This window comes from Microcoleus sp. bin38.metabat.b11b12b14.051, from assembly GCF_013299165.1.
Lineage (GTDB): Bacteria > Cyanobacteriota > Cyanobacteriia > Cyanobacteriales > Microcoleaceae > Microcoleus.
The window spans coordinates 1-57671 of the sequence record NZ_JAAFKD010000025.1 but is presented as its reverse complement, the minus strand read 5'-3'; the positions used below and the strand labels follow the sequence as shown (position 1 = coordinate 57671).

Sequence of the window (57671 nt, the reverse complement as noted above, 5' to 3'; positions counted from 1 at the left end):
GGAAGCAGAGTTGCACCTGCCGTCGGATTGGTGACAATTGCTTGCAAATAAGCAAAGCTTACTAAACGCGGCACTGCGACATATTCAGGTTTATAGGGATAATTATCGCTGAAAATAGTGACTTTGTGGGGTGTGCCGTCGCTGGGAATATTGGTATTTCCTCCTACTTGAAATGAGACGGTGCTACCTTCTTTAGATAATGTTGCTGTCGCGGTTTGAGCTGCTATGGGTTCGGGTGCGGAATCGGCAGCACTATGAGGCATAGCCATCATTATATCTGGAACTTCTGCCTCACTGGCTCTCGATCGGCTCATCCTCTCCAATTCTGTGGTTTGAGCATAATTTCGGCTATAAGTATCGATAAACCAGGGTTGGAGTTTTGGTGGCAAAGTTCCCATTCCAGGTTTGGCTGTGGATAAAGTCAGCGCTACTCCCGTCCAATCTTCGCCTGTGTTTTGATTGACTTCGGCTAGGTAATTGAGATTGATTTGGTTGTTGGTAGTATTGACTCGCAAGTCGTAGAGAGGAGTCCAACGAGCTCCCATGACTACATAGGAAACTTCTAGTTCAAAATTGCCACTGCCGCTGGGTTCGATCGCGACAATGATGTTAAAACTTTGCTGGGAATAGGGAGTTTGTACTTGGTGCAACTGCTGGTACAATGCTTCTATTTGGTTGTCTAAGTCGCGCTGCTGTCTTTCGTGTTGCCCGATCGCACTTACGTGTTTTAGGTAATTGGTTCCTAAGAAGTTGAGCAATTCGCTGGTTTCGGTTAAACCTATCTGCTGTTTGGCGATGCTGCTGGAAAAAGAACCGACGCTTTTTTCGCTTAAACCTTGGAGAAATTGGAGTTGAATTTTTCTGGCAGTTATTCTATCGTTAATTGCGCGTTTTTGGGTTTCTAACTCTTGGATTTGTGCGGTTAATTCGGGGATGCGATCGCCCGTAGGTTCGCTGTGAAACACGGTTTCGGTGTGTACTCCCAGCAATCGCACGGCGACTGTACCTGCGCCCGTAGCCCTGACTGACTCGGTTTCGAGGGTTGTGGGGAGGGACGCAACGGTCAATTCGCGCTCGTTTCCTGTCAGGGCTACTGTGCCGCGGCGGGTAATTAGGGCGCGATCGGTGTACACGGTAACTTCGGAAATTTGCGATTCTACTATTTTGATATGATCGCGATCGAGTAAATTTGAATCAGTCATTGCTACTAATCCCTCTACGAAACTCTTTTAATGCTTCCAGAGGCGAAGTAAACAAAATGCAGCGCTTCAACAAAGATAAGTCTAACTCAGGCAGCAATTCGCTACTAGCAATTCGCTCGTAACCCTGCTCTTGTAGGCGGTAAAGTTGTAGCGTTCCGTCTTCCCAAAACCAAACTTCCGGCACACCCATCAACCGATATTTCTGAAGTTTAATCGGACTGCCGCTAGTAATAACTACCTCAATACATAAATCAGGAACATCCTTATCTGTCCCGAAACAATAAGACAAATCTGCCTGATACTCGACTTGATCCTCAACAATCTGGCTGTAAGCACCGCTGGGAAAAAACTCAATTTCCCTAACTTCAAAGTAGATCGCAAGCAATACGCCAATTATGGATTGAAACGCTTCATGAGGTTTACTAATGCCCACAATCTCTAACACTCCTTGACAATAAAATAACCGCACACCAGGCACATTTTCAAAGCTGGATTGAATTGCTTTAAACTGCTGCCAATTCAATCCGCGCCAAGTGAAATGCTGCTCGGCTGTGGGGGAAACTGTGGGATTGTCTATAGTTTGAACCATGACTGTCCTGTTTATTTCAAAATGCTAGCAATAATTCAATTTTAGCTCAGCGGCTCAATTCCCGCCAAATCCAAAATTTGTGGAATCAAATCTTCTCGCTTGACGGCCATCATGTGCACTCCTTGACACAATTGCCGTGCTAGCTTGACTTGTTCGGCGGCAATTCTGATGCCTTCCTGCAAGGGTTCTGGCGATTTTGCTAAACGGTCGATCGTTTCTTGCGGTATGTGAACTCCCGGTACGTATTTTTTTATAAATTCAGCATTTTTAGCTGATTTAAACAAAAAGATTCCTGCTAAAATTGGTTTGTTGCAGCCAGCAGCAATTTGGTGCATAAACTTATCCAAACGGTCAAAATCTGTAATTAATTGGCTCTGAAAAAACTGAGCTCCAGCTTCTACTTTTTTCTCGAATCGGCTTTGCAAACCAGACCAACTGGGGCATTGCGGATCGACAGCAGCGCCGACAAATAAATCGGTAACTCCGTCTGTTAAAGCTTTGTCGTTCCAGTCAAAGCCGCCGTTCATTTTTTGAATGACTTGCAGCAGCCGCACTGATTCTAAGTCGAATACACTTTTGGCTTTGGGATGGTCGCCGGCTTTGACTGGATCGCCGGTGAGTGCCAAGATATTATGGATGCCTAAGGCGTGGGCTCCCATGAGATCGGCTTGCAGGCCTATTTGGTTGCGATCGCGACAAGCAACTTGACAAATCGGCTCAATTCCGCGCTGCAAGAGAATTGCGGAAACTGCTAGGGGACACATTCGCAGCACTGCGCGGCTTCCGTCTGTGATGTTAATGGCGTGCACTCTGTTTTTGAGGCGTTCAGCCATGGCGATCGTATGAGTCATATCGCCACCTTTTGGCGGTGCAACTTCGGCGGTAATTACAAATTCTCCAGGAGTGGTGCAAGCAGTGCGAAAACGGTTCATAGTTAGTTGACAGTTGACAGTTGATAGTTGGCAGTTGATAGTTGACAGTTGACAGTTGACAGTTGACAGTTAACAGTTAACAGTTAACAGTTAACTGTTGTCTTTATTTACCAATGACTAATGACTAATGACTGATGACTAATGACTAATGACTGATGACTAATGACTGATGACTAATGACCACCCTTCGGCTTCGCGAGCGGGCGAGATGACTAATGACCACCCTTCGGCTTCGCGAGCGGGCGAGATGACTAATGACTAATGACCAATGACCACCCTTCGGCTTCGCGAGCGGGCGAGATGACCAATGACCACTGACCACTGACTAATTAGGTATAGAATAACCAAAAGCGGTTTTAACCTTAGTCAGAGTTTGGTTGGCAATAGTTTCTGCTTGTTCTCTGCCGCGACGCAGTACAGATTCTAAATATCCCGGATCGTCCATTATTTCCTTGTATTTATCCTGAATAGGTTTGAGTGCATTAATTGTTGTCTCTGTCAATAATGGTTTGAAATCTCCCCAACCCATGTTTTCACATTCGGCTGCGACTTCTTCCTTCGATTTCCCGGAAAGTAAGAGATAAAGTGTTAGCAAATTTTTCGCTTCGGGGCGCTCCGGGTCGTCGAAAGTCAAGCCGCGCACGGCATCTGTTTTGCAGCGCTTGATTTTTTTCGTGATTGTTTCTGGGGAATCTAACAAATTAATTCGACTCTGTTCGGAAGGGTCGGATTTTGACATTTTGCGCGTGCCGTCTGTCAAACTCATGACTCTCGCACCGTCTGTTCTAATTAAGGGTTTGGGAAGTTTTAAAACAGGTTTTTCTGGTGTGCCGAATTGGTGATTTAATCTGATGACGATATCGCGGGTGAGTTCTAAATGCTGTTTTTGGTCTTCGCCTACTGGCACTTGATCGGCATCGTAAAGCAAGATGTCTGCTGCCATTAATACGGGATAGTTTAGCAAGCCTGCGTTGACATTTTCGCCTTGTTTAACTGCTTTTTCTTTAAACTGAATCATATCTTCGAGCCAGTTAATCGGCGTAATGCAGTTGAGCAACCATGCTAGTTCTGTGTGCGCCGAAACGTGGGATTGCACGAAAATAGTAGAGTATTCTAAATCGATGCCGCAAGCTAAATAAAGAGCGGCGATGGTGTAAGTGTCGGATGCAAGGGTTGCTGGATTGTGCGGTGCGGTAATTGCGTGCAAATCTACTACGCAAAAGTAATTTTCGTACTGACTTTGACCTTCTACCCAGTTGCGAATGGCACCGAGATAGTTACCGAGGTGAAGATTGCCTGTTGGCTGAACTCCTGAAAGAACGCGTTGTTTGCCCATGAGGAAGGAATAGAATTGAAGTCACATTTCTATATTGACACGTTATTTTAATTTAAGATACTTTTGGTTGAAATTTACATCTTGTACGGGGATCTGTGCGGACGCGGCAATGCCGTGTCCTTAGGAGCGCGAATTAAATAATTTACAGAAGTTTGTGGGGTGGGCGGGAGAGCCCGCCCTTTCGGGATGGGCGTCTCGCCCGTCCCACAAGAATAAAAGTGTAAGTTATTAAATTTTCATTCCTTAGAATACCGGGCGGTTGAAACCGCGTCTATACAAACAAAACCCGAGCTCAGAGGGGTTGAAGAATGGGCATTAAAATTACTTTAATTTCTTCAGTCCGCTTGGCATGGACATCGTTTGTGTAAACGCGCTTTCAACCCTACATCCGATCTTGATAAAAGTTACCAATCTGTCAGCAACCGGGCTTTGCGTAAGACAAATTTCAGCACTGTTTCTTGGCCGGTAATAATATCGGCTCTGCCCTCCATTCCTGATTGAATTGCATACTGGCGGGGGACGTTTGCTTGGGGAGTTTCCAAGAATTGACCGCGGGTAGAGTCGAGTTTTGTTAAATAGGCTTGTTGGGGTTTAATTGCTACTTCGTAATAGGCTGTACCTAAATTGTTACCGGGATTTTGAGGGGCGATCGCATCTGGGGCGATTTCGCTGACTGTTCCTTTGAGTGTTCCGTAATCGGGGAAGGGTAGGGCAGAAATTCGGATCTGTACGGGTTGGCCGATTTGGATGCGGGCGATGTCTTGGGATGTTACTTTGGCTTTGAGTACCAGGGGTACGTCGCTGGGGACGATTTGGGCGATCGCGCTGCCGGCTTGTACGGTTTGACCGGCATTCCGGACTTCCAATCTGAGAATTGTACCATCGGCGGGGGCGCGAACCACGCTATTTTCGACTTTTGACTGAATTTGATTCAGTTCTTTTTTAGCTTGAATTAATTGTTGTTGAATGGACGATCGCTTCACCAGCAAAACTCGCCGGCTTCGCCCCAGTCTTTCGGCGACATCCGGCTGCGCTGTGGCGATTTTTACGAGAGCGGACTCGACTAATTCCTGGGCGGCTGCACTTGCAGTTTCGATGCTTTTAAATTGGCCGCTGGCTAAAATTTGATTTTCTAAGTCGCGCAGTTGCTGGTTGATTTGCTGTGCTGCTGTTTGAGACTGATTAATTATTTCTTGGAACTGCTTTTTTTGGGCGTCCAAACGCGAAGCGTCTACAACTGCGATCGCATCTCCGGCTTTGACTGTCTGATTTTCGCTGACAGCAATGCTTTCGATGGTTCCTTCGGTTGCTGCTTGTACGACGCGCACTTCTCCGGCTGGACGGACGATCGCGTCTGCTTTGACTGTAGCGCTATATTTGGTGACGCTAGCCAGGGCGATCGCCCCGCCAAAGGTCGCCACCATCAAAATACCCCCCAAAGTAGTCCAGCGGCTGACAGGGGGCAAAAACTGGTCGTTATCAAAGGTTTCAGCGGGGGTGGGTTCAGTAGTGCGAGACATGGCGGCTGCTGGGGGTGATGGGAATCGTTTTGAGTTTTGATTTTTGAGTTGAGTTGGGGGAGGAAGATAGTTGTGGGTTTTAATACCACTTCAAAAAAAGAATGCTACTCGCGCAGAAGCTTCAAGCCCATACATAATCAGTCATTCCCTAATCTCAAATCTCACATATCAAATAATATGAGCTGGCAGAGAAAGAGTTCGATCGCTTATTTCTTTTGTCACATGGATTTTCAGCTTTCCTGATACCAAGAATAGGTTTAGAAGTCTAAATTAAAATTCAGAGGGTCAAAGTCAAAATCCGCACAACTTGGCCGTTCCCGCCCGCAATTTGCCCCAAACATCAAAAATGGCGGAGCTAGCAGGCAAAAGTCATGAAAATCAAGCGTTTCAGCCATGATTTTTGGCGCTGTTACCCGGTTTTTCTGGGAGGTGTACGTAAGTAGGTACATATGTATTAATAGGAGTTCCTGATGTCGGACAATCAACAAGAGTCATTATTCACCGAACTAAACGATCGAGAATCTGCTAGTGTTAGCGGCGGCAGCAATACCAGCGATTTTAGCAGCGGTAACAGCAACAGCGCTAAGGAAAACAGCACCAGCGATCGCCTGAATCTGCTGTTTTTCTTGCCACAGCCGAGCCAGCTTAACCTGTACGATCCGAATCGCGATCGCCCTTACAAAACCCTAGTGGTTTAGATAGCTGAGTCAGGTAGTGCGAGCTGAGAAACTTTGAAAAAATCTCAGTAATATTCCGGAAGCATCACAGGACTAGAAGAACTATTAGTTAGTAATTACACGAGGCTATAGAAATTAAATAAAATTTCTATTTGTCGTTCAAGATTATCAATTTAAAGGAGTCAAATCATCATGCAAGAAACACAAGACAATTCACTGTTTGCTGACCTCACCCCGGAAGAATCAGCTAGCGTCAACGGCGGTCACTACTACGATCGCTGTCGCCGACGCAGTTGGGTCGTATACCGCCGCAATTGCGACGGTTCCTTCAGAAGAGTAGTCCGCTACGCCTACTACTAAAGTTTACTGCTCTCAATAGAGCTCTATAACTGTGGAGCAAAAAAGCACCCATAACTTTATGGGTGCTTTTTGCTGATTGGGTAGTTGGTGATGAGTAATCTTCATTATGCTCTACCCATTATTCATTTCGCAAAATGTTAAAGAACATCCCTTTTATCGGCAAAATGCGATTATTCGGACAAGTCAACCGGTTTAAGAAATATCAGGTTGTTCTCCAGCAGAGCGAAGAAGATTGCGGGGCGGCTTGTTTGGCTTCGATCGCGAAATTTTACGGACAGAATTTTACAATTAGCCGCTTGCGAGAATTTGCGGGTACCGGCCAAAAAGGGACGACTTTACTGGGGTTGAAACAGGGAGCTGAGGCGATCGGCTTTAATGCGCGATCCGTGCGAGCAGCGGCTACTATTTTAGACAAAATTGACGCAGCACCTTTACCGGCAATTATTCACTGGAGCGGGTATCACTGGGTGGTTTTGTACGGAAAGCAGGGCGATAAATATGCGATCGGCGATCCGGCTGTCGGTATGCGCTATATTTCCAAAGAAGAATTAGCAGCAGGTTGGACAGATTGGCTGTGCTTGCTAGTCGAACCCGATGCTGAGCGGTTTTTTGCGGAAGCAGACAATCAACCGCCCGCGAATTCTGTACAAAAATGGACGCGCCGGGTTTTGATTTACCGCCAGCTTTTAATCGAAGCACTGTTGCTGAATGTGGTGTTGGGTTTGCTGTCGATTGCTTCGCCTTTTCTGGTACAACTGCTCACCGACGACATTCTGGTGCGGGGCGACACGCAACTTTTGGCAAGTGTGGCGATCGCAGTTATAGTTATGAATCTATTTAGCAGCAGTTTAGGATTGGTACAGTCGAACTTGATTGCTCAATTTTCCCAGCGTTTAGAGTTGGGATTGGTCATGGAATTCGGGCGTAAATTCCTGCGATTGCCTTTAAGCTTTTACGAAACCAGACGCAGCGGCGAAATCGTCAGTAGATTACAAGATATCCAAGAAATCAATAAATTAGTTTCTCAATTTGCGATCAGCTTACCCAGTCAATTTTTTATAGCCGTAGTTTCTTTTGTTGTCATGTTGTTTTACAGCAAGGAACTGACGCTGGCAGCTACAGTCATCGCTTTGTTCATGACTGCCTCTACAATAGTTTTTCTGCCCGTATTGCAGCAAAAAACGCGGAATTTATTTGTACTGGAAGCAGAAACTCAAGGTGTTTTAGTAGAAACCTTTAAAGGCGCACTGACCGTCAAAACCACTAGCAGCGCCCAGCAACTTTGGGAAGAATTTCAAGGTCGCTTCGGTCGCTTAGCGAGTCTTACTTTTCGCACTACACAAATTGGCATTCTCAATAATATCTTTTCTGGCTTTGTTGCTTCAGCGGGCAGCATTACCCTGCTGTGGTTGGGCAGCAGCTTAGTGATTGACAAAGCATTGAGTATCGGTCAGTTGCTAGCATTTATTAGCATGAATCAAAACGTTACTACTTGGGTAACTTCCTTGGTTGAATGTACTGATGAAATGGCTCGCGTGCAGACAGCAACTCAACGGCTTTCGGAAGTCATAGACGCCGAACCAGAAAGTAAAAGTGATATTAATAAACCTGTGGTAACGCTTCAAGACCGCGACGAAATTGTTTGCAAGAGTGTGAATTTTCACTACCCAGGCAGACTTGACTTGTTAGAAAATTTTTCTGTGACATTTCCTGGCGGTCACGCAATTGCTTTAATCGGTTATTCTGGTTGTGGAAAAAGTACCCTAGCTAAGGTAATTGCTGGTCTGTATCCGCTCCAATCTGGTAATGTGAGAATTGGTGGTTACAATTTGCAGGATTTGTCTCTCGATTGTCTCAGACAGCAGGTGGTTCTTGTTCCCCAAGAAGCTCATTTCTGGAGCCGTTCGATTCTCGATAATTTTCAGTTGGGGAGTCCCGATGTCACTTTTGAACAGATTGTGAAAGCTTGCAAAATTGCCGGGGCGGATGAATTTATCAGCCAATTACCGGATAAATATCAAACTGTTTTAGGGGAGTTTGGGGCAAATATTTCTGGGGGACAAAGACAGAGATTGGCGATCGCCCGTGCCATTCTCAATAACCCGCCCGTGTTGATTTTAGACGAGTCTACCGCAGGGCTAGATCCCGCCAGCGAAGCGGAAGTCTTGGAAAATCTGTTGATGTACCGGCAGGGGAAAACCACGATTTTCATCAGTCACAGGCCCCGAGTGATCGATCGCGCAGATTGGATTATTATGTTAGAGCGTGGCAGGTTAAAACTGCAAGGATCTGCTGCAAAATTGCGATCGATTCCCGGAGATCACTTAGACTTTTTGGAACCTTAAACAAAATTGTAGTTACTTGAGAATCAATACGGTTGAATAAGATAAGACGGCGGTTAGAAACCGCGCCTACACAAACGAAGTCCGAGCTCAGAGGGACTGAAGAGAATAAGGTAATTTTAACCGCGCACTCTTCAACCCGCGGCGGCGGGTTTGGTTTGTATAGACGCGGTTTCCAACCGCCCGGTATTTTTATCTTCAACCCGCGGCGGCGGGTTTGGTTTGTATAGACGCGGTTTCTAACCGCCCGGTCTTCTTCAACCCGCGGAGGTGTTCGGCGCGAAATCGAGTCGCGGGTTTGGTTTGTATAGACGCGGTTTCTAACCGCCTGGTCTTTTTCAACCCGCGGCGGCGGGTTTGGTTTGTATAGACGCGGTTTCCAACCGCCCGGTATTTTATCTCCCCGCCCAGTCTTCTTAATTAATGTACGCGACAAACTAGAGGAATCGCCTCTTGATTTTCCAACACCAAACCGTACTCCAAACCCTCAACCACAGCCTGACAAGAAGCATCCAAAATATTAGTAGAAACCCCCACAGTAGTCCACCGCTGCTGATGGTTGCTCGATTCCACCAACACGCGAGTTTTAGCACCAGTACCCGCACCGGAATCCAGAATTCGCACCTTGTAATCTGTCAAGTAAAAATGGGCTATCGCCGGATAAAAATTCACCAAAGCTTTCCGCAAAGCCGCATCCAAAGCCGAAACCGGGCCGTTTCCTTCCGCGCATTCCAGAATATTTGTACCGTTGACTGACAATTTCACAGTGGCTAAAGCCGTACAATCTTCGCCAACTTTATCGCAGTGAACTTGAAATCCATGAATTTCAAACCACCGCTGCCGCTTTTCCAAAGCTTCCCGCATTAACAATTCAAAAGACGCCTCAGCACCCTCAAATTGATATCCCTGACTTTCCAAATCTTTCAACTTTTCCAGAATTTGGCGGCAAGCAGGATTTTTGCGATCGAGTTCAATACCAAAAGTCTTAGCCTTCGCCAAAACATTGCTCAAACCCGATTGATCCGAAATCACAATTCGTCGGATGTTGCCAATTTTTTCCGGTTCCAAGTGTTCGTAAGTTAACGGATTTTTTGCAACCGCCGATACGTGAATTCCGCCCTTGTGAGCAAAAGCGGAAAGACCGACAAAAGGAGCGTGGTCATCGGGAGCAAGATTAACAATTTCGCTGACGGAGCGACTGACTTGAGTTAATTTCGCTAATTGCTCATCTTGAATGCAATCATAACCCAACTTGAGCTGAAAATTAGGAATCAAGGAACACAAATTAGCATTACCGCAGCGTTCGCCATAACCGTTAATAGTTCCCTGTACCATCGTCACCCCTTCCCGCACACCAGCCAGAGCATTAGCAACGGCAACTCCAGAGTCGTTGTGAGTGTGAATTCCTAACTGAATTTTAGACTTTCTCCCCTCCTTAATAAGGGGGGGTTGGGGGGGGTGAATTTCCGATTCCGAAATATCCCAAGTTTCTATTATTCCTGCCACATCACGCACAACTTGACTAACTTCGTCAGGCAAAGTACCGCCGTTAGTATCGCACAACACCAGCCATTCTGCACCAGCATTCGCCGCTGCCATTAAAGTTTTAATCGCATACTCGGGATTGTGTTTGTAGCCATCAAACCAGTGTTCTGCATCATAAATAACGCGCCTTCCCTGACTCCGTAAATATTCAATAGTATCTCGAATCATCGCCAGATTTTCTTCTAGCGTTGTCTTCAAACTTTCAATTACGTGCAAATCCCACGACTTGCCAAACAGCGTTACCCAGCGAGTCCCAGCAGACAAGATAGGCTGCAACATTTCATCATTAGCTGCCGTTTTTCCCGGTCGCCTAGTCGAACAAAAAGCAACAACTTCAGCTTGAATTAATGGCTGTTCTTTGAGCTGCCAAAAAAATTGTACGTCCTTAGGATTTGCTCCCGGCCAGCCACCTTCAATAAACGGAATTCCTAAACTGTCTAACTGTCGAGCAATTCGCACTTTGTCTTCGAGAGATAAGCAGAGTCCCTCGCACTGAGCGCCGTCTCGCAGCGTGGTATCGTAGATCCAGAGCCGATTTTTCATGGGGAATTCTCAATTCTCAATTGGTAATATATCACTTATCATATTAGATGAAATTATTTGAAATAAATGCGATAATATATAGGAAAATTAACATAAATCTAATTGGGGTAATTTGCTGTGGTTAAGGTACAAGCGCAAGGAAAAACATTTGAGTGCGATCGCGGATCGAATCTCCGTGAAGTGTTGCTCAAAAACGGCATCGATCTCTACAATGGCAACGCCAAAGTCATCAACTGTCACGGATTGGGGACTTGCGGCACCTGCGCCGTCACCGTCGAGGGCGCAGTTTCTGATCCCGAGTGGCGCGAAAAAGCCAGACTTTCGATTCCTCCCCATTCTTCCGCATCAAACCGCCGTTTGTCCTGCCAGACTAAGGTTTTGGGCGATATTAAGGTGACAAAATATGACGGTTTCTGGGGCCAGGGTTCGGAAACTGTCTGGAAACCCCAAGGATAGATTTTTTGTGCAGGAAGGCTGATAGGACGATCGCCTTGCAAGATAATATGTAAGACTTGCCCAAAAATTCTAATTGTAAGGTGCGAACACCAGCACCTTACTCTGAAGAATGACCAGAGGTAAAAAAGCCAGAAAGTCCATAGAAAAGTCAATGAATTCATCTCAAGATATTCTGATTATTGGGGGCGGAATTATCGGCCTTTCGCTAGCAGTTGAACTGAAGTTGCGAGGGGCATCTGTCGCTGTTCTCACCGCCGATTCTCCACAACCGACGGCCAGGGCCGCTGCCGGAATGCTCGCGCCACAAGCCGAACGAATTCCCCCCAGTCCGATGCTAGATTTGTGCCTGCAAAGTCGCTCTCTGTATGCGTATTGGGTGGAACGGCTGGAAGAGATGACGGGGTTGAAAACAGGTTATTGGCGATCGGGAATTCTCGCACCAGTCTGTCAAAACGAGCCTCAACAACAGCAACTATTGTCAAACCTTAACTCTCAATGGTTAGACGGGGATGCGATTCGCCAGCACCAGTTTGGATTGGGTGAAGAAATTATCGGTGGTTGGTGGTATCCAGACGACGCTCAAGTGGACAACCGCGCTTTATTCCGGACGCTTCAAGCCGCAACTAAAAAATTGCAGGTTGAGATTATTCAAGATACTGCCAAGGCAATTATTCGGCAGGGAAACCGAGTTTTTGGTGTGGAAACAACGGCAGGAAAATTGCAAGCTGACCGTTATGTTTTGGCGGCAGGGCCTTGGTCTGAGAAGTTATTGGATGTTCCGATTTTTCCGAGAAAGGGGCAAATGCTGTCCGTGTGCGTACCAGAAGATAGTGCTGTTACGCAGCCGCTGCAAACAGTTTTATTCGGGACTGGCATTTATATTGTACCGCGTCAAGATGGTAGAATTATTATCGGTGCCACTAGCGAAAATGTGGATTTTACGCCGGGAAATACCCCTGCGGGAATCCAAAGTTTGCTAGCAGGAGCAATTAAGTTATATCCAGAATTACAAAATTATCCGATTCTAGAGTTTTGGTGGGGATTTCGTCCGGCTACCAAGGATGAGTTGCCGATTTTGGGTGCGAGTGCTTGGGAAAATTTGACGCTGGCGACTGGGCATTATCGCAACGGCATTTTATTAGCCCCGGTAACGGCTAAATTGTTGGCTGATTTGATGTTAGATCGACAGTTAGATCCGTTGTTGTCAGCTTTTAATTATTCCAGGTTTACCTGTTCCTGACATTCAGTTTGTAGTGAGGACTTTAGTCCTCTATCAATCCAGATAAATGAAACAGGACTAAAGTTCTTAGGAATGAGAATTAAATAACTTCCACAAGTTTGTGGGATGGGCGTCCCGCCCGTTCTTTTTGGACGGGCGGGACGCCCATCCCACAATAACAATTAAAATTGTAAGTTATTTAATTCGCGATCCTTACTACGAACTTAATTTGGGCGTAAGTCCAAATTAGTTAAGTTCCGGTTTTTTGGGTAAATTCAATTCCCTGCATTTAGCGGAAGCCAAATCATAAGCATTTTGGTAATCTTTACCGCCTAACATGACATCGCCGTAATATTCGTAGGGTTGATTTCCGTAAACCGGCAGCGGATCGTCTTCTGGATAATCTTCTTTAGATTCTTCTAGAATTGCTTTGAGTTTCTTCACGCTCAATCGCTGGGCCGGGAAGTAATGAATGTCTTGAGCGCTAAAACCGAGATGTGGAAAAGTTGGGTCAACAATACGCTCGTTGAGTTCAATCCAGCTATACTCAATGGGTTTGTAGGGCGCTCCGGGTGCAGCTAAAAATCCTTGGACGTAAATTGCGCCTTCGGTGGTTAAGGCTGCTTTAGAAGCGTTATCAAAGCAATTTTTCCGGTTGCTTTTGATCCGAGTGGCGATTTCAATAGAAAGTGTCTCATCTAACAGTTCGCTCATAATTCCTTCGAGTCGCGTGTGCGATCAGATTGTAGCAAATTAGAGGCGTAAAGGCTTCAATACAGCATTTCTGTCGATCAGACGCCGTTTGTGCCTCCAGGAGTTATAAAGTAACCTAATCCTCGATCCTAGGGACAACTGGATGCCAAATCGGGATGCTGGATATCCATTTGATCGATCGCCAAACGAAAGGTTTGTTGAGACTTTGCGATCGCAGCTTGAACAGATTGATCACCGTCGGCACGATCGCGCAAATATTGTCTACCTGCTCTCGCTGGGACTAACCGGGCTTCTGAACCTGTCGCTGCACATTTTCCTAAGTGTTGATTTTGCTTTGCTTCCAAAGTTACAATATTGAGTTTTTGGGCAGCATCTAATGCTTTTTGATACTGAATTATGGCAGCATCAAAGTCTCCAGTTTGTTCTAATCTAGCTCCCTCAATCCAAGGATCGTTGATTTCATTTTCAAAGGGGCAATCTATCGTTAATTTACAACTTTCTGCTCTAGCTACACTAGACAAAGGTATCAACAATATAGCCAAAGTTCCAATCATAACCATTAAGTGTTTCAACATACTAGACTTGTTTTAGAAGCATTTTGCCGTTTTACAATAGTAAATGCACCAGATGACAGTAGAGAATATACCAAGGAAACATCCAGGAATTAAGTGTTAATCAGAAACCCAAAATACAAAAGAGAATAGTTTTACTCCTATTTGAATCTCTGAATAATGCTCTTGCCTCCTTCTCTGGCACTCTTCTCTAATGCCTTCTTTTGTGCATCTTTAAAATCCATATTCACCCGTCTTTTTTCAATCAGTTCCGCTAACAAACTGCCGTTTTTAAGTCCGAAAATAAAGGTTTGACCGCTATGAAAAAAACGAATAGCGTAAACCTTGCCAGTTTCTGTAAACCAGTATCCCATGCCATCGCCCACTTCTATGTTGGCTTCTGAGGCTGAGACAATTCTGGTTTTACCATTTCCTTGATTCACGGTACAGATGCGATAGCGAACGGATTTTTCTGTTTTCAGCTTTTCGTTGCAGGGCTGTTTTTCGATTTTTTCAAAGTTTCTATGAAAACTCTCGCCTAGTTCCGCAGGAGAAAATATAGCAGGCTCAATTGTGGCTTCTGCGATCGCCTGTTGTTTGGTGTGCGCTGTATTAGGTGAAATAGCGATCGGTTGGGCGATCGCACTAGGTACAGTTGAGGCGATCGCTACCAGCAAAGATCCTAATGTCAGTAGGCGGAGCATTTTTAATCTTGATAAATTTACATTGACATGATATAATATTTTGATTATTTTAGGATAGTTTTCAATATTTTTATAGGTCTGTGAACGAGATTGCTCTGCAAAGCTTTAAAGCAGAATACCAAGACTTACAAGCAGCCCAAAACCACTAGAGAAGAACTATAGCCTGCTTGAGATTTCTGGATTACCGCAGTTTTTTCGTGAAAGTCGATCGCCCATACAGCCGGCAAATAACCAGTTTTCGGGAGTCGCCACAGTTTGCAAAGTGCGATCGAAAGGGTAGTTGAACCCGGAAGATAGTCATTGCGGGCGCTGGTGACAGGTTTCACAGTCTTTTCTGCAAACAAACCAGAAATGTGATAACCTCATACAAGTGCAAAAATCGGTTCCAACAAAAAATAACCGTTGGAAGAGACGGGGAAAGTCCGGCGTAAGTCCGGCGCTGTCCCGCAACTGTGATGAGATTTTACAGTCTCTTAGTCAGAAGGCCCGCCGATATTGCAAATCTGTTCTTTTTCGTCTACGAGGTATAGATGATAGTTGATTTAGCATTTTTACAATTGACGTACTATGGCGAGAAATTGGAATGAAGAACGCCATTAAAAAGTCAGACTTTGTGCTAGCTCCTTACATAAAAAGCAACAATTTTAAAGCTAGTTGCCAAATACTTAATACAGTAATTCCCTATCTATTTTTATGGTTTTTAGCATTTAAAGCTACTGCCCTTTCTGTATGGCTGCTGCCGCCGATTCTGGTCTTGATGACACTGTTTTCAGGACGGTGTTTCTCCTTGATGCACGATTGTGGGCACTATTCTTTGTTTAGTTCCAAAAAAGTCAATCGCACCGTGGGTTTTCTGCTCGGTATCATCAATGCAATTCCTCAGTATCCCTGGTCTAGGGGACACGCTTACCATCACAAAAATAATGGTAATTGGGATATGTATCGAGGCCCTTCGGCATTGACTACTACCGAAAAATTTGCGGCGCTCAGTACATTCAATCAAAAAATATATCAGGTGCTGAGACATCCGTTGATGCTGTTTCCTGGTGGTTTTTTCTACCTAATTATCAAACCAAGACTCGCGCTAATCTTGGGAATTGCTGGTTTTATCCGACATACTTTTGATTGTCTAAGTCAAGATTTGGGCATGGGTTTATCGAGAATCATTGCTTCTTATAAATCTAAACATTGGTATACGACGGCTGAGTTTTGGGATTTACTATTCAACAATATTTGTGTTGTTGGTAGCTGGCTGTATCTGGGTAACTTACTTGGGGTTGGGTTTTTCTGGAGTGTTTACTCAATTGTGATGACTTGCTCAGCGGCGATATTTATCTGTATCTTCTTTGTGCAGCATAACTTTGAGGGTTCCTACGCTCACAAAACAGAGGGCTGGGACTATCTGCTGGGCGCGATCGAAGGTAGTAGTTATCTGAAATTACCCAGAATTCTCAATTGGTTTTCGGCTGATATTGCTTATCACAATATTCATCATCTCTCTGAGCGCATCCCTAATTACAATCTTCGGGCGTGTCACAATGCTAATCTGCACCTGCTTGGTAATTCAAAAATCCTGACTATTTGGGAGATTCCTGATTGTTTCAAGTTCATTCTTTGGGATGCCGATTCTGATAGCTTGCAATCGATCGCATTATTTAGAGAAAAAGCAGAAACTCAATTAGTTAATGTAGAACACATGGCGGTTGAAACCGCTTCTATACAGACAAAACCCGCGACTCGACTTCGCTCGCCGAACACCTCCGCGGGTTGAATAACGAGCACTGAAAATTATGTTTTATGCTTCAGTCCGCGGAGGGGTTCGCTATCGCTTGTCGAAGTGCAGGCATCGTTTGACTTGACTTTCTGGCGGTTGAAACCGCTGTCTTATCTTATAATCGTTCAATTGCCAGATTTTTTTGGAATTTCAGTCTGTATTCAGCTTTGAAGAGAAGGTAAAAAATGAATTTATTTGTTGTTGTATTTGGAGTTTTGTTTGCACTGCTGGCGATCGCCCTTTTGATCTATTTAATCACAGCTCGCCCTTATCAATCATCCGACTCCGTGGCCAATTCCTACGACGAATGGACGGAAGACGGCATTTTAGAGTTTTATTGGGGCGAACACATCCATTTAGGCCATTATGGTTCCCCGCCACAACGGAAAGATTTCCTCGCCGCCAAATCGGATTTTGTGCATGAAATGGTGCGCTGGGGCGGCTTGGATCGATTACCTGCTGGTACTACAGTCTTAGATGTGGGCTGTGGAATTGGCGGTAGCAGCCGGATTCTGGCCCAGGATTATCGGTTTGCTGTCACAGGGATTACCATCAGCCCGCAGCAAGTTAAACGCGCCCAAGAATTAACTCCCCCCGATCTCGATTTACAGTTTCGGGTGGATGATGCGATGGCGCTGTCGTTTCCAGATGCGAGTTTTGATGTGGTTTGGTCGATCGAAGCTGGCCCACATATGCCAGATAAAGCCGTCTTCGCGAAAGAGTTGATGAGAGTCGTAAAGCCCGGTGGTGTGCTAGTTGTGGCCGATTGGAATCAAAGGGACGATCGCCAAATCCCGCTCAATTTCTGGGAGAAACCGGTAATGCAACAACTGCTGGATCAATGGTCGCATCCGGCTTTTTCAAGCATCGAGGGCTTTTCAGAACTTTTAGAAGCAACAGGGTTTGTGGAGGGCGCTGTAACTACCGGAGATTGGACGAATGAAACCCTTCCTTCCTGGATAGATTCTATCTGGCAAGGTATAGTTAGACCGGCCGGATTAGTGCGTTTTGGTGTATCGGGTTTCATCAAGTCTCTGCGAGAAGTACCGACTCTTTTACTAATGCGTTTAGCATTTGGTGCGGGGCTTTGTAGGTTTGGAATGTTCCGCGCCATCCGAGCAAATTCGCCCGCAGATTTAACAGCAGCAAGTTCTACTAAAACAATGACTGGTGTTTAGCGAGTGCCTGAAAAATCAAAAACTGTCCGAAGTCTTGGCAATACTTTGGACAGTTTTTGGCATTGGTCGAGTACCAGAAACCCAGACTTGCTGTATAGTGGACTATTTTTTATTTCATTTAAGTCCAGCGCTAAGTTTCAAAAAATGCGTTAAAAATGGTAGGACAAGCCAAGTAAGGCTTACAGGGCGTTAAAAAACAGTCCGGACTATTGAGAAGGTATAATGTATGCAGTCTTATAGTTAACTTTAAACAAATAGATTGCTATGACAGATAATTTTCAAAATGATGTCACTAAGGCTGTTAACTGCCAAGTAAATCTTGGTGAATCTGTTTTAGAGGCATATATGCTTCTAAGTAGTGAGAAGCGCCTGGGTGTTGAGAATATAGGAGCTACTTTGGGCTACTCAGATAGCTTTTTTTTCGAGCTAACAGAATGGGGGTCTGAAACGCTGAAAACCTTGCGCGAAATGGGTTTCTCTGGAGAAATAGTTTGGGCAAATGTTGTTAATAAAGGTCATGACCAAACAGGTTCTTTTTTGATAAAAACTCTTGGTATTCGAGATTTCGTAAAACTTATTACTTACGAAGCTACAAGTAAACGAAACTTAAAAGCTACTATTTTATTAGCTGCTTTTGCTGAAACAGGTTTAGAGCGAATTTTGGAAGATGCTTTTGCGGGAAGGTCTATAGATTTTATTCTTGAAAAAATTGTTCATTACAGCAAATGGACGTATGAGGAGCGGCAGGAGGTTTTTGCGTATAACCGCGAGGAGGTACGAGCTTTACGCATGGGATCTTCTGCCTTCAGTTGATTGCTGCGGGCCTTTCCCGATATTGTAGTGTGCGTCAGCCTCTTTAAATCTTTCGGATAACTGCAAGAATCTAGGAGGCTGACGCACCCTACGAGAATATAAATCGCGCTATTGTAGGGTGCGTCAGCATTTCTAAATCTTTGGGATAATTATCAAAATTCAGGAGGCTGACGCACCCTACAAGAATTTGAATATGAGCTAGATCATAGAAAGCTTTGGGAGAATTTGGCAAACTGAGAGTAAGGTTAAATAGGAGGTCAAATCAATGACCAATACTACTCTCAATTTGCAGACTGCACCGGGCCATGAAGTCCTAGCAGCGGCTGGTAAGAAAATGCTGAGGCCGGGGGGAAAAGTTGCTACTGAAATGTTGTTTGAATGGGCGGATTTTCAACCGGGCGAAACTGTTTTGGAGTTGGCTGCAAGTTTTGGATATAGCTCGATCGCCCTTGCTGAACGTTTTGGCGTTAAAGTAGTGGGAGTTGAGAACAATCCCGACAGTGTGGTGCGCGCCCGTGCTAACGTTGCAGCAGCGGGTTTGGGCGATCGAGTGGAAATTGTCGAAGGAGATATTTTGCACTTGGATCGGATCTCGCAACAGTTTGATTGGGTGTTGGCTGAAGCTATCCTGACGATGCAATCGCGATCGGGAAAAGCTAAAATTTTATCGGGAATTGGCGATCGGCTAAAACCAGGTGGTAAGTTTCTATCGCACGAACTTTTAGCCCGAAACCGAGAATCAGAAATCCACAAAGCTTTGTCGGAAGTGACTCGCGCTAATTCCACGCCTTTGTCTGAGTCGGGCTGGATTGCGGTTTGTCAAAACGCCGGTTTGCAGGTAGAAAAGTGTCAAACCGGGGCGATGGGACTCCTCAACTTCCGGCGAATGCTTGAGGATGAAGGGTTTGCGGGCACTGCGCGGATTTTGTGGAATGTTTTTAGTTGTGAGCAAATTCGCGATCGGATCTTAGCAATGCGTCGAGTTTTCCAGGATTACCAACAGGATTTAGGCTACATCATCATCTGTGCAACTAAACAATCTTAAACCTATTTCCCAAAATAATGTAACCTTGGGTCAGATTCAACCCTTCCATTCATCAGTCAGCCTCAATCTAAAATCCAAAATCTAAAATCTAAAATCGCATTACGGAGTCAAAATTTATGACTGCTACCATTTTACCATTACAATCTTCAGCAATCCAACTCCGAGACACAATTGAATATCCCGCCGCCGGAGTGCTGAGCAAAATTTTAGTCAAAGACAATAATTGTCAGCATACTTTACTTTGTCTGGCCGCAGGTTCGGACATTTCCGAACACACTTCTGCGCGGAATGCCACAGTTAATGTAATCGAAGGAAAAGGGATTTTGACTCTGGAAGGTAAGGACATTATCTTGGAACCGGGGGTGTTTGTATTTATGCCTGCTCGCGCTCCCCATGCTTTGAAAGCCGAAGAGAATTTGGCGTTTATTTTGACATTTTCGGAGTGAAAATAAGACCGGGTGAATGGAATTCGTGAGAATAAGACCGGGCGAATGGAATTCGTGAGAATAAGACCGGGCGAATGGAATTCGCGGCGACACAAACAAAACCCGCCTCCGCGGGTTGAAGAATGAATCCAATAATACCGGGCGAATGGAATTCGTGAGAATAATACCGGGCGAATGGAATTCGCGGCGACACGAACAAAACCCACCTCCGTGGGTTGAAGAATGACTCCAATAATACCCGGCGAATGGAATTCGTGAGAATAATACCGGGCGAATGGAATTCGCGGCGACACGAACAAAACCCACCTCCGTGGGTTGAAGAATGACTCCAATAATACCCGGCGAATGGAATTCGCCGTCTGATTTCTTTCTCTTGAGTCCGCGGAGGCGGACATTGTTTGTGTAGACGCGGTTTCAACCGCCGTCTTACGCGGACATTGTTTGTGTAGACGCGGTTTCAACCGCCGTCTTATTTTCAAGAAGGCTTTAATCTATCTCATCTCCAGAGGCGATATCCTCCAATTTTATCCAATCCAACACAGTAATTTTACCGCCTCGACTGTAGGATACAAACGGCTTAAGTTTCTTAAACAAACGCACGCATTCTTCATAGGTAATGCCAATACTGCGAGCAATTTGATAGTAGGGCAAACGTTTTTCCAAACATACACTATTATCCACAATCTTCGTGCCTTGCTCCATACCAAAATAATGAATAAATCTGGCCAGCCGGACGATCGCCCTTTCCGACACCAAACCATGCACAGTCTCGTGTAATTGCTGCAACCGCTGGTTAAAAACCGCCAAAATTCGCAAAGCAATCTCAGGATTTTGCCGAATTGCTGCTAGCAAAAATTCCCGTTCTGTGGTAAGAACTTGCACGTCAGTTTCTGCCGTCACCGTTGCCGGCGCAATTCCGTTACCGAGTAAAGCAGGTGCAGCAAAAATATCTCCCGGAAACAAAGTGCGGAGAATTGTTTCTTTGCCCGCCGCCGCTGTTTTTGCCACCCGCAACGAACCGCTCAAAAGCGTGTATAATTTTTCGGGGATGCGATCGCCCTCATACATCACAACTTCTCCCTGTCGGTAAGTCCGAATTGCTGTATGTTCTTGCAATTGCTCTAAATCAGTTCGGTTTAAGCTGGCAAATATCCCAATTTCGCCCAGTTGCTCGACGGTTGCTTTCATAGATTTAAGTTTAGGCGATCGGAGTCCATTGAGAGTATAATAACGGTGAATTCAGAATATATCCAGACCAGCAGAGCCATCTACGAAAACGCAGAACCGGAATATCAGCGATATTATTTTGATGAGATAGCTGGCGGATTTGTACTCATCCACCAACAACATAATCTTAATAATTCGGAAATCTTTGTTGCTGAAGTTTTCGCTAAAATAGGGAAGAGAGTTAGAATGCTGAGCGAACAAGCAGCACAGGGTGTGAGAACGCCAGATGCTGAGATTGACGGTCAGATTTGCGAATTTAAGGAATTAACCAAAGAGTCTAAAAATCTCAAAAATAGAGTACAAGAAGGATTTGGGAAAGCTAAAAATCAAAGTGCAAATGTAGTCATTTTTCACGTAAATATAGAAATTTACGACATTCGAGAAATAGATCAAGGCATTCGACAAGCTATATATTGGGATGTCCAGCAGTTAATACAGACAGTTATTTTGGTTTTCAACAACCAATCTGTTCAAAAAATCACTAGAGAGGAATGGGAAAATGGGGAACGTTTTTCAAGAATTTGAAGAAATTGTAAATGGCGGGATAAAAAATAATATGCCGCGCGATGCAAAATTGATTATTGTTGGAGAGATTATTTACGCAGTAACTCAGGATTTACTAACAAACAAAGAAGGTTGGCTCCTAGAAAATATGCTCGGAGGCAGAGAAGAATGGGAAGAGGGGCTAGAATATGCTATTTTTGGCGATTCTAAACTGGGACACCTCGCACCATTAAGCTCAGATAATTTACCCTTAAATATTTTAGATAAACCTTTGGTGATTGCTGGCAAAACTTTTCATTCTCGCTTGATGACGGGGACGGGAAAATATCGCAGCATTGCCGAAATGCAGCAAAGTGTCAATGCTAGCAGGTGCGAAATTGTGACTGTGGCTGTGCGCCGAGTGCAAACAAATGCTCCCGGTCATGAAGGATTGGCCCAGGCTCTGGATTGGACTAAAATTTGGATGCTGCCGAATACTGCTGGTTGTCAAACTGCGGATGAGGCGATTAGAGTGGCTCGTTTGGGCCGGGAAATGGCGAAACTTTTGGGGCAGGAAGATAATAATTTTGTCAAGTTAGAAGTGATTCCTGATGCTAAGTATTTGCTGCCAGATCCGATCGGCACTTTGGAAGCCGCAACACAATTAGTCAAAGAAGGTTTTGCCGTTTTGCCCTACATCAATGCCGATCCGCTACTGGCAAAACGCCTAGAAGAAGTCGGTTGTGCGACTGTCATGCCTTTAGGTTCCCCCATCGGTTCGGGGCAAGGGATCAATAATTCTGCCAACATTCAAATCATTATTGACACGGTAAAGATTCCTGTGGTGGTGGATGCCGGGATCGGCACTCCCAGCGAAGCAGCCCAAGCAATGGAGATGGGCGCCGATGCACTGTTAATTAATTCTGCGATCGCCAATGCCCAGAATTCTCCAGCAATGGCAAAAGCCATGGGAATGGCAGCAGAAGCCGGACGGATCGCGTACTTAGCAGGAAGAATGCCAGTCAAAGATTACGCTATCGCCTCTTCCCCCGAAACCGGCACTGTCACCTCAAAATAAATTTCCGAATATTCAACGGCACTTTGATAGCGTTTTTTGGTAAAGTGATGGCAATCAAAAATATTGAGGATTGTTGCCAATGCCTTACACCACCGAAGAAGACGGACGCTTGAACAACTTTGCCAAGGAGCCGAAGATGTACGGCGCCGAATATCCCAACAAGAACCAGCAACGGAACTACATCATCCTGGGTATTGCAGCAGCCCTGTTAGTGGCCGGTTTAGTGTATGTGGCTGCTTCAGTATAAAAACTGGGCTGACACTCTAAGCTGTTCAAAATCGAATTTTAAATACTGCTTCGACAAACCATGTTTCCCTACCAAGGTCAACATGGTTTTTGTGTTTCAATAAAAAGCAGGTAGTTGCAATAGTCCTGAAGCGTGCCTCGCAAGCTAGAAAACTAGATAAGATCGCGAGAAATTTGGTTTTTTCCTCTGTGCAGTCGGCTTCAGGGATTTGGGTGGCAATTCATCAGGCCGGAGCCTCAGTCGATTCTCCATTTTCGATTTACTTCATAAATAAATCTGGGAGATTGAACCAGATTCTCGAATTTTGGGATCGACACTCCTGAACGTCGGGGGCTTATACCGTTTTTTTGGTGTCTCGCAAACAGAAAGTTGCCAATTAAAAATCTACAATTATCGAGTCATCACCGGTGCGATTAGACTGCCGAACAGGCTGGCGTTGTGAGCTACGAGCATCGAGATTTCAACTCCTGAGTCTAAAATCTACAATCTACAATCCCAAATCTAAAATCTAAAATCTAAAATCTAAAATCGCCAGATTCTGATGTCTATTCCTTCCCAAAAAGTTTCTAGCTCTAACAAGCAAATCTATCAACGCTTGAAACAGGCGATCGACCTCAACTTACGGCGTCAAATTTTTATCGCCGCTTGCGACGACTTGTGCTTGCGGGACTGTCTGGCAGCCCGCTTGCACGCAGAATTAGCCAGCGCCGAGTCAGGTGCTGGGTCTGCGATCGACTACCCGCGATTTGTCAGTTTGGAACTAGACTTGAGCGATCCCAATCCTTGGGCCTCGATCGCCGCGTGGCTGACCCAACACCCACCGCCCCAAAATCGCGACAGTACAGGCAATGCGCCAGGATTTCAATTTTTGGGGGCAGAACACCTGACCAGGCACTCAGCAGCGGTACAGTGGTCGTTCCTGAGCTATTTGAGGGACATCGAAGCACACCTAGAACTGTGCGAATCTGCTCTGTTGCTGTGGGTGTCGCGCCCCTGGCTGAGTTCGATCGAGCAATCGGCGCCGGAATTTTGGCACTGGCGCACCGGAGTATTTGAGTTTGAAGGCGAACCGACTCCAGCAAAAGCAGATTTGGGACACTTCGAGGAGTTCGGGAACTCCCAAGACTTGGGTTCCCGGCGCGACACGGGAAACTCGCGCGACCAACTTTTAATATCTTCAGAATCCCAACAATCCCCAATTCCCGAAGCACAAGTTGCCATTGGCGATTCCCCGCCGCCAGCCCCAGATTCTGATAAATCTGTCGAACTAGCCGATTTGGTGCTAGCAGCGGCTTCCCAAGAGTTGGGATCCGAAAACGCTCCTGCATCCGAGGAGAATTTTGGGCCGCTGCAAACCCTGCAATACATCGAACTGCTGCAAGAACATCAGTGCTGTTCCGAAGCATTGGCTTTGGCTTATCACAGTTTGGGGAATTGCTACCGCGATCGAATTCTGGCCGGCGATGCTTCGCCACAAAACCTGACAATTGCCATTCGCGCGATCGAGCAAGTGATTGCGTACCTCGAACTCGACGCCAGCGAGCAGTCCCATCAACCACCAACCGAGGAATGCACGCAACTGATTGTCCAATTGACACAAAATTTAACTCTCGACGCCGAGGAGTCCCATACCCTACCCCCAATCGACGATCTGATCAACGATCTGGGTACTTTCTACTGGATGCTGTCGCGCGATCGCACAGGCGCAGTCAACGGCGCCGATCCGGTATCGTGCCTCGAACGCAGCATCGCTCTCTACCTTGAAGGTTTGAACCGCACAGATGCTAATACCGCACCCCAAAGTCGCGTTAGATTAAACAAAAATTTAGGCATCGCCTCAGCAGATTTAGCGCGCTATCGAGACAAGAGAGAGAACTTGCAGCAAGCAGTTGCAGCTTACCAACAAGCGCTGCTGGATTTACACCCCGCCAGGGAACCCCAGCAGTACGCTGCGGCTCAGAATAATTTGGCGACAGCCTACTGGAATTTAGCCCAAGACGGTGAGCCGATCGTCTATCTCAAAAACGCGATCGAAGCTTACACCCAAGCCCTCTCGTGCTACAGTCCCGAACGAGAACCCCTCAACTATGCCGGGGTGCAAAACAACCTCGGCACAGCCTGCTGGAACCTCGCCCAGCACGAACCCTCAGAAGTTTTGTTAGTCAGGGCGATTGAAGCCTACTGCGAAGCCTTGAAATACCGCACCCGAGAATTAGTACCCGCCGCCGCCGCCGCCACCTACAACAATCTCGGTACCGCTTATTGGCATTTGGCGAACCAGTTCCAGCAAAAACAGGCGCGCGCGGAATCGTTGCACCAAGCCATTGCCGCCTATGAAGCCGCCCTGGATATCGCCCAGCATCTCGATCGCACCCAACTCACCTTTGACACTCTTGCCGCTCGCAACAATCTCGGACTAGCCCACTACCAACTAGCCACAGATCCTGATTTCGCCGCCAACAAAGCCGCCCAGATCAGCCATCTAGAAGCAGCACTGCACCACCAGTTGCAAGTGTGGGCAGGTGTGGGACAACATCTCAATGACAAAGGGTTAACATATGGAGATAAACTCAACCTGCAAGCCCAGGCCAACTCCCAAGTTGATTCCCGGCAAACAGCATTGAGCTATATTGTCAAAACGATTAGAGCTTTTTATAGTGAATGTGGGCTGCCCGGCCAAAATTTAGCCTTATCCAAAGTTCCCGGAGATTTACTGCCCGAAATCTTGCGTAGGTTATAAATACGGCTATAACTATTAAAAGCTCAATTTTTTCGAGATTTGTATCCACTTTTCTATTATTATGGCTGAATATTCTTGCCTAATTCTTCAAGCAAAGTTGTGGTCATGGCCCCTGTAAAAATCCTTGTGGTTGATGACGACCCGGCAATCCGCAATTTAATTCACCGTTTTTTGAGCCAGCAAGGTTATCAAGTTGAGTCGGCCGAAGACGGTCAGACTGGTCTGGAATTATTTGAGCAACTCAATCCTGACTTAGTAGTTCTAGATGTAAATTTACCCGATACTACTGGGTATAAACTGTGTCAAGAAATGCAAAGACGGACGGGCGTGTTTGTGTTGATGCTGACCAGCCGAACCGATGAAGCTGACAAAATGAAAGGGTTTGCCGAAGGCGCTGACGACTACATTACTAAACCATTTAGCCTTGTAGAAATTGGAGCTCGCGTTGCAGCAATTCTCAAGCGCAAACGCATTGTTACTCCCGCTCAACAACAAACTCTTACCTTTGGGCAGCTACTAATAGACCCTGTGCGCCGCGAGGTAATTCTCAGCAGTCAGATAGTTGCTTTGACTGCTTTAGAATTTGACTTGCTATACTGTTTGGCCAGCAAACCCGGTCGCGTATGGAGGCGATCGGAATTGCTGCAAGAAGTCTGGGACTACGAGTATGTGGGAGCCGATCGCGTGGTGGATGTCCATATCGGTCAAATTCGCCGCAAAATTGAACCAGATACCAATCAAATTTCCATGATTCAAACCGTTCGGGGAGTGGGTTACAAATTTGAGCCAACAACCTAGCAGCACAAGATACAACACTTCCGAAGCGGGCTGACAAATATCCTTGATTCACATCCACGATATTTGTCAACCCGCCCTCGCGACGCGGCAACGGTAAGGTGCCGATCGCCCCAGCCCCACGACTTAAAACTTTGATTGCTGGTCGTGCAAATACTCGCTGACTTCAGAAGCCCGCTCAAAACCCCTCCGCACGCAATCTCCCAAAGCTACACCGCCAACGTAGTTGCTGCACAAATACAGCCCGGGCAATGATTTTAAGCCCCGATCGATCTGTTGCAGCCGATCGAAATAACCCAAATTGTACTGAGGAATTGCCCGCTTCCACACATTCACCGCTAAAACCTTCGGCTGCGCCGCCTCCGGCTTGAGCAAAATCCTAGACAAATCTCGATGCACCTCCCGAACGATTTGTTCCGAGTCCAGATTGCCAATGCCCGAATCAGTAGCCCCGCCGATATAACTCGTGAGAGTTTGCCAGCCCGCAGGCGCCCGACCTGCAAATAAACTCGATGTCCAAATCGTCCCCAGAGTGCGAATTCCCTGCCCCCTCGGGATTAAATTCCCAAAACCCACTAATTTGCCCTTGACATCCGACACCGGATATGCTAAGACAACGCAGGCAACCGTAGGATAAGTAAAAGCTTGTAAAGCGCTGCTAAGCGAGGGTTGCAGCGGCTCCAACAACTCGGCTGTAACGTAAGCCGGAGTTGTCAAAACCACAGTCCGGGCCTCAACTTCCTGCTGTCCGTCAGGCGTAGAGAAGACAGCAATATAAGTGTTGCGTGGTGTGCGATCGATCCGAGTCAGGTGCCATTTGAGTTTCAGCCGATCGCCCAATTGAGCGGCGATCGCCTCTGGCAGAGCCTTCAACCCGCCTTTAAACGAGCCCAACTCCCCCGGCTTAGTCTTGGGCACATTCGGGTCTGCAACAGTCTTGAGCGCCCCCTTACCAAGGGGTGGTTTTTTCCTAGCAGAAAGCAGCGCCCCCGCCACCAGCCCGCCACCCGCATCAGCCATCTTTGTTACCCGGCCAAAAGCCGCCGCCGCGCTAAGCTGTTGCGGATCTCCCGCATACACACCAGACACAAAGGGTTCCACCAACCGCTGCATCACTTCCGTCCCCAGATGGCGCGCGAAAAATTGAGAAACAGTTTCCTCATCGCCCTGCTGCGAAAGTTGAGCGCCCATGGCTGGCGCCACAAACCCCAAAGCCCCAAACAGCGCCCGCAGTTTCCCCGGAAAACTCAGCAACTGAGACTGAACCATCGCCCCGGGAGTCATCGGCACCGGTTGCAGCTTATTTTGCCAATAAACATAACGCGGTAATTGGCGATCGGCAAAAATCAACTTTTGTTTCAACCCCACATCCACAGCCAACTTCAGCAATTCAGGCGTCGGCGAAAAACTGTTCGGGCCCTCCTCCCAGAGAAATCCTTCCCGCGTCGCAGTCGTGATGTTCCCGCCCACGCGTCCCTGACTCTCAGCAACTAAAATCTTCAGCATTGATGCAGTAGTTGCACCTTTGTCAAGTGCGTGCGCCAAACTCAAGCCGCTAATACCCGCACCTACAATTAAGGTATCTAAAAGTTCCATATTACACATAAAAATATCGCACTCTTTATGTTACATGGGTTTGCACGGCTTGTGTTCTTGGCTGTACTGCAAAACCGCTTTGTGATTACCGAATTTGGCATCGGTACTAGGAAATTGAGAATTGGCGATCGGGAATCGGGAATCGGGAATTGGCAATTGGGAATCGGGAATTGGCGATCGGGCATTTCCCAAGCATTTTTCCCCAAGTCCCGATCGCACCCTCTCCTTTAAGACGACGGAGTTACATTGTTACTGTGCAAGTCTTGAGGAGATTGAAACAGAGTTTCCAGATAAACTCTCGCAGCTTGGCGGTAGCTGCGCGAGGCTTCCGGCGTACCGCTGTCGGCATTTTGCAACAAAAACAGTGACAGGGCCGCGCAAAATACTCGGTCTAGATCCCATTCGGGGTGGGTTTCCAGGTAAGTTTTGAGAGAATCGTGCAGCGTTTCGGGAATTTCGGCAAAAATACTGACTGTTGGGTTCATCATTTTTTAGTCTCGCTAATAAATTGAAAATAGAACCCCCCTTTCGGCCGGATACAGGTGCAGGCACAGCCGAAATCAGAGCGCTTTTTTAGGTAGGTCGCATCATTGTGCGCTATCAGGGGGTACGTCTGTCAATGTTGCGAAATATTACAAAGCCGTCCCTATCCCAAAAAGATTTACGAAATAATAGGGTTTTGAGCCTGATTTTTATTACATAAATTTATATTTCGAGGCAAGTATGAGGAGTTAGGCAGCAAGTTCACGAAATCCCCAATTCCGCAGTAAGATGCTACCTTACCGTTAAATTCTGTGGAAAACTTCGCCCAATCTGTGGAAAACCTCGAACTAGCCTGTGGAAACGCTGTGGAATGTTTAGGGAAAAGTCAGGGAAAAAATAAGAATTGCAAAGGGGAGTTATCGGTCATGGGTCATGGGTGATGGGAATCGGTATTTGGTAATGCTGATTGGTGTTTTCAGCAAATTCTGGGGTGGGAGGTGCGAGGGTGTGTGCGGTTGAAAGCAGTTTGGTTCTGCCGCAGTTGATCGCCCTTTCCGACAAAGGCCAACAGTCATTTTACTTTTTTTACCCAGAAACTTTTATTTGACTTTTGCTGATGTCTGGTTGTTAAGGGACGGCATTGAATTTTCTGACAGCTTGCCACTCCAAAAAATGATAAAATTTATCATTTTCCCGAGAACGTGCTCGAACATAACATTGATTTCCAAAAATAAGGGCAACGACCAGCAAATTTAAATTCAATGTCTGTGTATCCTTCAGATATTAATAATTTAGTCAGGGTCTGTACCGAAAAAAATTTAATGTGACCGTTGTCCCAAAGCACGGTAAAATGTTTGTCTAGTTGACCAGTAAGAGCCATAGCCAGGTTTTTTAAATAGCCGTGATAGGGGGTAGAAATAATTAGCGTACCTCCTGGTTTGAGGCATTTGTGGGCATTTTTTGCCAATTCTTTCGGATAAAGTAAGTGTTCGATTACTTCCACGGCTAAGACAACATCAAATGAGTGCAGCATATCGAGATCGGGGAGTTCATAAATATCTGCTTGGAGAAACTGACACTCGGGGAAACTTTGACGGGAGATGGCAATTCCAGGTGCAGAAGTATCCACGCCGACAACTTCGCAGCCGTGCTCTGCTATGACGTGACTGAGGCTGCCATTGCCGCAGCCGAGATCCAAAACTCGCAGTTTTGTAGGGCTGGCATCCTGAAGTGTCGCCAGCATTTCTAAAAGGGGAGATATCAAATAAGCGTGATGATATCTGGGACGGTTGTTTGTGTAATAATACGTATAATTGGTAAAGTTTTTTTTCATCGATGATTAAGGTATGGAGACTATTGCCGAGACCGCAAATTTCCGGAGAGTGGGTGCACTGTTTGGGTGAATGTTCGCCACGTTAGGGGTGTGAGAGTCGATCGGCTACTCGATCGTCTCATGGTTTGACAGGTGAATTGTTGTCACCGAATCCACCGGATGTGAAAATAAATCTTTCACAGGGTGCAAAATCTCGCATCCCCGATTCGATCGGGTTGATGTCGAAGGCATTCAGAAAAAAAAAGTCGGCTCTAGCATGAATTATCTCTCGATCGCTAGCCGGATACAGAATTGCTTTTCTCTTACCTTCGACCGCAACAGCAGCATCGATGCGATTTTACCTTCGAGCAACTGCGGTGTGTCAACGGTGAGGTTTTTTTGCAGCCGGAAAAATATTCCCCTCAGGGCGCAAGTCGGGCGCCAGTCGATCGGAGAATTGAAGATGTAAATGTGACCGAAATCACAGGCATTTGCCCGACAAATTGCTGAGCATCTTTAAGTGAAGACAGTTAGCATCGAGATTAGTACGGTGGCTTCTATAATTGTGTTTAACTGTGGTTGAGAAGCTGTGTTGTCTCGTCAGCAGAACACTCCAGACAGGTTCCCGCTGTCGATCGGTTTGGTTTATTGCACTATGGTCTCTGTTGGGTGTTGCACCTTAATTTAGATATGTCCTATGGTTAAGTTAGGTCAATCCTCCTTTCGCCGTATTTTACTGTCGCGGATTTTGTTGCTGAGCGTACCTGTTTTACTGGTGGGGGAGTATGTTACCTATCGCAAGGCACGCTCGACGCTTCTGGAAACTGCTCGTCAAAACTTGACAGAAAGTGCCGTCAGAAAAGCAGAAACTATTGAACAGTGGGCAAAATCCCTGAAGTCGAATCTGATCGGCGCTTCCCAAAACTCGATGTTGCAGTCTGTCGAGCCCAAGGATTATCAAAAGTTTATCGCGCAATTAGGGCAGCGGTTGCCAGCCCAGGTAGATTGCTTGCAATTGACTAATTTACAGACAAATCAAGTGATCGCGAGCACTTGCGGGCAGCAGCCGATTCAGTCCCTGCCTCCCAATTTTTGGCCCACCGTGCAGCAGCAGCAAACGCTGCTGGACGACAAGAGCGTTTACATCAGTCTGGCGTGGCCCGTGCAGCGGCAGGGGAAAGAAAACAACAATAAGCAAGCTTTGGATAGTGAGGATTTTCCAGAGGCGGGTAAAGAAGGCCGCGACAGCCAAGTCAGTTTGGTGTTGAGCGCTCCTGTTTACATTCGTCGGGGCAACAACCGGCAGTTGAGTTATGCTTTGAGTTTGCAGTCGGCCCTGCCGGTGCAAACCAGCGCTCCTAAGGGTTCTCTAGCGGGCTACACGGTGGCGATCGACCAAGATGGCACGATTTTGGCACACCCGAATATCAACCGCGTCGGCCGCAATATCGACGCCGAGGCAGACGCCGATCGACTAAAAAGTATTGTCAGAAGGGCGATCGCAGGCGGACAAGCTTTTCTCCACCTGTTTTCCTTTGACAAAAATGGGGTAGAGTTGCTAGCAGGATACGCAGCGATACCGAGCCCTTCAACTAAAGAGGAAAACAGCAAATGGATTATTTTAGCTGTCTCTCGTTTAGATAGCGCTCTGTCCGGTTTAGAAGAAATTCAGCAAGTTTTATTTAATTTAATTGTTGGTTTGGTTGCTGCTAGTATCATCGCCACTTTATATTTATCTCGCGACTTAGCGCGTCCTTTAGAAAAACTCAGAGACTACGCGCTCAAAGTGGATACAGAAGCGCCCGAAGCAGTGCCGCAAAATTTCCAAATTAGGGAATTCAACCAACTATCAGAAGCACTCAACAGCATGGTACAGCGCCTCAGATCCTGGGCGAGTGAATTGGAAGTAGCCACCAAGGAAGCGCAAGTAGCCAATCAGTTAAAAAATGAATTTTTGGGCAATATTTCTCATGAATTGAGAACACCACTCAACGGGATTATAGGTTTTATTCAGATTGTGCGGGACGGCTACTGCGATGACCGAGATGAAGAGATGGAGTTTTTGCAGCGGGCGCACGACTCGTCAATGCAATTGCTCAATATTATTAATGATATTTTGGACATTGCTAAAATAGAATCCGGCACCTTTTCCCTGATGTTAGAAGTAGTTGATATAACTCAGGTACTTGAAGACGCCATTGAGTTACAAGCAGCTCAAATTCAAGAAAAAGGTTTGAAATTAAGCTTGCCAGAGCCTCACGACCCAATTATTGTTCATGCCGATCCGGAAAAGCTAAAACAGGTGTTTTTGAACGTTTTGAGCAATGCCGTTAAGTTTACAGAGTCGGGCAGCATTAGTCTATCTCTGCGGCTAGAATCTAGGAATAATTCTGCTATTTTTAACGGCAGTACCCCGGAAAGTATGGGTCAGGGAGGCGAAGCCGATTGGGTGGTGGTGACAATTAAAGACACCGGAATTGGTATCGATCCCGAGCAGCAGCAGAAATTGTTTCAACCTTTTGTGATGGCTGACGGTTCTACAACTCGCAAGTTTGGCGGTAACGGTTTGGGCTTGGCTATCTCGCGCAGGATTATGGAATCTATGATCGGAAGCATTACCCTGCACAGCACGGGTGTAAATCAAGGTACTTCGGTGATGATTTCTTTGCCTGTCAATCAGCAGTCAAGTTTTTATTTTCACAGTCAGGACTTGGTAACAGAAAAGGGAAATTTCAAAAGTTATGACTGATTTTCTCAATTGTTAAATTATTCAACTTTAAAATCTCAACTGGGGATAAAAAATGAAAATTTTTAAAATTATAATATCGTGTTCTGTCGATTAACCGTAATAAGTAGGGCTTGCTGAATAAAAGTAGAAAGCCGACCAGATAAGGGGTTTAAGCTTTTGAAGCTCGAATAAGTGCAAGTTATCCGCTCAGGATCGCTCAAAACCCTTGCACCTTCGTTATTCATTTCTGGCTAAATTTGGTAATTTAGCAATAAACCTACGATTTTTCAAGCTGTGTAGCCTCATTTTTCCACTACATACACTTTTTCAGCAAGCCCTAAGTAAGGAATGAGAATTAAATAACTTCCACAAGTTTGTGGGATGGGCGTCCCGCCCGTCCTATTTGGACGGGCGGGACGCCCATCCCACGATAACAATTAAAATTGTAAGTTATTTAATTTGCGATCTATCGGGTTCGACGCCCATCCCACGATAACAATTAAAATTGTAAGTTATTTAATTTGCGATCTATCGGGTTCGTAGTGCGGACTTTAGTCCGCAGTATGTTGCGGACTTTAGTCCGCACTACGAACGGTTTTTGTGATAGTAATCGACCAAACGTGATCTTAGGGCCGATTTTCGCAATTCTTCAATTATTAAACTTGAAAATCTAAAATAATCTAAAATCTAAAATCTCAAATCTAAAATGGTATCAGTGGCTGTCCACCGAGTTCGAGAGATTTGCTCAAAGCGCTGAGAATGCCGATTAATTCGACGGAAGCAGATCCAGAAGAGGTAGGACAGGGGGTATTTGTTTGCACGCAGTTGAGGAAGCGATCGCACACTCGTCTCAGCGGTTCTACCTGTTCTAAATTTAACACTTCTCGGTACCTGATACTGCTGGGTTGCGGCACGCGCGGCGAAGCTATCCCGTAGGGAATCGCACTTTCGGCAAAATTATCCTCTTCGCCCCCCCGATTTGAACCACCGCGCTGCAAAATCAGAGGAGTTTCCGGCAACATTTCATCAAAAATCAAAGTTCCCAAACTGCCAACAACTGTTAAGCGCCGCTGTTTGTCAGGATTTAGCCAGCACAGGTGAATGAATGCTTGAAATCCGTCAGGATAAATCAGCGTTACCCAAACTAAATCTGCTAATCCTTCTTCTTGATTGATTCCTTCTTCCTGAATCCCTCTTGTTACCATGAGGGAACCCGAAGGGCCTTCTGGCTTCGGAAATACAGTACCCGTCGCCCTGACTTGAATTGGGGTTTGTTGCAGCCAAGTATTAAAAATAGCGATATCGTGAACTGCCAAGTCCCAAAGGGCATCAACATCGTGCCGTACCGGTTCAAAATGGGTGCGCTGGGCGTAACCGTAGCGCAAGTTTCCGAGTTGATGCTGCTGAATAATCCTTTGGCCGCGATCGACTGCGGGATGAAACAAATAAGTGTGATCGACGAAGAGTTGCCGCTGCTGTTTTTGGGCTAATTCGCAGAGTTCTATTGCTTCACTGAGGTTGAGGGCAAGGGGTTTTTCTACTAAGACGTGGTAGCCTTGTTTCAGGGCTGCGGTTGCGAGGGTGTAGTGTGTAGAAGCTGGAGTGGCGATCGCCACAGCATCCAGTCCTGGCAATCCTTGCACTTGTGACCAATCGGTAGCTAGAATCACCGAGGGATGCAGGTTAAACTGTTTTTGAACAGCCACCAATGAATCTCTATTCTGGTCTACCACCGCTAACAGTTGGCTGTTGGGATGTTCGAGAAAGTTGCGAATTAGGTTAACTCCCCAGCGGCCCGCACCCAATATAGCTATTCCGATTTTCATTGATAATAACTTCAAAAATCGCACACCAATCATAGCATATTTGGTAATTATTGGGTGTGTTTTAATCCTAAAAAAATGCGAATTCCAATTCCCAATCCCCAATCCCCAATTACCGATGACTAATAACTAATCACTACTGTCAACTGCCAACTGTCAACTGTCAACTGCCAACTGTCAACTGTCAACTGCCAACTGTCAACTGCCAACTGCCAACTGACAACTGTCAACTGTCAACTGTCAACTGACTAAAAGCTACCTGAGCCGCTGATTGTTCGGCCGCTTTGATCGATCGACCTTTTCCCTCTGCTACCAACTCTCCCTGAATGTGAACCTCGGCAGTAAAACGATCCTCGCCGCCCTGTACTGTCCCGGTTTCTCGCACGCTATATTTGGGTAAAGTTTTGTATTTGCCTTGAGTCAACTCTTGGAGAGCAGCTTTGTAGTTTTGGCGGGCCGGATCACTGCGAATTTCCGCCGCTAAACGTTGAAAGTGACCATCTAACCAAGGGCGAATTAATTCTAACGTCTGGGTACTCAAATAAAGGGCAGCCAGCAACGCTTCCAAAGAATCTGCCAGCCGGGGCACCGCGCCTGTTTTGTCGGCTGCGGCGCTGCTGGAAACGATTAAATAGCGATCGAACCCGTAACTGTCAGCGATTTTAGCAAGGATGCGATCGCTCACCAAGATCGATCGAATAGCCGCAAACTCTCCTACCGCACAGTCAGGATAAATCTCAAACAACAATTCTGACGCCGCCAGCCGCACCACAGCATCGCCTACAAACTCTAATTGCTCGTAATTTGCCTTAGCAGACGCGCTCGCATGAGTCAAAGCTAAATCGACAAAATGCCATTTGATCGCAGCATTTTTCGGCAGTCCCAATTTTTCAATTAATACTTCAAGTTGCTTTTGGCGACCCGGATAAATCATAGGATTTTAGATTTTAGATTTTAGATTTTATAATTGGTAATGATTAAGGAACATCATAGTTTGGAGCTTGTCTACAGTTGCATTCTTTTTTGAAACAACTATTCAGATTTATTTTAATAAAAAAACCACTCTGACCAATAAATATTCTGTTACTAAAATATTTCTGCGGGTGCTAATCAGCCAACCTTAGCGAAATTGGAGGAGAAAAAGTCGGACATAAGCCGGGTTCTGTTATCTCAACTGCAAGCAGTTTTTGACGGCAGTTATCTATCTGGGACGCCTGTTACCAGACGCCTCAAGCGGTACCAAAAAACGGAACCGGTAAAAAACCAACCATAGTCCCTCCGACCTTGCTCCCAACCGGGGTTTACCGAGCCAGCACCTCTCGATGCTGCTGGTGCGCTCTTACCGCACCTTTGCACCCTTACCCCCTAACACTTTGCGATTTTTGACGATCGATTTTTGATGCAATCTCAAATCTCTCATCTCCCATCTCTAATGGGGGGCGGTATCTTTCTGTGGCACTATCCTCACGATCGCTCGCACTGGGCGTTACCCAGCAAGTTTGGTTTTTCGGGAGCCCGGACTTTCCTCAGACTAGCTTTCGCCAATCCGCAACCGCCTGCGCCTACTTTTTCCCCAGACTTATTGTACAGGAATTAAACCATCTTCCGACTAAAATTTAAAATGGTATTACCTACATTTGCATTTTTTTGAACTGGCATCATAGACATATCAACGCCGTGTCCCGAAAAATGTCGTGTGGGGCGATCGCATTTTATGGAATTCCTGGGTTCAGTCATCCTTAAGAGTAGAAAAATTCTCAAACCAGCCGCGCCGCCAGAAGAAGTAAACTAAAGTAGAGGCGATCGCTAGCATCAGCCCCCAACAAAGCGGATAGCCAAAATACCAATTCAGTTCTGGCATATTCAACGGTGATTTCTCTGTATTAAAATTCATCCCGTATACTCCCGCCACAAAAGTTAGAGGAATAAAGATACTCGAAATCACCGTCAGTAATTTCATAATTTCATTCATCTTATTGCCTACCGAAGACAAGTAAACATCCATCAAACCCGAAGATAACTCTCGATAGGTTTCCACCATATCCATCACCTGCACCGTGTGATCGTAACAGTCGCGCAGATAAATTCGCACTTCTGGACTAATCAAATCGCTGCTATCTCGAATTAGCGTATTAATGGCATCGCGCTGCGGCCAAATGGCGCGGCGCAGCGTCAGCAATTCTCTGCGAATTTTATAGATTTTTTCCAGGGTTTTGCGGGTGGGGTGCATCACCACTTCATCCTCTAACTCTTCAATCCGCTCTCCGTATAGTTCTAATACTGGGAAGAATCCATCTATAATCGAATCTAGGAGAGTGTAGGCCAGATAATCTGCTTTGTGCTTGCGAATAGTTCCTTGTCCTTTACGAATGCGATCGCGCACCGGGCCAAAACAATCATAGTCTGGTTCTTCCTGAACAGTTAGCAGATAGTGCTTGCCCAAAATAAAACTTACTTGTTCTTTGTGGAAATTCTCTGAATTTGGCTTAATCATCACCATCCAAGCAATGATTAAAATGTGTTCTTCATAGTCTACAACTTTGGGTCGCTGGGGAACATTAACTACATCTTCCTGAGCCATCTCGTGCAAATTAAACACTTCGCCCATTTGTCGCCAAGTTTCTTTGTTTCCCAATCCTAATAAATCGACCCAAGAAACAGATTCTGTATCTAAATAGGCAGCAGCTTCTTGAGGATTTTCCAATTTTGCTTTAGAAGCTGATGCCTCGCAATAGTCAATTAATACAATCTCGGGAGGTGCGGCATCTGGTTCTAAGTCGAGAGTTCCTGGAGGCGCTCCCGGATCGTCATAAAAATAGTCAACGTAGGAATCATCATCATCTTTTATTGTTTTTGCAACTGCACTAGAAGTATTTATGCTTTTGTATGCCATGTTGATATTCTTGACGTTTAGAACATTTAATTAGATTATCATTTTTCTCGTACAACTACCAATTACCAATTACCAATTACCAATTGCCAATTACCCATTACCAATTACCCATTACCAATTACCCATTACCAATTACCAATTACCCATTACCCATTACCAATTACCCATTACCTCTGTCGAATTGGAATCTCGATCGCAAATTCAGTTCCCCCACCGGGCGCGGAAATGCAGCGCAGCGCGCCCCTGTGTCTTTCCACCACAATCTGATAGGAGATTGACAGTCCCAAACCAGTACCTTTGCCGACTGGTTTAGTAGTAAAAAATGGGTCGAATATCCGAGATTTAACAGACTCTGCCATTCCTGGACCATTATCCGAAATTGCGATCGCCACCCGATTATTCTCCAAAATCGTCGTGCGAATGCGAATCGAAGGCAATACATCGCAAGCCAAAGGTAAACTCGGAAAATTTTGCCCTTCCCCATCCGTTACACTTGCCAATTCCAACTTTCTATTTCTGACATCAGCTAAAGCATCAATAGCATTATTTAAAATATTCATAAACACTTGATTTAACTGTCCGACGTAGCACTGTACTGGTGGCAGTATTCCATATTCTTTAACTATTTCAATCTGCCGATTTCTGCCACTATTTTCTTTAAATTTGTGTTGCAGAATTAACAGAGCACTGTCAATTCCTTCGTGAATATCAACACGCTTAATATCTGATTCTTCCAGACGCGAAAAATTACGCAAAGACAGAACTATTGCGCGAATTCTGTCTGCTCCGGTTTGAATCGAATTTAGCAGGTGTGGGAAATCATCTTTCATGAATTCAATTTCTATTTGCTCGGCAAAATCCGCGATTTCAGAAACAGGTTCCGGGTAATGATCTTGATACAAACTGCATAGTTGCAGCAAATTTTTGGCATACTCGTTAGCGTGAATGATATTGCCGTAGATAAAACTGACAGGATTGTTAATTTCGTGAGCAATTCCTGCTACTAATTGCCCCAAACTCGACATTTTTTCGGCTTGAATTAGTTGGGCTTGAGTCGTGCCTAATTTTTTTAATGTTTGCTCTAGCTCGCGATTTTTATGTTTTAATTGAGATTCTGCTTGTTTGCGCTTGGTAATATTGCGGGCGATGGCGATCGCCTGACTAGAGTTAAAAGGCAGCAATCTCGCCTCATAGGTTTCTTCTCCAGACGGCATGGTTAGTGAATACTCTAGATTAACTGGAGTTCTGTTTTCAGCAACTTCAAGAAGAGCCTGCTCGAACTGGCTAGCAGCGGTTGGTGGCAATATATCGGTGATTCGTTTGCCAAGAAAATAGTCGGAGTTGACGTACAAATCGGCTGAATTTCCTGACAAGTAATCCAAAATAATGCCGTCAGCATCGAGGCGGAAATACAAATCGGGCAATGCCAGAAAAACAGATTCCAACTCCGAAGTTTTTTGGCGCAATGCTTCTTGGGCGTAGTAGCGATCGCTAATATCCAAAATTACCCCGTCTAAACAGGAAACGCTCCCATCTGCCTCGAACACGGGAGAACCTTTATCCCACACCCATTTAACCGTGCCGTCTGCTGCTAGCAAGCGGTATTCCAAGTTATAAGACTGTTTGCTTTCTATTCCTTGCCGAATTGTTGCTTCTACTTTTGCCAAATCTTCCGGGTAAATAATGCTAGCAAAAGTCCTGTCTCCCCTATCCGAAGACGAAATAAACTCCGCAGCATGGTAGCCAGCTAGTAAGTAAACGGCATCGCTAATAAAAGTTGTCGAAAAATCGCAATTCCAGCGATAAACCACTCCGGGAATATTAGCTACCAAAGAGCGATATCTGGCGGCGCTTTTGCGCAAAGCTGCTTCCGATTCATGGCGTTCTGTAATATCATGAGTGAAAGCTAGCACTGCAAATATATTGCCTTCAGCATCGCGCAGGGGAAGTTTTTGGGTGTCTAAAATATGTACTGAACCGTCAGCAACTGTTGCCGCATCGCAGGGATTGTGGATGATTTCCCCAGCAAGTACAGCAGAGTCATCGTTGCGGAATCCTCGGATATTCTTGGCGGAATTCCCAAATATGAGATCTTGTGAAAATCCTAATTCTACATCTGTTTTACCAAGAATTTCTTGGACTGTTTTGCCGATCGCTTGTGCTAAACTCTTGTTTGCCAAAATATAGCGAAAATCTTTGTTTTTGGCAAAAATCCAGTCGCTAGTTTTGTCGATTACCGTGCGCAGCAGTTGTTCGGAACTTTCGGTTTGTGCTAAAGCTACTTGCAATTCTGCTTCTAGGCACTTACTCACTGTAATGTTTTCAAATGCAACGCCGACGCTGTTGTTGGGTAAGGGAAAAGCTTTAATAGAAAAAGCGCGAGTTATTTTCCCCTCTTCGTCGCAGTCAATATCTTCAACTTCTACGGCTTTTTGGCTGCGAATTACCTCAGCAAATGCTTGGGGAATGTTTTTCGATCGCGAATTTGGGAAAATTTCGTCGATTGTCATGCCCAAAACGTCGGCCATTTCTAGCCCGGTAAACTTGGTAGCGGCGGGATTTGAGGCGATCGCCCTCAAGCTGGTATCATCGTCTATATTTTCCAAATGGTAGACGTACAAACCAATTTGCATATTTTCGACAATTTGGTCGTAGAGGCGCACGCTTTCGTCTACCTGTCTGCGTTCGGTAATATCTTCAGTAATCCCCAAAACGTACTGAGGATGCCCGGCGGCGTCAAGAATTGGCACTTTGCGGGTGTGCAGTATTCTCATACCTTTGTGGCGAGTTTGGATCGGTTCTTCGGCTATTTCTTTAACAATAGATTGGTTGTGATGAGCGGTCAATATTTCCCTATCTTGAGCGGTGAAAACATCAGCTTGTTCTTTGGAGTAAATATCATAGTCATTTTTGCCGATCGCCTCTTGAGATGTCACACCTGCGATCGTTTCCCCCGCCTTATTCCACAGCACGAATTTTAGGGAAGAAGCATCTTTAGCAAAAACTCCCACCGGCAGATTTTCTACTACCGAATTGAGGAAGCCCCTAGCTGATTTTAATTCAGCTTCTGCGCGCTTGCGTTCGATGCCTAAAGCGATGACATCGGCAACGGATGCTAAAGTTTCCTCAAAGGGTGTTGTCAGCGACTGGTGGCTGACAATTACCATGACTCCCACTAGCCTTTCTTCGACAATTAAAGGGTAGCCGGCGAAGGTAAGAATTTGGTTGGGGATGTAGCAATTTTCCTGATTGTGACTGCTGTCTATAATTGCTAATTGCGAACTGTGTACCGTGGCTTCTCCAGAGACTTTCTCCTCTAGCCCTAAATTATTTAGTTCAAATCCGCAGTCAAATAGTGGTTTTTGGTGTAGGGCGATCCAGTTAACCTTATTTTGAATGAATTTAGCTACATCGTCTGTGCGCCTGTAGATTCCCGAGGTTGCTTGCAACTGGCAAACATTGTATTGAGAGTTAAAAGTCCAAATTTCAGCAGAGGCGACATCGAGATTTTGTACCATTGCCTCGCAACAAGGAAGCAGGATATCTTGAGGGTGTTTGGTGAGGGCAATACCAACATCTGCCACCATTGCTGTGAGGCGAGAAGCTTGGGCTTTTTCGGCTTCCAACCGTTTGCGATCGGTGATATCTTCCACCAAGGAAAGTACGGTAAAAGTGTCGCCGCTGCGAATAATCGAGTTGAACCAGCGACACCAAATTATCTGTCCGCTTTTAGTTTTATTTTGATTGATTGAAGTATTGCCGTTGCCGGAGGCTAGTTCTAGTTCGATCGCACTTATAGCCTCTCTATCCTCCTGGCAAACCAAAGCTAAATCGCCGAACTGCTTACCCAGCATATCATCCGATGTCCAGCCAAAGATTTCTTCAGCGCGTTTCGACCACTGAACGATCCGAAACTCTTCATCCCAGCCTACCATTGCCAGGGGACTGTTAGCTGCATTCAACCACAGTAAATGATTCGATCGGCGCAACTGTTGAGTTTTCTGCTGCTGCCAGCGGTAGTGCCTGGTGATATCTCTCCCGACGCCCAAAACGCGCATCTGGTTGGTAGAGGCATCCACCGCTGGCGTGTAAGCCGTTTCGTAGATTTTAATCCCGCCATCTGCCGCCGTCACCTCGTGAATTGCCAGCTTTTTTTCCCCTGTGATAAATACTTGTTGGAGGCAGGAATCAATTTGCGATATGATATTTTTGAGAGAGGTCTTATTGGGATATAATTTCAATAATTCCTGATGAGTTTTGTTGAGTATTTCAGGTGGCTCCAATCCCATCCAGCTAGCAGCAACAGGATTGATGTATATGTACTTTCGCTGTCGATCGCACTCTAGGAAAGCATCAACAGAGTCAGAGAAAAAAGACTGTAACGAGTTGATAACTTCCTGCATGGGTATTTTTTGATCACTTGCAAGTTAAGCTTTAAAATTTTCCTAAAGTTAGTTTAACTCACTCAAATATTTTTGTGCACTGTACTGCTGCGGTTCCCGGTGCAATTTTCAGCGCCGTTCCCTATAATACAAAAGATTTCAGGAGATAGTATTTTTTGGAATATAACTTAATTAGAGCATCTGCTCTTTTTTTCAACAAGACGCATCGGATACAAAAGAGAGATCGGGAGAGAGGGAGAGAGGGGGAAAGACGCGGTTGTTTGGAAAAAATTTTCGTAATTGCTCAACCCCCTCAAATGACAATCTAAACGTCTGGAACCTTTACACCGTAAAGATTGTAAGTTTTTGCGAGTGATGCCAATCGAGTCCCAACTTTTAATATTCAGAAGCCCAAACCCGCATTCGATCCTTAACTCCTCTAAAAAATGGATTTTCTCTATTTTTGAAACGCTTTCTGAGCAAGCGTTTCAGATAGCAAGGGAGGGTTGAGCAATTACAATTTTTCAATAGCGTCAGGTGCACACGGCGCACCCGAAAGACGCTACAGACAGCTTTTTGCCTCAAAAGCCACCAGTCACCACGCAGTTTTTAGCTGCAAACTGATGACTGATGACTGATGACTAATGACTAATGACTACATCATACCCATGCCGCCCATGCCGCCCATGCCGCCCATGCCGCCCATGCCGCCCATGCCGCCCATGCCGCCCATGCCGCCCATGCCGCCCATTTCGCCCATGTCGCCGCCTGCTTTTTTCTTCTCGGGTTTTTCGACAATCACAGCTTCAGTTGTCAAAACCATGCCAGCAATGGAACCGGCATTTTGTAAAGCCGATCGCACAACCTTAGCTGGATCGATAATTCCAGCGGCAATCATGTCTTCGTACACGTCGGTAAGAGCGTTGTAGCCAATGTTCAATCCGCTAGCCCGCACTCGCTCGATCGCGATCGAACCTTCAACGCCGGCATTATCAGCGATTTGACGCAAAGGTGCTTCCAAAGCTTTCGCAACCAAGTCAGCGCCAATTTGCTCTTCAGCATCTAAAGTGCTTCTGATTGCATCTATTTTTGTAATCAGGTGAATCAGCGTGGTGCCGCCTCCAGCGACGATACCTTCTTCCACAGCAGCTTTAGTAGCGTTGAGAGCGTCTTCAATCCGCAGTTTGCGATCTTTGAGTTCGGTTTCGGTAGCTGCGCCTACTTTAATTACAGCAATACCGCCAGCAAGTTTGGCAATCCGTTCGGTCAATTTTTCCTTGTCGTAGTCGGAATCCGTTGCTGCTAGTTGCTTGCGGATCTGCTCGATCCGTGATAATACGTCTGCTTTGTGTTCGTCGCCAGCGACAATGATGGTGTTTTCTTTGTCGATCGTAATTTTGCGGGCGGTACCCAGCATTTCTAGTGTTGCGGTATCAATGCTGAGTCCGACTTCTTCAGAAATCAATTGACCGCCGGTCAGAACGGCGATATCTTGTAGCATAGCTTTGCGTCGCTCGCCAAAACCAGGAGATTTGGTAGCTGCGATATTCAAGACACCGCGTGCTTTGTTGATGACCAAAGTTGCCAAAGCTTCACCTTCAATATCTTCGGCGATAATGATCAGCGGTGAACCGGTGCGGGCAACTTTTTCAAGAAGCGGAATTAGTTCTTGAATCGAGTTAATTTTTTTGTCGGTAATCAGGATGCGAGCGTTTTCGTACTCAACTTCCATGCGATCGTTGTTGGTGACGAAATACGGGGAAAGATATCCGCGATCGTACTGCATCCCTTCGACGACTTCCAATTCTGTCAACAGAGATTTCGACTCTTCAACAGTAATTACGCCGTCTTTGGTGACTTTTTCCATTGCTTGAGCAATCATGGCGCCGACTTCTTCGTCGTTACCGGCGGAGACAGTGGCAACCTGAGCAATGGCAGATCCTTCGACTGGTTTCGCCAATTTGGCGATTTCTAGGACTAAATGCGCGATCGTTTTTTCAATCCCGCGGCGCAGTGCGACTGGATTTGCGCCTGCTGCGACATTTTTCAAACCTTCGCGAATGAGGGATTGAGCAATCACCGTAGCGGTTGTAGTGCCATCGCCTGCGATATCTTTAGTTTTGGAGGCGACTTCTTGAATTAAGCGAGCGCCAGCATTTTCGAGAGGATCTTCGAGTTCAATTTCCCTAGCAACGGTGATACCATCGTTAACGATTTGCGGAGCGCCGAATTTCTTTTCTAGTAAGACATTCCGGCCTTTGGGGCCCAAGGTGATGCGGACTGCATCGGCGAGTTGATTGACGCCGCGTTCCAGTGCCCGCCTAGATTTGTCGCTAAATGCAACTATTTTGGTCATATTTGTCTCCTTGCGCTTACATTAGCAAATTTAGCACTCTCTGACTCTGAGTGCTAAGTCGATCGACTTTAGATTGTAGCGTGCCCCTCAGCAGTCTGGGGGATAATGGCTGCGGACAGGGGTTTGGGCGAGGAGTGCGGGTGGCTTTTGAGACGGCACTGCGGTTTCCCGGCGGATATAATGTGATTTGTGCCATTTCGGGCGATCGGCTTTTGCTACAAATCCCAACCCAATTTTGATAGCCCGTCATCCCAAAGCACAAGTTTCATTCAAAAATTTCGTAACTACCGCCGGCAATCATCTACCTTCGGATAGAGCTTCCTTCTGGCTTCTTATTACCTTGAGTGAAGCCTTTCATGCCCCATGCCCAATGCCCAATGCCCAATGCCCCATCCCTCCGCTTCGCTTCGCCCAATGCCCCATGCCCCATGCCCCATCCCTCCGCTTCGCTTCGCCCAATGCCCAATGCCCCATGCCCCATCCCTCCGCTTCGCTTCGCCCAATGCCCCATGACAACTGACTTAACATAATGGCTCGTTATTCTCGACTGCAAAAACTGATTTCTTATATGCGCCCGCACTGGAAACCCACATTTTGGGGCGTTTTTTCGCTATTAATTGTGAATGCTGTGGGCGTTTACATTCCCCTGCTAATTCGGAATGCAGTTGATACTCTGCAAGTTGCGACTAAATTTGACCAAGTTTTAAACTACGTGATACTGATTCTGGTACTCGCCTCAATTATGTGGGTAATTCGGATGGTGTCGCGGATTCTGCTGTTTGGCGTCGGGCGTCAAGTCGAATTTGACCTCAAACAGCAAATATTTAATCATTTATTAACATTAGAACCGTCTTATTTTGCGGCAAATACGGTAGGGGATTTAATTAACCGCGCTACTTCCGATTTGGACAACATTCGCCGCTTGGTGGGTTTTGCGGTGCTGAGTTTGGCGAATACAGCCTTTGCTTATGCTTTGAGTTTGCCGGTGATGCTGGGGATTAATGTCAGGTTGACGCTACTGGCGATCGCAGTTTATCCTTTAATGCTAGTTTTGGTGCAATTATTTAGCGACAAACTTCGCATCCAGCAACTAGCAGTCCAAGAAGAACTATCTGCAATGAGCGATTTGATTCAAGAGGATATGAGCGGGATGTCCGTGATTAAAATCTATGCTCAAGAAGAAAACGAACGCCGAGCTTTTCGCGATTGTAACGCCAAATTGCTATCAGCAAATTTGACATTAGCTCAAACTAGAAACTTTATTTTTCCACTGCTGGGCGGTTTGGCAAGTATCAGTTTGTTAGTGCTGCTTTCTGCGGGTGGCGGAGCAATTGCTGATGGCATAATTAGCGTCGGGGATTTTGTGGCGCTACTGATTTATGTCGAGCGTTTGGTATTTCCGACAGCGTTGTTAGGTTTCACAATTACTGCTTACCAGCGCGGAGAAGTTAGTGTCGATCGCATCGAATCAATTTTGACTGTGGAACCGCAAATAAAGGATGCTGCGGATGCAGTTGAGCTACCAACTCCCGTCAAAGGTGAAATAGTCGCTCGCAACTTGAATTATACCTATCCCGGTGCTAACACGCGCGCGCTCAAGGATGTCAACTTTACCATAAAACCAGGGGAAACCGTGGCAATTGTCGGGGCGATCGGTTCTGGGAAATCAACCTTGGCTAATGCCCTGCCGCGCTTGCTGGATATAGATCCGGGCGAGTTGTTTGTAGACGGACAGGATATTACGGAGGTGAGGTTGAGGGAGTTGCGCGGGGCGATCGCCTACGTGCCCCAAGAAAGCTTTCTATTCGGTACTAGCATCAAGAATAACATCCGCTACGGCAATCCTTTAGCCGAAGAGCCGGAAATTGAAGCAGCCGCCAAACAAGCCCAAATCCACCCCGAAATTCTCAACTTTCCGCAGCAGTATAAAACAGTTGTGGGCGAGCGTGGCATTACCTTATCCGGCGGACAGAGGCAGCGGACAGCATTAGCTAGAGCCTTGTTAATTGATGCTCCAGTGCTAATTTTGGATGACGCTCTTTCCAGCGTTGACAATCAAACTGCTACCGATATTTTGCATAACTTAGCAACCGGAACCGATCGCAAAACCGTAATTTTCATCTCGCACCAAATGTCCGCTGCTGCTAGTGCCGATCGCATTTTTGTCATGGAGAAAGGAGAAATAGTGCAAAGTGGCAGTCATGCAGAATTGGTACGGCAAACAGGGCTATATCAGTATTTGTGGAATCAACAAAAACTAGAAGAATTGCTGCATTGAGCCGATAGATAGTGCAAAACAGGTTCGTAGTGAGGACTTCAGTCCTTCTTAACCCAGGTTCGTAGTGAGGACTTCAGTCCTTCTTAACCCAGGTTCGTAGTGAGGACTTCAGTCCTTCTTAACCCAGGTTCGTAGTGAGGACTTCAGTCCTTCCTAACCCAGGTTCGTAGTAAGGACTTCAGTCCTTCTTAATCCAGGTTCGTAGTGAGGACTTCAGTCCTTCTTAATCCAGGTTCGTAGTGAGAACTTTAGTCCTTCTTAATCCAAGAAAAAAGGACTGAAGTCCTCACTACAAACCTTAAGGAATGCAAGTCCTCCTTCATCCAAGGCGAAAAGAACTGAAGTCCTCACTACAAACCTTAAGGAATGCAAATCCTCCTTCATGAGAGGGAAAAGGACTGAAGTCCTCACTACAAACGGAAGGGTGGTTAACTTAGTTATTTATCAAAAATAGTCGTGGAAAATCAAACTTCTCATCCTTCTAGCCTCTCCAGCAGCACTGATTCACCGGGAAAACGCCCAATCAAAATCATGCCCCTAGGCGACTCAATTACCGATGGCTACTTCTTTCCAGGAGGATATCGCATCGATTTACAGCCTGCGATGGAGAGTAGAGGGTATGCTATTGAGTTTGTTGGTTCCCTAAGCAACGGCCCCGATACCTTACTCTCTCAGCATCATGAGGGACATTCTGGTTGGCGAATCGAAGAAATTTGCGATCGCATTGTGGAGTGGCTGCAAACCTTCCAACCCGATATTATTTTGCTCCTCATCGGCACGAATAATATCGGACAATGGTATCAAGTCGAAACTGCAAGCTATCGTCTCAATCAATTAGTCGATCGCATTTTTGAAACAGCACCCACTGTTCAACTCTTTCTCGCTTCAATTCCCCCGATGTCTGAACCCACCTTAAATCAGCGAGTTATACAATACAATCATAAGAGCGAGGAGTTAGTCAAGGAAAAACAACAAGAAGGCAAGCCCATCGATTTCGTCGATTTATACTCCACTCTGAGCCTTGCAGATCTCCCCGATGGCGTTCATCCCAACAACGAAGGATTTAGCAAAATTGCTTGCGCTCTTGAAGCTTGTCTGTCAGCATACCTAAATTAGCGAATTTGCGATCGTCGATTACACGCAGTCTCAAACCGTCAATATCGCCTCATAAAATGTAGGATTTGGTACTACAATAAATCATCAATAATCTGTCAAGCTATCTGCCAATACCAAAAAAAGAGTATAATATATCTATCCATTTCAACCCCAATAATACCAAATCATGCTCGCAGAAGCAAACGCCACACTTTGGCCTAGTCTAATAACCGTATCAGCTTTAATTCTCTACTTCGTTGTCACCATCAACGTCGGCAGAGCCAGATTTAAACACAAAGTTTCCCCTCCGCAGATGACAGGAAACCCAGACTTTGAGCGAGTAGTGCGAGTTCAGCAAAATACCTTAGAGCAAATGATTCTATTTTTGCCATCGCTGTGGCTATTCTCGCAATTTATCAGCCCAATTTTTGCAGCAGGTATCGGTGCAGTTTGGATAGTTGGACGCATTTTGTTTGCTTGGGGTTATTACCAAGCAGCCGAAAAACGAACCGCAGGATTTGGGATTAGCACCTTAGCTACTTTAACTCTGCTGGGTGGTTCCTTAATTGGCATCATCATGTCGCTGCTGAAGATTTCACAGCTATAATTTGTATTAGTGGGGTGCGCGGCGCGCACCTTAACCAGTCAATCTACCTTTGTCAAAATTTTTCAGGAGTCAATATGTCAGAAACTAACAAACCCGTATTTCAAATTAACCAGCAACTTTTTCAGCAACTTAGCGATTGGCAAGAAAAACTTGCACAAGAAGATGAATTAGCAAGCGAGTCAGAAGACGAGAAACCAACTGAGGTAAAAACTGCTCCCGACAGTCATGAACAGCATTCTGAAACTAATAATCCCTAGTTTGTCGCTAGCAGCATCCTTGTTTGTATTTCCGGCTGCTGTCTCAGCTCAATCGCTGTCACCGAACCAAATTGGGCAAATCAATAGCGGTTTGTTTCGCTCTAACTCTCAAGATTTCTTCCAGGAAGGAAACCGCCAACTAGAAAGAGAAATTGCAATTTTGTTGCGAAAAACTGTCGCTTCAGAAGGCAATATTTTACAGGTTGATGAAAAATTGCGCTCTCAGGTTTGCCGGGAAGATTTTAAAATATCTTCGCGACATTCTGATACAATTAGTGCTGCTGAGGTTTCTAGTTTTAATGCAAAACTCAAAGAGGTTTGCAGGCAAACTTAAAATAACAGTGAGGTCAAGATTAAAGTTTTAGGGTTAATGGATAAAGAAGTAATGACCAAATTGAAACTAGCTATGCTGAAAGCGGAAACTGTGGCTCAGTTGGCTGCGATTATTATTGATTACACTCATGAGGAAATGATGCTAGTTTTTCATGAGCTTGCATGGGAACAGCAGGCGAGAATTAAGGATATTTGGAAGAGTGTTTGATGGCTGTCGCATCTACAAATAACCCATATAGCATCAACGGTGTAATTGCCGTGCTATGTAACTGTCAGCCCTTTTCTTTCGGAAGATGTGAACTCTCCCAGTCAAGTGTCCCAGCTCAACTCTCAGATTAATGCTCACTACTGCCTTCTATGTAGCGACGCAAAACCGAGTTGATTAAAGCTTTATGTTCTCCGGTTTTATCTTGGAACCACTTCAAAATATCTGGATCGATTTGAACTAATCGCTGTGCTTGAGGTGCAGGAATTCTTAAAGTAGCGCGTTCAAAAAACTCTGCTGTCAACGGCGGAATATCAGAGTAATCAATTCCTTCATCTTCCATTTCCTCCAATGCTTCCCAATTAGTACGAGAGGTATTGCTCAAGTTTTTGGCGCTCATATCGATTTGCTCTTCGTGCTGAAATGATCCGAATCACGTCATTCTGCCGTTCTGTCCAAATAACAACCGCGATGCCGTTACCGAGGAAGCCGATACCGTACCAACGGTCTTCGCCGTAATCAAAACGATTGTCTAGCTCAATTAGCATTGGACTATCAAACATCTTAGGGACATCTACGAAATCAATTTCATGTTTGCGAATATTATCTAGATTTTTCGCTTCATTCCACTCAAACTGCATGAAAATCTGACAATGCTAATTAGGCTGTCCTTATTATAGCCCAATACGGTTGGATTAACAAGTGGAGCGGGTAGCCACTCTTCGCACTACCCTACAAAAGCCTGATTTTCCTGAGTTACAATCTATTCCTAACCCTACTTTTCAGGTAGGGATTCGAGACACAATTGACGGAAACGATCGCCTCGCTGCTCGAAGCTTTGGTATTGATCGAAGCTGGCGCAAGCTGGCGAAAGCAGTACGACTTTAGCATGATTTTGTTTTGCTAATTCTGCCGCCCTCGGAATTGCTCTTTCCATTGTTTCGACTATTTCCCAAGCGTTATAATCGGCTTGTTCTAGCCGATCGCTAAAAATGCCCGCTGCATCCCCAATTAACAGCACGATAGCAGCTTTCGCCTTAATTGTATCAATCCAGGCGCGATCGTCCCCTTCCTTGGGATCACCGCCCGCAATCAAAATCGCCGGTGCGCTGACAGCAGCTAACCCGACTTGCGCCGCATCATAATTAGTCGCTTTGCTGTCGTTGATGAAATCTATGCCTTCCCAAGTGCGGATGTGTTCGAGGCGGTGCGCCACTCCGGGGAATTTCGCGATCGCCCGGGCGATCGCACTTTGATCTATTCCCGCCAAATTAGCAGCAGCCACCGCCATCAACAAATTTTGCAAATTGTGTTCGCCCACCATCCGCAAAGACTCAGCAGGCAAAATTTTATCACCTTGAGCGATTACCCAACCATCCTCTATGTACGCTCCAAAATCCCGTTTTCCCAACAAATCTTTTTCACCTTTGACACTCGTCCAACACGCATCAGGCCAAATGTCAACTCCTTGCTGCCGCAAAAGAGGATCGTCACCGTTGATGATTTGCAATTCCGAATTTTTCAGCAAATGTGCTTTAATGTTGTAATAATTTTCTAAGGTTTTGTGGCGGCTGAGGTGATCCGGCGTCAAAGTAGTCAAAACTCCGATGCGCGGCGCTACAGACGGCGAAGATTCTATCTGATAGCTGCTGATTTCTGCGATTACCCAATCCGGGGGTTTCTCGGCTAAAGCTAATTCGCACGCAGCATAGCCAATGTTGCCGCAAGCCGGAGCATAAAGCCCTGCTTCTGCAAAAATAGCAGCAATTAAAGCAGTAGTCGTAGTTTTGCCGTTAGTACCAGTAATTGCCACCCAAGGAGATTTGAGATAGCGCCACGCGAGGGCCATTTCTCCGATTGTTTCAATTCCTAATTCTCGGGCGCGGACTAATGCTGGAATATCCCAGGGAACTCCCGGACTTACTACTACTAATTGTATGGATTTGTCAGGTTCAAAAGATTTACCTAATTCCAGGTTAATTCCTTCGCTGGCAAGTTCCTGTTGCTGTTCGAGCAAATTTGGGGTAGATGAGCGATCGCTCAGCGTTACTTCCCATCCCTCGCGTTTGAGCAGTCTGGCGGCGGCAATCCCTGATTTTCCTAATCCAATGATGTGAGCGATCGGCATAATTTGTGTGATGGAGCGAACTTCCCTGGTTTTATAAGTTAATATCTTAACCTTGCATGGGTTTTTGGCTATTGGCCATTGTGCTTAATTTTCAATAGGGCGATCGCACGGAATATTAGGGAAACGGCACTGCTGTGTCCTGAGTTGTACGGAAACGGCAGCACCATGTCCTGTTTTTTTGATGTCCCGCTTTTTTAGCTGTTCAAAGTAATGTGTTTTTCAAGTTCTCCAATCTTTTCTTCCAGCCGAATAATCTCTTTGGATAAACTGCGAAACTGATAGGCTGCTGCGACTGGAAGAAGCGCCACTAATAAAAATAAGTATCCCTCCTTCATCAGAGGGTTTCCTCTCCACACTAGATAGTATGCGAAAACAACCACTGGTGCTAGCCAAAAATAGATATTTGACTGTTGCGCTAATTTACGAATCATTCGTTTCTCATTCATTGTTACTTCACGATCCTTACAAGTTTGGCAATTGTATTTAAGTGAAAATCCCGATCGACTTTAACCTCTATTCCCAGGCATAGCCTGAGAACCAGTTAAACAAAACCTGCCGACGCGGGTTTAAGAACGTTTACGTTATTTTCTTCAGTCCGCGGAGGCGGACTTCGTTTTTGTAGGCGCGGTTTCAACCGCCGTCTTATCTTTAACCGTCATCACAGGGGATTTAAGCCCCCACCTTTAGGTGGATTGTTTTTAGGCAGGGGCTTAAATCCCGTGCCTAAAAACTTCGCTGTCAACTGTCAACCCCTCGACTTCGCTCGGGGCAAGCTGTCAACTGTCAACTGTTAACTCTATTTAACCCTTCACTATCGCCCCAAAGTCAGCCAACACCCGCGCGTGATTCCGCAGCAAACCCAATAAATTCAAGCGATTGCGCTTAATTTCCGGGTCAGAATCCATCACCAAAACGCTCTCTGGCCCGTCAAAAAAGCTGCTCACAGCCGGAGCAATCTCAGTCAAACTATCTACCAACTGCTGGTAATTCCGAGTTTGCTTCGATAGCAGCGTTTGCGGCACCAATTGCACCACTGCATCGTAAAAAGCTTGTTCAGACGACTTTTGAAATAACTCGGGTTTCACCACCGTTTTCGGTTCCAATTCTACCTTATCCAAATCACCTTGAGCCGCCAAACGAGTTGAACGATTGACTGTTTCGTAAATCAGATCCAAAGTCTTGTCATTGCGGATTTGTTGCAGGAAAAGCGCTCTTTCCCGCGCATCCAACAAATCTCTCAAAGCTCGTTCGGTATATTCTGGGTCGTTTTCTCCCAAAACTGCATTCACCAAATCGTAATCTACATTATTTTCTTCTTGCAGCAAAGTCCGAATTCTTTGTAGGAAAAATTCGGATAACTGCGATAGCAACTCCGCCGATGTTTGTGGGCGCGTTGCGGTAAATTCGGCGACAACTTCTGCGAGCAACTGGTGCAAGTTGATTGGCAACTGAGCCGCCCAAATAATGTTAGTTATAGCATTGGCTGCGCGCCGCAGAGCAAAGGGATCCGAGGAACCGCTCGGCAACATTCCCAAGCCGAAAATGCTGACTAATGTATCTAATTTGTCGGCGATTGCGACAACTTGACCTGTGATAGTTTGTGGCAAATTGTCGCCCGCACCTTTGGGCAAATAATGCTCGAAAATTGCTGTTGCTACTGCTTCGGGTTCGCCGCAGGCTAAGGCGTATTTCTGCCCCATGATTCCTTGCATTTCGGGAAGTTCGTAAACCATTTGGGTTACAAGATCGGCTTTGCAAAGCATTGCTGCTCTTTCTATGTAAGCTTGTTCTTCGAGTGTGATTTGCAGTTGCTTGGTGATCAGAGAGGCAATATTGCACAGCCGATCGACCTTTTGGCGCACTGTACCCAAATCTTCCTGGAAAGTAACCGTCTCCAACTTGGGCAAATAATCCTCTAGAGGCTTTACCAAGTCTGCTTTGTAGAAAAACTGACCGTCGGCTAATCTCGCCCGCACCACTCGCTCGTTACCGGCGGCAATAATCGCCGATTTAGCTGGATCTCCGTTGGAAATTGTAATAAAATAGGGCAGGAGTTCGGGGAATTCTGGGCTTTTCAGAATCGGGAAATAACGCTGGTTGGTGACGATAATTGTGGTGATTACTTCTGGCGGTAACATCAAAAAACTGTCGTCAAATTTGCCGACAACTGCGTTCGGCCATTCTACTAAGTCGGTGACTTCTTCTAACAAATCTTCGGTAATGTCGGCATAACCGCCTTGTTTGGTGGCGGCGGCTTCTACTTGTGCTTGAATTTGGATTTTGCGCTGCGTGCGATCGACTTCTACGCCAGCAGCCCGCAGACACTCGACATAATCCTCGGCGCTCTTAATCGAAACCCCCCCCGTTCCCCCCTTGCCAAGGGGGGGTGTAGGGGGGGTGTATAACACTCGATGTCCTTGGGAAATGCGATCGCTCTTGACGGTATCCGAACCGCTCACCAAGGTAATTGGCAGTACAGTATCATCAAACAACGCTACGATCGATCGAATCGGGCGCGGAAACTTCAAATCTCCGTCAGCCCACCGCATAAATCTTTTGCCTTCTAACTTATTAATCCACTGCGGCACAAGTTCAACTAAAATATCCGCCGTCATCCGCCCCGGAATCTGTTTGAGCACAAACACAAAATCGCCTTTATCCGTAGCGCGAACTTCCAAAGCATCAATTTCTACACCTTGTTTTTTGGCAAAACCTTCGGCTGCTTTCGTCGGTTTGCCATCTTTAAAAGCCGAACTTGCGGGCGGCCCTTTTACGTCTTCTTCTCTGTCAGATTGCTTAACTGGCAGTCCTTTAACAACAACGGCCAAACGTCTCGGAGTAGCGTATACATTAATTGAGTCATTTGTCAAAGATTGTTCTGCCAGAGTTGCAGGTACGAGTTCCTGCCACTGTTGGGTGCTGCCTGCGACAAAAGATGCGGGCAATTCTTCGGTACCGAGTTCTAATAAAAAGTTAGGCATATAGAAATTCTGAAGTGAGTGAGGTAGGAATTAGTAATGGGTAATTGGTAATTGGTAATTGGCTGGTGAGTGCGTTAGTTGACCGAAAACGTTTACTTAACAAATTTAGGTGTTTTTGTCAAGAGGCAATTAATCTGCCAGTTCGATCGTTACAAAATTTAGCGATCGGCAATCAAAAACAGCCTGGAATGGCGATCGCCATAACATTAAAGAACTATTTTACCGATGCACAGGTCTGATTAAAGCTAAAAAAAGACTCAAATGACCAGCATACCACTTAAAATCGGGGGTGAAAGATATTCTCAGCAGCACGTCAGGAACCTCAGCCTAAAGGCATGAGGCTTGTAAGAAATTCTTGCCAGCCATCCTGACGGGCCAAGCGTCTTAACTGACTACGTTTTTTGAGTCACGACACCGGGCGAATGCTCTCGCTAGTTAAGAGCTCTGTCGCTTGTGATTAAACAGTTCTAAGGTCACTGGAACGGTGTTACAAGCCGGAAAAAGCTCTCAAAACATTGGCAAAGCTAACTTTACCCCGCAAGGGAGTTTTGGAGACAACCATATCTCCACGGAGGGGCAACCATACCCCTCTTTCCCGAAAGGGAATATAAAGCCGTCCTATAAGGACGGGGTTTCTACCCATTTTTCTGATGACCTTGGCCGAAAGACTAGCACAAGATTGGAAGTCGCGACTCGAACAAGATTGCCCCGACGAGAGTTCTATCACTCGCGAGAGTGTTGTCCGTTGGCTGTTGGGAGACAAGCCAGAAAGATTTGACTCTCTCAATCCGACTCAATTTAACGTCGCCTCTGGGGCGATCGACTTTTTATATCGAATTTTACAGCAGCGGTATCTGGGAGTAGCGCCAGAAAGAGCTTACCGCAACTTGATCGGGCGCTTGGGCGGTTTGGTGGTGCTCAGGCAAAAAATCCAAGCGTGGGTTTCGCTGAGTCGCGACAGACAGCGCAGTGCGGTGGAGGTACTGCAAGAAGTGATTCAGGAAATGCTGAATTCCGATCGCTACCTCCAGCAGCAAGTCGCCTGGATTGCCGAATGCACAACAGATAAACGCTTGCGAAATGCTTTGCTGCTAGCAAGCACAGAAGAATACTGCTTGCGGCCGATTCGCAATCAGCCGCTGTTGGTGTACCGCTTCGTCAATTACCTGCGACGTTCCCAGCGGGGCGGGTTGACGCAAGTCCCGGCGGGAGATTGGGTGCGGCTGGTGTCGGAACAGGTTTTACCCGACGATACAGACGAACCGCTCAGCCTGCTAGACGAACAGGCGATGTCCGAGTATCGAGAAAATCAAGCTTGGGAAGAACGGCAAACTCAGCGGCAGATTGTCCAACAAGAATTTGAGAATTACTTGACGGCTGAAGTCGATCCGCTGGCTTCGCAGTGGCTCCAGCTTTACCTCCAAGGCCGTTCCCAAGAAGCAATTGCTGAGGCTTTGAACGTTCCCGTCAAGCAAATTTACCGCTTGCGAGAAAAAGTCAGTTACCACGCGATTCGCGTTTTTGCAGTCAAACAAGCACCGGAATTAGTCGCCAACTGGCTGGAAATTTCGCTCAAAGAACACAGTTTGGGCTTGACACCCGCCCAGTGGCAGCAATATTTAGAAGAACTCACGCCGGTGCAGCGGCAGTTGGTAGAATCTCTCAAAGCCGGGAAAAGTGTAGAGACGATCGCCTCTGAATTAAAGCTCAAAACCAATCAAGTCATCGGCGAGTGGAGCAAACTCTATCTAGCAGCTCAATCCCTCCGCAACGAATAGATTGGTAATGAGTGGCGGGCAATTGCTAATTATGAATTGGTGGTAGCATTTTTCATAATTCGCGCTACAAATCAATTTCCGAACAGCCAGATTTGCTGCGAGTTTCCCCGTAGAAAACCAGGCGATCGCCCCACGCGATCCCATCAGGTAATATTGGAATAGCGCACCTGCTACCGATATCTCACCTAAAAACGGATACGGTGTCACGTACACTCAATGAAGGTCGAGCCCAAATTTGAGACCACAAATCCAGCTCCCAGATTCATCTAGAGCAGCCAATCTAAAATCTAAAATCTAAAATCAACCGACGATCGGGGATGCTCGCCGTGAACTATCTGGAGTAAAATATTAGCAGGACGATCGAATAAATGTGAATTTTGTCACCAATCCTCCATTGGGCAGTTGTCAGTAAATCATCGGTTGTGTTGCATCTGTAAGAAAGGCGCTTTAATTACATAATTCTGTCGTTGCCAGCCACGGGAATCAATCTCGCGCGCTCCAGTGCAGTCGGTCGAGAATCTGCCCGCAACCATCTAGTTGTCAATATTTTGGTATAATTCGATACTGGAATACAGAAACGGTAAAATTCTTGGCTTCAAGATGTTTATTTGATAAAAGCTTCCGGTTTTCACACGAATGGCTCCGTCAGGGATGTTGCAGCGTTGAATTTTATAAATCAGGTTGGTGTGGCGCGATCGATCGCGCTTCCAACTAGAGAGAAGCTAATGGTACATACATCTTCAACAGACTCGGCGGCTACAATGGACTCCGATCGAATATTTCAACTCATCGATACAGTTGTCCCCTTTGAAGCCTGCCTTTACTATCAAGTTTTGCCTCTATCTCTAGAAGGCAATCTATTTAAATTGGGCATAGTCGATGTGCAAGACGACTCCGCCTTGGACTACGTGCAGCGGATTTTAGCTTACATGAATTGCTCGGTGACAACCGAGCAAATTGCGTCGGAAACTCAACGATCGATGCTCTCAGCTTACTTGCTCCACGGGAACCAAGTCACAGAACCCAGCCCCACAGCAAGGGAACCCGTCCCAACACCCAAAAATCCCGCACCAGCAACTTCCGGCTCCGAAGCACAAACCCTGCTGTCTGTGCCCGAACCCTCGATTCCGGCTCGCGATCGGTTGAAACCTGCTAGCGCTGAAGTATTGCTGACGCCGGCAGAGATTTCGGTTTTGGATGTCCAAGCCTTGCACTTGTCAAGCCCTGTCGAAGTTTTGGCAACTTTACCCGCGCCCCAACTGCTCCAAGAATTGCTCGGTAGAGTGCTGCTAGACGGTATCGGGCGCCTGTTTTTTGAGCGCCACCAGTCGATGGGCCGAATTCTTTGGAGTCAAGACGGCGTTTTGAAATCGATGCTCGAAGGTATCGCTCCCGTCCTTTTCCAAGAAGTCATCGACGAGTTGAAGCGACTGACAGATATGCCTGTTTCCCCAGTGGAACATCCCAAACAAGTCGAAGTTGAACGCATCTATGGAAAAACTCATTTGCTGTTGCGCTTGCGAGTAATGCCCGTGGGCGGCAAGGAAGAAGCCACGCTGCAAGTATTGCGGGGAGCAGCTTTGAGATTTTACCAGCAGCAGCAATTGTCTACTTTGAGTCGGGATGCGCTGCGGCTGGCTCAAGAATTGCAGCGGAAAGTGAATCAAATTCGCGATCGCACCCGGCTTTCTCCTTTACCTTGGGAAGGTTTACCAGCTTTGGAACAAGTTGTCAGAAATGTTGACGATCAACTTGAAGCTTTGATGAACGAATACAATCCCGAGGAACCCTAATTAGGGCTTGCTGAAAAAGTCAGAAAACGGCATTTACAAAGATGAGTGAATTTGCGATTACCTTGACCTGATAAATTTTGCTCATATTGTTTGGGCGAAATATAGCTTTTCCTGATTGTTAAAAGCC

At 46.0% G+C, this 57671-nt stretch carries 53 protein-coding genes, 1 other RNA gene and 1 riboswitch (1 of these 55 running past the window's edge); of the genes, 27 read left to right on the top strand and 27 right to left on the bottom strand.

The window, feature by feature from the left end; translation table 11 throughout:
- The 5 genes from QZW47_RS22715 to QZW47_RS22695 form a co-directional block, all read right to left on the bottom strand.
- On the bottom strand, window positions 1-1202 hold the 5' portion of the coding sequence (locus tag QZW47_RS22715; RefSeq protein WP_293131844.1) for a mucoidy inhibitor MuiA family protein. 430 nt of this gene lie to the left of the window's left edge; the window shows 1202 of its 1632 coding nt (coding positions 1-1202); the start codon lies at window positions 1200-1202; its stop codon lies beyond the left edge, outside the window.
- Window positions 1195-1791 (bottom strand): Uma2 family endonuclease, encoded by a 597-nt coding sequence (locus tag QZW47_RS22710; RefSeq protein ID WP_293131841.1) that lies wholly within the window; start codon window positions 1789-1791, stop codon window positions 1195-1197. The genes QZW47_RS22715 and QZW47_RS22710 overlap by 8 nt, the downstream gene beginning before the upstream one ends.
- Before the next feature lie 41 nt (window positions 1792-1832).
- A complete protein-coding gene (locus tag QZW47_RS22705; protein ID WP_293131838.1) occupies window positions 1833-2723 on the bottom strand; it encodes a methylenetetrahydrofolate reductase in 891 nt (296 codons plus the stop codon).
- Window positions 2724-3048: 325 nt separating this feature from the next.
- Window positions 3049-4059, bottom strand: a complete 1011-nt coding sequence (gene trpS, locus QZW47_RS22700; RefSeq protein ID WP_293131835.1) for a tryptophan--tRNA ligase — start codon at window positions 4057-4059, stop codon at window positions 3049-3051.
- A 404-nt stretch (window positions 4060-4463) separates the two neighbouring features.
- Window positions 4464-5579: an HlyD family efflux transporter periplasmic adaptor subunit gene (locus tag QZW47_RS22695; protein WP_293131832.1), complete on the bottom strand. Its 1116-nt coding sequence runs from the start codon at window positions 5577-5579 to the stop codon at window positions 4464-4466.
- A 470-nt stretch (window positions 5580-6049) separates the two neighbouring features.
- On the opposite strand from QZW47_RS22695, the gene QZW47_RS22690 reads away from it, so the two are divergent.
- From QZW47_RS22690 to QZW47_RS22680, 3 genes are all read left to right on the top strand, one after another.
- Window positions 6050-6277 (top strand): secretion protein HlyD, encoded by a 228-nt coding sequence (locus QZW47_RS22690; RefSeq protein ID WP_293131829.1) that lies wholly within the window; start codon window positions 6050-6052, stop codon window positions 6275-6277.
- Window positions 6278-6448: 171 nt separating this feature from the next.
- Complete coding sequence (locus QZW47_RS22685; protein ID WP_293131826.1) at window positions 6449-6616, top strand: hypothetical protein; 168 nt, start codon at window positions 6449-6451, stop codon at window positions 6614-6616.
- A 134-nt stretch (window positions 6617-6750) separates the two neighbouring features.
- On the top strand, window positions 6751-8961 hold the full coding sequence (locus QZW47_RS22680) for a peptidase domain-containing ABC transporter (protein ID WP_293131823.1): 2211 nt from the start codon (window positions 6751-6753) through the stop codon (window positions 8959-8961).
- Between the two features lie 417 nt (window positions 8962-9378).
- Here the strand turns inward: QZW47_RS22680 and cimA are convergent, their stop codons facing one another.
- Window positions 9379-11046, bottom strand: coding sequence for a citramalate synthase (gene cimA, locus QZW47_RS22675; protein ID WP_293131820.1), 1668 nt, complete (start codon window positions 11044-11046; stop codon window positions 9379-9381).
- Between the two features lie 117 nt (window positions 11047-11163).
- Between cimA and QZW47_RS22670 the strand changes: the two genes are divergently transcribed.
- Both QZW47_RS22670 and thiO read left to right on the top strand, forming a co-directional pair.
- On the top strand, window positions 11164-11502 hold the full coding sequence (locus QZW47_RS22670) for a 2Fe-2S iron-sulfur cluster-binding protein (protein ID WP_293131817.1): 339 nt from the start codon (window positions 11164-11166) through the stop codon (window positions 11500-11502).
- Window positions 11503-11653: 151 nt separating this feature from the next.
- Complete coding sequence (gene thiO / locus QZW47_RS22665) at window positions 11654-12742, top strand: glycine oxidase ThiO (RefSeq protein ID WP_293131814.1); 1089 nt, start codon at window positions 11654-11656, stop codon at window positions 12740-12742.
- A gap of 225 nt (window positions 12743-12967) precedes the next feature.
- Here the strand turns inward: thiO and QZW47_RS22660 are convergent, their stop codons facing one another.
- The 4 genes from QZW47_RS22660 to QZW47_RS22645 form a co-directional block, all read right to left on the bottom strand.
- Window positions 12968-13435 carry a hypothetical protein gene (locus QZW47_RS22660; RefSeq protein ID WP_293131811.1) on the bottom strand — a complete coding sequence of 156 codons (468 nt, stop codon included), beginning with the start codon at window positions 13433-13435 and terminating at the stop codon, window positions 12968-12970.
- A gap of 128 nt (window positions 13436-13563) precedes the next feature.
- Window positions 13564-13989, bottom strand: a complete 426-nt coding sequence (locus tag QZW47_RS22655) for a hypothetical protein (protein WP_293131808.1) — start codon at window positions 13987-13989, stop codon at window positions 13564-13566.
- Between the two features lie 158 nt (window positions 13990-14147).
- A complete protein-coding gene (locus QZW47_RS22650) occupies window positions 14148-14690 on the bottom strand; it encodes a hypothetical protein (RefSeq protein ID WP_293131805.1) in 543 nt (180 codons plus the stop codon).
- Between the two features lie 125 nt (window positions 14691-14815).
- Window positions 14816-15016 (bottom strand): hypothetical protein, encoded by a 201-nt coding sequence (locus QZW47_RS22645; RefSeq protein ID WP_293131802.1) that lies wholly within the window; start codon window positions 15014-15016, stop codon window positions 14816-14818.
- A 37-nt stretch (window positions 15017-15053) separates the two neighbouring features.
- Window positions 15054-15199: riboswitch (cobalamin riboswitch) on the top strand.
- A gap of 74 nt (window positions 15200-15273) precedes the next feature.
- Between QZW47_RS22645 and QZW47_RS22640 the strand changes: the two genes are divergently transcribed.
- The 5 genes from QZW47_RS22640 (at window position 15274) to QZW47_RS22620 (ending at window position 19946) form a co-directional block, all read left to right on the top strand.
- Window positions 15274-16461 carry a fatty acid desaturase gene (locus tag QZW47_RS22640; RefSeq protein ID WP_293131799.1) on the top strand — a complete coding sequence of 396 codons (1188 nt, stop codon included), beginning with the start codon at window positions 15274-15276 and terminating at the stop codon, window positions 16459-16461.
- Between the two features lie 188 nt (window positions 16462-16649).
- Window positions 16650-17642, top strand: a complete 993-nt coding sequence (locus QZW47_RS22635; RefSeq protein WP_293131796.1) for a methyltransferase domain-containing protein — start codon at window positions 16650-16652, stop codon at window positions 17640-17642.
- 264 nt (window positions 17643-17906) lie between these two features.
- Window positions 17907-18455, top strand: a complete 549-nt coding sequence (locus QZW47_RS22630; RefSeq protein ID WP_293131793.1) for a hypothetical protein — start codon at window positions 17907-17909, stop codon at window positions 18453-18455.
- A 265-nt stretch (window positions 18456-18720) separates the two neighbouring features.
- Window positions 18721-19500: a methyltransferase domain-containing protein gene (locus QZW47_RS22625; RefSeq protein ID WP_293131790.1), complete on the top strand. Its 780-nt coding sequence runs from the start codon at window positions 18721-18723 to the stop codon at window positions 19498-19500.
- Between the two features lie 116 nt (window positions 19501-19616).
- A complete protein-coding gene (locus tag QZW47_RS22620; RefSeq protein ID WP_293131788.1) occupies window positions 19617-19946 on the top strand; it encodes a cupin domain-containing protein in 330 nt (109 codons plus the stop codon).
- Window positions 19947-20432: 486 nt separating this feature from the next.
- Here the strand turns inward: QZW47_RS22620 and QZW47_RS22615 are convergent, their stop codons facing one another.
- On the bottom strand, window positions 20433-21134 hold the full coding sequence (locus QZW47_RS22615; protein ID WP_293131786.1) for a Crp/Fnr family transcriptional regulator: 702 nt from the start codon (window positions 21132-21134) through the stop codon (window positions 20433-20435).
- Window positions 21135-21179: 45 nt separating this feature from the next.
- On the opposite strand from QZW47_RS22615, the gene QZW47_RS22610 reads away from it, so the two are divergent.
- The 5 genes from QZW47_RS22610 (at window position 21180) to QZW47_RS22590 (ending at window position 26519) form a co-directional block, all read left to right on the top strand.
- A complete protein-coding gene (locus QZW47_RS22610) occupies window positions 21180-21698 on the top strand; it encodes a hypothetical protein (RefSeq protein WP_293131784.1) in 519 nt (172 codons plus the stop codon).
- A complete protein-coding gene (locus tag QZW47_RS22605; RefSeq protein ID WP_293131782.1) occupies window positions 21673-22734 on the top strand; it encodes a thiazole synthase in 1062 nt (353 codons plus the stop codon). The genes QZW47_RS22610 and QZW47_RS22605 overlap by 26 nt, the downstream gene beginning before the upstream one ends.
- A 79-nt stretch (window positions 22735-22813) precedes the next feature.
- Window positions 22814-22981 (top strand): ssl1498 family light-harvesting-like protein, encoded by a 168-nt coding sequence (locus tag QZW47_RS22600; protein ID WP_293131779.1) that lies wholly within the window; start codon window positions 22814-22816, stop codon window positions 22979-22981.
- 541 nt (window positions 22982-23522) lie between these two features.
- Window positions 23523-25721, top strand: a complete 2199-nt coding sequence (locus QZW47_RS22595; RefSeq protein WP_293131776.1) for a tetratricopeptide repeat protein — start codon at window positions 23523-23525, stop codon at window positions 25719-25721.
- Between the two features lie 105 nt (window positions 25722-25826).
- Window positions 25827-26519 carry a response regulator transcription factor gene (locus tag QZW47_RS22590; protein ID WP_293131773.1) on the top strand — a complete coding sequence of 231 codons (693 nt, stop codon included), beginning with the start codon at window positions 25827-25829 and terminating at the stop codon, window positions 26517-26519.
- 123 nt (window positions 26520-26642) lie between these two features.
- Here the strand turns inward: QZW47_RS22590 and hemG are convergent, their stop codons facing one another.
- Window positions 26643-28112 (bottom strand): protoporphyrinogen oxidase, encoded by a 1470-nt coding sequence (hemG, locus tag QZW47_RS22585; RefSeq protein WP_293131934.1) that lies wholly within the window; start codon window positions 28110-28112, stop codon window positions 26643-26645.
- 27 nt (window positions 28113-28139) lie between these two features.
- Here hemG and QZW47_RS22580 point away from each other — a divergent pair, with 27 nt between their 5' ends.
- The gene (locus QZW47_RS22580) at window positions 28140-28343 is read left to right on the top strand and encodes a hypothetical protein (protein WP_293131770.1); all 204 of its coding nucleotides are present in this window, start codon (window positions 28140-28142) and stop codon (window positions 28341-28343) included.
- Here the strand turns inward: QZW47_RS22580 and QZW47_RS22575 are convergent.
- Together QZW47_RS22575 and QZW47_RS22570 are read right to left on the bottom strand one after the other, a co-directional pair.
- Window positions 28340-28597 (bottom strand): DUF2811 domain-containing protein, encoded by a 258-nt coding sequence (locus QZW47_RS22575; RefSeq protein ID WP_050813024.1) that lies wholly within the window; start codon window positions 28595-28597, stop codon window positions 28340-28342. The genes QZW47_RS22580 and QZW47_RS22575 overlap by 4 nt on opposite strands.
- A 683-nt stretch (window positions 28598-29280) precedes the next feature.
- Window positions 29281-29859 carry a class I SAM-dependent methyltransferase gene (locus QZW47_RS22570; RefSeq protein ID WP_366930920.1) on the bottom strand — a complete coding sequence of 193 codons (579 nt, stop codon included), beginning with the start codon at window positions 29857-29859 and terminating at the stop codon, window positions 29281-29283.
- Window positions 29860-30184: 325 nt separating this feature from the next.
- Between QZW47_RS22570 and QZW47_RS22565 the strand changes: the two genes are divergently transcribed.
- Together QZW47_RS22565 and QZW47_RS22560 are read left to right on the top strand one after the other, a co-directional pair.
- Window positions 30185-30376, top strand: coding sequence for a hypothetical protein (locus tag QZW47_RS22565; RefSeq protein WP_293131764.1), 192 nt, complete (start codon window positions 30185-30187; stop codon window positions 30374-30376).
- Between the two features lie 228 nt (window positions 30377-30604).
- A complete protein-coding gene (locus QZW47_RS22560; RefSeq protein ID WP_293131761.1) occupies window positions 30605-32656 on the top strand; it encodes an ATP-binding protein in 2052 nt (683 codons plus the stop codon).
- Window positions 32657-33336: 680 nt separating this feature from the next.
- Here the strand turns inward: QZW47_RS22560 and QZW47_RS22555 are convergent.
- From QZW47_RS22555 to QZW47_RS22520, 8 genes are all read right to left on the bottom strand, one after another.
- Entirely contained in the window at window positions 33337-34461 is a 1125-nt protein-coding gene (locus QZW47_RS22555; protein WP_293131758.1) for a Gfo/Idh/MocA family oxidoreductase, read from the bottom strand.
- A 223-nt stretch (window positions 34462-34684) separates the two neighbouring features.
- Window positions 34685-35392 (bottom strand): ribonuclease III, encoded by a 708-nt coding sequence (gene rnc / locus QZW47_RS22550; protein WP_293131755.1) that lies wholly within the window; start codon window positions 35390-35392, stop codon window positions 34685-34687.
- A 202-nt stretch (window positions 35393-35594) separates the two neighbouring features.
- Window positions 35595-36027: RNase P RNA component class A (gene rnpB / locus QZW47_RS22545), an RNA gene on the bottom strand.
- Between the two features lie 160 nt (window positions 36028-36187).
- On the bottom strand, window positions 36188-37351 hold the full coding sequence (gene corA, locus QZW47_RS22540) for a magnesium/cobalt transporter CorA (RefSeq protein WP_293131753.1): 1164 nt from the start codon (window positions 37349-37351) through the stop codon (window positions 36188-36190).
- A gap of 167 nt (window positions 37352-37518) precedes the next feature.
- On the bottom strand, window positions 37519-41754 hold the full coding sequence (locus QZW47_RS22535) for a PAS domain-containing protein (protein WP_293131750.1): 4236 nt from the start codon (window positions 41752-41754) through the stop codon (window positions 37519-37521).
- Window positions 41755-42388: 634 nt separating this feature from the next.
- Window positions 42389-44089 (bottom strand): chaperonin GroEL, encoded by a 1701-nt coding sequence (gene groL, locus QZW47_RS22530; RefSeq protein WP_293131747.1) that lies wholly within the window; start codon window positions 44087-44089, stop codon window positions 42389-42391.
- 87 nt (window positions 44090-44176) lie between these two features.
- Window positions 44177-44317 (bottom strand): hypothetical protein, encoded by a 141-nt coding sequence (locus tag QZW47_RS22525; RefSeq protein WP_293131745.1) that lies wholly within the window; start codon window positions 44315-44317, stop codon window positions 44177-44179.
- Window positions 44318-44390: 73 nt separating this feature from the next.
- Complete coding sequence (locus tag QZW47_RS22520; RefSeq protein WP_293131742.1) at window positions 44391-44570, bottom strand: hypothetical protein; 180 nt, start codon at window positions 44568-44570, stop codon at window positions 44391-44393.
- Window positions 44571-44618: 48 nt separating this feature from the next.
- Here QZW47_RS22520 and QZW47_RS22515 point away from each other — a divergent pair, with 48 nt between their 5' ends.
- The 6 genes from QZW47_RS22515 (at window position 44619) to QZW47_RS22490 (ending at window position 48867) form a co-directional block, all read left to right on the top strand.
- Window positions 44619-46367: an ABC transporter ATP-binding protein gene (locus QZW47_RS22515; RefSeq protein WP_293131739.1), complete on the top strand. Its 1749-nt coding sequence runs from the start codon at window positions 44619-44621 to the stop codon at window positions 46365-46367.
- Window positions 46368-46823: 456 nt separating this feature from the next.
- The gene (locus tag QZW47_RS22510) at window positions 46824-47483 is read left to right on the top strand and encodes an SGNH/GDSL hydrolase family protein (protein ID WP_293131736.1); all 660 of its coding nucleotides are present in this window, start codon (window positions 46824-46826) and stop codon (window positions 47481-47483) included.
- 166 nt (window positions 47484-47649) lie between these two features.
- Window positions 47650-48069, top strand: a complete 420-nt coding sequence (locus QZW47_RS22505) for an MAPEG family protein (protein ID WP_293131733.1) — start codon at window positions 47650-47652, stop codon at window positions 48067-48069.
- A 74-nt stretch (window positions 48070-48143) separates the two neighbouring features.
- Window positions 48144-48326 carry a hypothetical protein gene (locus QZW47_RS22500; RefSeq protein ID WP_293131730.1) on the top strand — a complete coding sequence of 61 codons (183 nt, stop codon included), beginning with the start codon at window positions 48144-48146 and terminating at the stop codon, window positions 48324-48326.
- On the top strand, window positions 48295-48660 hold the full coding sequence (locus tag QZW47_RS22495) for a hypothetical protein (RefSeq protein WP_293131727.1): 366 nt from the start codon (window positions 48295-48297) through the stop codon (window positions 48658-48660). The genes QZW47_RS22500 and QZW47_RS22495 overlap by 32 nt, the downstream gene beginning before the upstream one ends.
- A 51-nt stretch (window positions 48661-48711) precedes the next feature.
- Complete coding sequence (locus QZW47_RS22490; protein ID WP_293131724.1) at window positions 48712-48867, top strand: hypothetical protein; 156 nt, start codon at window positions 48712-48714, stop codon at window positions 48865-48867.
- A 127-nt stretch (window positions 48868-48994) separates the two neighbouring features.
- Here the strand turns inward: QZW47_RS22490 and QZW47_RS22485 are convergent, their stop codons facing one another.
- The 5 genes from QZW47_RS22485 to glyS all read right to left on the bottom strand — a co-directional run bounded on the left by QZW47_RS22485 (window position 48995) and on the right by glyS (window position 53973).
- Window positions 48995-49264, bottom strand: coding sequence for a hypothetical protein (locus QZW47_RS22485; protein ID WP_293131721.1), 270 nt, complete (start codon window positions 49262-49264; stop codon window positions 48995-48997).
- Complete coding sequence (locus QZW47_RS22480; RefSeq protein ID WP_293131718.1) at window positions 49227-49505, bottom strand: BrnT family toxin; 279 nt, start codon at window positions 49503-49505, stop codon at window positions 49227-49229. Before QZW47_RS22480 ends, QZW47_RS22485 begins: the two co-directional genes overlap by 38 nt.
- A 134-nt stretch (window positions 49506-49639) precedes the next feature.
- Window positions 49640-50992, bottom strand: coding sequence for a UDP-N-acetylmuramoyl-L-alanine--D-glutamate ligase (gene murD / locus QZW47_RS22475; protein WP_293131715.1), 1353 nt, complete (start codon window positions 50990-50992; stop codon window positions 49640-49642).
- A 194-nt stretch (window positions 50993-51186) separates the two neighbouring features.
- Window positions 51187-51423: a hypothetical protein gene (locus QZW47_RS22470; protein WP_293131712.1), complete on the bottom strand. Its 237-nt coding sequence runs from the start codon at window positions 51421-51423 to the stop codon at window positions 51187-51189.
- 369 nt (window positions 51424-51792) lie between these two features.
- Window positions 51793-53973, bottom strand: a complete 2181-nt coding sequence (gene glyS / locus QZW47_RS22465; RefSeq protein ID WP_293131709.1) for a glycine--tRNA ligase subunit beta — start codon at window positions 53971-53973, stop codon at window positions 51793-51795.
- A 44-nt stretch (window positions 53974-54017) separates the two neighbouring features.
- Here glyS and QZW47_RS22460 point away from each other — a divergent pair, with 44 nt between their 5' ends.
- From QZW47_RS22460 to QZW47_RS22450, 3 genes are all read left to right on the top strand, one after another.
- Complete coding sequence (locus QZW47_RS22460) at window positions 54018-54212, top strand: hypothetical protein (protein ID WP_293131706.1); 195 nt, start codon at window positions 54018-54020, stop codon at window positions 54210-54212.
- 411 nt (window positions 54213-54623) lie between these two features.
- On the top strand, window positions 54624-55751 hold the full coding sequence (locus QZW47_RS22455; protein ID WP_293131703.1) for a HetZ-related protein 2: 1128 nt from the start codon (window positions 54624-54626) through the stop codon (window positions 55749-55751).
- Between the two features lie 608 nt (window positions 55752-56359).
- On the top strand, window positions 56360-57544 hold the full coding sequence (locus tag QZW47_RS22450; protein ID WP_366930919.1) for a hypothetical protein: 1185 nt from the start codon (window positions 56360-56362) through the stop codon (window positions 57542-57544).
- The last annotated feature ends 127 nt before the right edge of the window (window positions 57545-57671 follow it).

What these genes read in the sequence shown, in the direction of transcription:
- QZW47_RS22710 (WP_293131841.1), bottom strand. Translation starts at nt 1,791, where the DNA reads ATGGTTCAAACTATAGACAATCCCACAGTTTCCCCCACAGCCGAGCAG.
- QZW47_RS22705 (WP_293131838.1), bottom strand. Translation starts at nt 2,723, where the DNA reads ATGAACCGTTTTCGCACTGCTTGCACCACTCCTGGAGAATTTGTAATT.
- trpS (WP_293131835.1), bottom strand. Translation starts at nt 4,059, where the DNA reads ATGGGCAAACAACGCGTTCTTTCAGGAGTTCAGCCAACAGGCAATCTT.
- QZW47_RS22695 (WP_293131832.1), bottom strand. Translation starts at nt 5,579, where the DNA reads ATGTCTCGCACTACTGAACCCACCCCCGCTGAAACCTTTGATAACGAC.
- QZW47_RS22690 (WP_293131829.1), top strand. Translation starts at nt 6,050, where the DNA reads ATGTCGGACAATCAACAAGAGTCATTATTCACCGAACTAAACGATCGA.
- QZW47_RS22685 (WP_293131826.1), top strand. Translation starts at nt 6,449, where the DNA reads ATGCAAGAAACACAAGACAATTCACTGTTTGCTGACCTCACCCCGGAA.
- QZW47_RS22680 (WP_293131823.1), top strand. Translation starts at nt 6,751, where the DNA reads ATGTTAAAGAACATCCCTTTTATCGGCAAAATGCGATTATTCGGACAA.
- cimA (WP_293131820.1), bottom strand. Translation starts at nt 11,046, where the DNA reads ATGAAAAATCGGCTCTGGATCTACGATACCACGCTGCGAGACGGCGCT.
- thiO (WP_293131814.1), top strand. Translation starts at nt 11,654, where the DNA reads ATGAATTCATCTCAAGATATTCTGATTATTGGGGGCGGAATTATCGGC.
- QZW47_RS22660 (WP_293131811.1), bottom strand. Translation starts at nt 13,435, where the DNA reads ATGAGCGAACTGTTAGATGAGACACTTTCTATTGAAATCGCCACTCGG.
- QZW47_RS22655 (WP_293131808.1), bottom strand. Translation starts at nt 13,989, where the DNA reads ATGATTGGAACTTTGGCTATATTGTTGATACCTTTGTCTAGTGTAGCT.
- QZW47_RS22650 (WP_293131805.1), bottom strand. Translation starts at nt 14,690, where the DNA reads ATGCTCCGCCTACTGACATTAGGATCTTTGCTGGTAGCGATCGCCTCA.
- QZW47_RS22640 (WP_293131799.1), top strand. Translation starts at nt 15,274, where the DNA reads ATGAAGAACGCCATTAAAAAGTCAGACTTTGTGCTAGCTCCTTACATA.
- QZW47_RS22635 (WP_293131796.1), top strand. Translation starts at nt 16,650, where the DNA reads ATGAATTTATTTGTTGTTGTATTTGGAGTTTTGTTTGCACTGCTGGCG.
- QZW47_RS22630 (WP_293131793.1), top strand. Translation starts at nt 17,907, where the DNA reads ATGACAGATAATTTTCAAAATGATGTCACTAAGGCTGTTAACTGCCAA.
- QZW47_RS22625 (WP_293131790.1), top strand. Translation starts at nt 18,721, where the DNA reads ATGACCAATACTACTCTCAATTTGCAGACTGCACCGGGCCATGAAGTC.
- QZW47_RS22620 (WP_293131788.1), top strand. Translation starts at nt 19,617, where the DNA reads ATGACTGCTACCATTTTACCATTACAATCTTCAGCAATCCAACTCCGA.
- QZW47_RS22615 (WP_293131786.1), bottom strand. Translation starts at nt 21,134, where the DNA reads ATGAAAGCAACCGTCGAGCAACTGGGCGAAATTGGGATATTTGCCAGC.
- QZW47_RS22605 (WP_293131782.1), top strand. Translation starts at nt 21,673, where the DNA reads ATGGGGAACGTTTTTCAAGAATTTGAAGAAATTGTAAATGGCGGGATA.
- QZW47_RS22600 (WP_293131779.1), top strand. Translation starts at nt 22,814, where the DNA reads ATGCCTTACACCACCGAAGAAGACGGACGCTTGAACAACTTTGCCAAG.
- QZW47_RS22595 (WP_293131776.1), top strand. Translation starts at nt 23,523, where the DNA reads ATGTCTATTCCTTCCCAAAAAGTTTCTAGCTCTAACAAGCAAATCTAT.
- QZW47_RS22590 (WP_293131773.1), top strand. Translation starts at nt 25,827, where the DNA reads ATGGCCCCTGTAAAAATCCTTGTGGTTGATGACGACCCGGCAATCCGC.
- hemG (WP_293131934.1), bottom strand. Translation starts at nt 28,112, where the DNA reads ATGGAACTTTTAGATACCTTAATTGTAGGTGCGGGTATTAGCGGCTTG.
- QZW47_RS22580 (WP_293131770.1), top strand. Translation starts at nt 28,140, where the DNA reads ATGTTACATGGGTTTGCACGGCTTGTGTTCTTGGCTGTACTGCAAAAC.
- QZW47_RS22575 (WP_050813024.1), bottom strand. Translation starts at nt 28,597, where the DNA reads ATGAACCCAACAGTCAGTATTTTTGCCGAAATTCCCGAAACGCTGCAC.
- QZW47_RS22565 (WP_293131764.1), top strand. Translation starts at nt 30,185, where the DNA reads ATGAATTATCTCTCGATCGCTAGCCGGATACAGAATTGCTTTTCTCTT.
- QZW47_RS22560 (WP_293131761.1), top strand. Translation starts at nt 30,605, where the DNA reads ATGGTTAAGTTAGGTCAATCCTCCTTTCGCCGTATTTTACTGTCGCGG.
- QZW47_RS22555 (WP_293131758.1), bottom strand. Translation starts at nt 34,461, where the DNA reads ATGAAAATCGGAATAGCTATATTGGGTGCGGGCCGCTGGGGAGTTAAC.
- rnc (WP_293131755.1), bottom strand. Translation starts at nt 35,392, where the DNA reads ATGATTTATCCGGGTCGCCAAAAGCAACTTGAAGTATTAATTGAAAAA.
- corA (WP_293131753.1), bottom strand. Translation starts at nt 37,351, where the DNA reads ATGGCATACAAAAGCATAAATACTTCTAGTGCAGTTGCAAAAACAATA.
- QZW47_RS22535 (WP_293131750.1), bottom strand. Translation starts at nt 41,754, where the DNA reads ATGCAGGAAGTTATCAACTCGTTACAGTCTTTTTTCTCTGACTCTGTT.
- groL (WP_293131747.1), bottom strand. Translation starts at nt 44,089, where the DNA reads ATGACCAAAATAGTTGCATTTAGCGACAAATCTAGGCGGGCACTGGAA.
- QZW47_RS22520 (WP_293131742.1), bottom strand. Translation starts at nt 44,570, where the DNA reads ATGGGGCATGGGGCATTGGGCATTGGGCGAAGCGAAGCGGAGGGATGG.
- QZW47_RS22515 (WP_293131739.1), top strand. Translation starts at nt 44,619, where the DNA reads ATGGCTCGTTATTCTCGACTGCAAAAACTGATTTCTTATATGCGCCCG.
- QZW47_RS22505 (WP_293131733.1), top strand. Translation starts at nt 47,650, where the DNA reads ATGCTCGCAGAAGCAAACGCCACACTTTGGCCTAGTCTAATAACCGTA.
- QZW47_RS22500 (WP_293131730.1), top strand. Translation starts at nt 48,144, where the DNA reads ATGTCAGAAACTAACAAACCCGTATTTCAAATTAACCAGCAACTTTTT.
- QZW47_RS22495 (WP_293131727.1), top strand. Translation starts at nt 48,295, where the DNA reads ATGAACAGCATTCTGAAACTAATAATCCCTAGTTTGTCGCTAGCAGCA.
- QZW47_RS22490 (WP_293131724.1), top strand. Translation starts at nt 48,712, where the DNA reads ATGACCAAATTGAAACTAGCTATGCTGAAAGCGGAAACTGTGGCTCAG.
- QZW47_RS22485 (WP_293131721.1), bottom strand. Translation starts at nt 49,264, where the DNA reads ATGAGCGCCAAAAACTTGAGCAATACCTCTCGTACTAATTGGGAAGCA.
- QZW47_RS22480 (WP_293131718.1), bottom strand. Translation starts at nt 49,505, where the DNA reads ATGCAGTTTGAGTGGAATGAAGCGAAAAATCTAGATAATATTCGCAAA.
- murD (WP_293131715.1), bottom strand. Translation starts at nt 50,992, where the DNA reads ATGCCGATCGCTCACATCATTGGATTAGGAAAATCAGGGATTGCCGCC.
- QZW47_RS22470 (WP_293131712.1), bottom strand. Translation starts at nt 51,423, where the DNA reads ATGATTCGTAAATTAGCGCAACAGTCAAATATCTATTTTTGGCTAGCA.
- glyS (WP_293131709.1), bottom strand. Translation starts at nt 53,973, where the DNA reads ATGCCTAACTTTTTATTAGAACTCGGTACCGAAGAATTGCCCGCATCT.
- QZW47_RS22455 (WP_293131703.1), top strand. Translation starts at nt 54,624, where the DNA reads ATGACCTTGGCCGAAAGACTAGCACAAGATTGGAAGTCGCGACTCGAA.